The sequence below is a fragment of the Aromatoleum sp. genome (assembly GCF_036675785.1).
Taxonomy (GTDB): domain Bacteria; phylum Pseudomonadota; class Gammaproteobacteria; order Burkholderiales; family Rhodocyclaceae; genus Aromatoleum.
Genome location: NZ_JAKFEF010000016.1, coordinates 1 through 56,826 on the forward strand (window position 1 = coordinate 1; position 56,826 = coordinate 56,826).

Below are 56,826 nucleotides of genomic sequence, written 5' to 3' on the forward strand. Positions count from 1 at the left end.
CTACAACGGCCTGCGCGACGAGATCGTCGAAGGCACCAACCTGCTGCTGTCGCGCGGCTGGAGCGCGAGCCGGGTGCTCGACGAGGCGCTGGTCGAGGGCATGCGCATCGTCGGCGTGGATTTCCGCGACGGCATCCTGTTCGTGCCCGAAGTGCTGATGGCGGCCAACGCGATGAAAGGCGGCATGGAGGCCTGCGCGACGACTACATCGTGCTGGTGGGCGGTGCGCCGCTGAACGAAGCCTTCGGCAAGGCCGTGGGTGCCGACGCCTACTGCCGCGACGCGGGGGTCGCCGTCGAGACCGCCAAGGCGCTCATCCAGCAACGACGCGCGGCCTGACGCTGCCTTTTACTACGACAAGAACCCAATGCACGGTGCCCGCCGGCAGCCGCAATCCACAAAGGACGGAAACATGACCGATACCATCATCAGCTCGCACAAGAAGGAAGTCGTCATCGGCTTCGAGCGCCCCTTCGTCGTGATCGGCGAGCGCATCAACCCGACCGGGCGCAAGCTGCTGGCCGCCGAGATGGCCAACGGCGATTTCTCACGGGTGATCGCGGACGTCGAGGCGCAGCTCGCCGCTGGCGCCCACATGCTCGACGTGAATGCGGGCATCCCGCTCGCCGACGAGCCGGCGATCCTCGCCGAGACCGTCAAGCTGGTGCAGTCGCTGACCGACGTGCCGCTGTCGATCGACTCGTCGATCGTCGCCGCGCTCGAGGCCGGGCTTTCGGTGTACAAGGGCAAGGCGCTCGTGAACTCGGTGACCGCCGAGGAAGACCGCCTGGAGTCGGTGCTGCCGCTCGTGAAGAAATACGGCGCCGCGGTGGTGGCGATCAGCAATGACGAGACCGGCATCTCGCAGGACCCGAACGTGCGTTTCGAGATCGCGCGCAAGATCGTCAACCGTGCGGCCGACTACGGCATCCCGGCGTGCGACGTGGTCGTCGATCCGCTGGTGATGCCGATCGGCGCGGTGTCGACCTCCGGACGCCAAGTGTTCGAGCTGTGCCACCGCCTGCAGAAGGAGCTCAAGGTGAACACCACCTGCGGCGCCTCGAACGTGAGCTTCGGCCTGCCGAACCGCAACGGCATCAACGCCGCGTTCATGGCCATGGCGATCTCGTCGGGCATGACCTCGGCGATCACCAACCCGCTGCACACCGAAATCATGAGCGCGATTATGGGAGCCGACGTGCTGATGGGCCACGACCAGGACTGCATGCGCTGGATCCGCAAGTTCCGCGAAGTGCCGCCGGCGGGTGCCGACGGCGCCGAGGCGCGCGGCCGCCGCGAAACCCGCCGTCGCCGCGTCGAGGCCTGAGGCAAGCCGGGCCGCGCGGGTGAGCCCCGGCCACAGGGGCAGTACCGCGAATCGGTCCGTTACGCTCAAAAACCCCAACCTCAACAGGAGAGCAACGTGAGCGAAGACGCGCTTGTCGTTTTCACCCCATCCGGACGGCGCGGCCGCTTTCCCGTCGGCACCTCGGTGCTGCAGGCCGCGCGCGCCCTCGGCGTCGATATCGATTCGGTTTGCGGCGGCCGGGGCCTGTGCGGCCGCTGCCAGATCGAACTGAGCGAAGGCGAATTCGCCAAGCACGGCGTGCACTCCTGTGCGAGCAACCTCAGCGGGCGCAGCGAGAACGAGCAGGCCTGGGAGAAGACCCATGGCGCGATGATCTCCGGCCGGCGCCTGAGCTGCTCGACGACGGTGCTCGGCGACGTCGTGATCGACGTGCCCGCCGACAGTCAGGTGCATCGCCAGATCGTCCGCAAGCGCGCCGAGGAGCGCGACATCGAGCTCGATCCCGCGGTCCGGCTGTACTACGTCGAAGTGCAGCAGCCGGACATGCACCTGCCGTCGTCCGACCTGCGCCGCCTGAAGGAGGCGCTGGACTTCGACTGGCGGCTCACCGACCTTCAGGCCGACATCCGCGTCGTGCAGGAGCTGCAATCCGCGCTGCGCCAGGGCGACTGGAAGGTCACGGTCGCCGTGGTCGACTCCGAACGCATCATCGGGGTGTGGCCGGGCCTGCGCGAGAAGGTCTATGGCATGGCGGTGGACGTCGGGTCGACGACGATCGCCGCGCACCTGTGCGATATGCAGACGGGCGAGGTCGTCGCTTCCGCGGGCAAGATGAACCCGCAGATCCGCTTCGGCGAGGACCTGATGAGCCGGGTCTCGTACGTGATGATGAAGCCGGGCGGCGAGGGCGAGATGACGCACGCGGTACGCGCAGCGCTCAACGAGCTGGCCGCGGAACTCGCGGCCGAAGCCGGCATCCCGGTCATCGACATCCTCGAAGCGACCTTCGTCGGCAACCCGATCATGCACCACCTGTTGTTCGGGATTAACCCGATCGAGCTCGGCGGCGCACCCTTCGCGCTGGCCACCGACGAGGCCGTCACCGGCCTGTGGGCGACCGAGATCGAGCTTCGCATCCATCCCAACGCCCGCCTCTACGCGCTGCCCTGCATCGCCGGCCACGTCGGCGCGGACACCGCGGGCGCGATCCTGTCCGAGACGCCGTACCTCACCGATGCGATGACGCTGATCGTCGATATCGGCACCAACGCCGAGATCGTCCTCGGCAACCGCAGCCGCCTGCTCGCCGCTTCCAGCCCCACCGGACCCGCGTTCGAAGGCGCGCAGATCAGCTGCGGCCAGCGCGCCGCGCCGGGCGCAATCGAGCGCGTGCGCATCGACCCCGTGACACTCGAGCCGCGCTTCAGGGTCATCGGCTCCGAAGCCTGGTCGGACGAAGCAGGCTTTGCCGCAGCGACGGCCGCGACCGGCATCACCGGGGTCTGTGGTTCGGGCATCGTCGAGGTCATCGCCGAGATGTACCTCGCCGGCATCATCGACCAGGACGGCGTGATCGACGGCGCGCTCGCGGAACGCAATCCGAGCATCAAGCCGAACGGCCGGACTTTTGCATACACGCTGTTCGAGAGCGAAGCACGCACCCTGCAGATCACGCAGAACGACGTGCGCGCGATCCAGCTTGCGAAGGCCGCGCTGTATGCCGGCGTGCGCCTGCTGATGGACAAGCTCGGCGTCGAGCGTGTCGAGCGCATCACCCTCGCCGGCGCGTTCGGCAGCCACATCGACGTCAAGTATGCGATGATCCTCGGCCTCATCCCCGACTGCCCGCTCGACCACGTCGCCGCCGTCGGCAACTCCGCCGGCACCGGCGCGCGCATCGCACTGCTGAACCGCGGGCGGCGCGAGGAGATCGAGACGGTCGTGCGCCGCGTCGACAAGATCGAGACCGCGGTCGAACCCAGCTTCCAGCAATATTTCGTCGATGCGATGGCGATTCCGCACAAATCCGATCCCTTCCCTAACCTGCGCGCCGTCGTGACGCTGCCCGAGAACAAGGCTGCCGAGCGCGCCGCTCCGGCGGGCCGCCGGCGCACACGGCGAGAGCGCGCGCCTGCCGAGGAAACAGCGACATGACGGACATGAAGCAACTCGACGACGTCCAGAACGCCGAGGACCGGCGCCAGATCGCGATCGACAAGGTCGGCATCAAGGGCATCCGCCACCCGGTGCGCGTGCGCGACAAGAGCGAAGGCGTGCAGCACACGGTCGCCGAATTCAGCATGTTCGTCGGCCTGCCGCAGCATTTCAAAGGCACGCACATGTCGCGCTTCCTCGAGATCCTGAACGGGAACGAGCGGGAGATTTCGGTCGAGTCGATCGGACCGATGCTGCGCGAGATGGTCGCGCGTCTGGAGGCCGAGACGGGAATGATCGACGCTTCCCGTATTTCATTAACAAGACCGCACCGGTGTCCGGCGTGCAGAGCCTGATGGACTACGAGGTCAGCTTCGTCGCGGAGCTGCGCGAAGGCGGGGAATACGTGTTCACGATGAAGGTCGTCGTTCCGGTGACGAGCCTGTGCCCGTGCTCGAAGAAGATCTCGCAGTACGGCGCGCACAACCAGCGTTCGCACGTGACCGTGACCGCGCAGACGCGCGGCTTCGTGTGGATCGAGGAGATCGTGCAACTCGTCGAGAGCCAGGCCTCGTGCGAACTCTACGGTCTGCTCAAGCGCACGGACGAGAAGTTCGTCACCGAGCGCGCGTACGAGAATCCGAAATTCGTCGAAGACATGGTTCGCGACGTCGCCGGCCTGCTCAACGCCGAAAAGCGCATCGAGCGCTACGTCGTGGAGTCGGAAAACTTCGAGTCCATCCACAACCATTCGGCCTACGCGCTGATCGAGCGCGACAAGCGCACCGCGGCGTAAGGGTATGAATACCCCAGTGCTTGAGGTGTCGATCGACGAGGCCCTTGCGGCCCACGGGCTCATCGCGCGCGGCGGCTTCAATTTCGGACTTGAAGAGGCCGTGCCGCCGGGGCCCTCCGGGCTTCCGGCGCGCGCGGTCGTGCTGGTCGGGCAGGCCGGCGCGTCCGCCTGGCCGCAGTTCCAGGCGTGGCGCGAGCGCCAGCCGAAGGACCTGCGCGACCCGCTGGACACCTGGGCGCGCGAGGTGATCGGCGCCGTCGCGGTGCAGGTCGGGGCGCGGGCGGTTTCGCCCTCCGACAGGCCGTTCGTGCCGTTCCAGCAATGGGCGATGCGCGCGGAGGGGCTGAAGCCGTCGCCGGTCGGTATCCTCATGCACCCGCGCTATGGCCTGTGGCACGCGTATCGCGGCGCGCTGCTGTTCGATGCGGAAATCGATATTGCGGCGGGTGAGGACGCGGCGCATCTGTGCGATACCTGTGTCGGAAAACCGTGCCTGAAGTCCTGTCCGGTCGGCGCCTATTCCAGCACCGGTTTCGCCTACGCGGCATGCGTGCATCATGTGCGTTCGGTCGCCGGCCTGCGTTGCATGACGTTGGGCTGTCTCGACCGCAACGCCTGCCCCCACGCCGCGGCCTATCGCTATCCGGCAGACGCGCAAGCGTTCCACATGATCGCCTTTGCCGCATAGCCGCGGTTACGGATTGCCGCGCGTCATGCGGGCGTTCGGAGATTCCTCATGAGGGCTGTACCCATGGCGTTGGCGAGGCCTCGCAGCATCGAGGCAGTGTTGCTGTTCACGGGATTCGTCGCTTCGACTTACGGGTTCGGCGTCTATCTGTTCCCGGCGATGGTGGAGTCGATCCGGCAGGAAATTCCGTTCTCGTACGGAACGATGGGGACGGTCTCGGGCCTGGTCCAGGCGGGTTCATGGTGTGCGCGCTCGTGAGCGGGATCCTGACCGTGCGTTTTGGCGCCATCCCAATGATTCTCGGATCGATTGCCGCTTGTGCGCTTGCGTTGGGCGCGTTGGCACTGGCGCCGAACCTCCTACGTGATGACGACGCTGCTCGTCATTCTTGGTGGGTGCGCAGCGGCCATCTGGGTTCCCATGGTCGAAGTCGCGCAACAGATCGTCCCGGCCGAACACCAGGGGAAGGCTTTGGGTCTGGTGTCGTCAGGCACCAGCTACGGGGTGTTCATCAACAGTCTCCTGCTGACGAGTCTTCTTCCCGCTGCCGGCTGGCGTTCCCTCTGGATCGCAACGTTTGCGCTGGTGGCCTTGCTTGCGATCGCGGGCTTCATTCGCCTGCGAGGGCTCGGTCGCCGTCGCGAGCCGGAATCGCACGCCGGCCACGCCAAGCCTTCGATTCGCGCGCGCTGGAACGATTTGCCGAAGGGGCTGGTGGCCGCGGTCCTGTTCATGATGTTTCTCAACGGGCTCTCCTGCATGCCCTACCAGACCTACTTGTCGGCGTTCCTGGAAGGCGAAGCGGGCTATGGCGCCGACACTGCGGCCTACGTCTGGCGCGTGATCGGCGTCGTCGGAATGGTGGGTGGCTTCGCCATCGGTGCCCTGGCCGACCGGATCACGGTGCGCCGGGGGATGATCGTCACGTATCTGATCCTGGCGAGCTCCTGCCTGTTTGTGCTCAATGCTGCAGGGGGCGAGGCGTCGTGGCTCCTCTATTGTGCAGCCATCACCTTCGGCATTTCCTTCAATGCGATCTTCGGTCTGGTGCCGGCCTATATCAGTCAGGCATTTGGCGCCGGCGGGGCGACGCTGGTATTTGCGATAGGAAACATAGCGCTCGGGGTGGGCGGCATCGCGGGCAACGTGCTCGGCGGCGCGTTGAAGGAGTCGATCGGCTCGTTCGAGCCGATCTACGTGATCATGATCGGAGCGGCCGTTTGCTCGGGGCTCCTCAGCGCGATGCTTCCGAGCGAGCACCGATTCAGGCTGGAGGCGCAGCCGGCCGAGGCCTAAGCGGAAGACCGGGCGCCCCCTCTCGGCGTCCGCATTGCGCGGCACGCCCCGAATTTTCTCCTGCCGATCCCGTTCTCGACGCCGCCCGGATGTCTCTACCGGCGGCGTTTTTTCTTTTTCGCACGTGCTATGGCCGTTGTCGCACCGAACGGTCCAAATTGAGCAAGTGCGTGACGGATACAGGCAAAAGGTCTTTCCACGGAATTCCTAAGATCTCCTCCCAAGAAGCCGCGATTCCTTTGCGGCAGAAGGCTTCCACAACAGCACCAACCGAGGAGACAGGAACCCATGTTCGCAATGACCGACCGCATCGCCGATTTCGACGACGAGCTCAAGGCGGCGATGGACGCCGAGTTCGAGCGCCAGGAAGCGCACATCGAACTGATCGCATCCGAGAACTACACCAGCCCGCGTGTGCTCGAGGCGCAGGGCAGCGTACTGACCAACAAGTACGCCGAGGGCTATCCCGCGAAGCGCTACTACGGCGGCTGCGAGCACGTCGACGTCGTCGAGCAGCTCGCGATCGACCGCGCGAAGCGCCTGTTTGGCGCCGACTACGCGAACGTGCAGCCGCACTCGGGCTCGCAGGCGAACGGCGCGGTCTATATGGCGCTGCTCGAGCCGCACGACACGGTGCTCGGCATGAGCCTCGCGCACGGCGGACACCTGACGCACGGTGCGAAAGTGAACTTCTCGGGCAAGACGTACAACGCCGTGCAGTACGGCCTCGACGAGGCGACCGGCGAGATCGACTACGCACAGGTCGAGGCACTCGCCCGCGAGCACAAGCCGAAGATGATCGTCGCCGGGTTCTCGGCCTATTCGCGCATCGTCGACTGGAAGCGCTTCCGCGAGATCGCCGACGCGGTCGGCGCCTACCTCTTCGTCGACATGGCCCACGTTGCCGGTCTCGTCGCTGCGGGCCTGTATCCCAACCCCCTCCCGTTCGCCGACGTCGTCACGACGACCACGCACAAGACGCTGCGCGGCCCCCGCGGCGGCCTGATCCTCGCCCGCGCGAACGCCGAGCTCGAGAAGAAGCTCAACGCGGCCGTGTTCCCCGGCATCCAGGGCGGGCCGCTGATGCACGTGATCGCCGCGAAGGCGGTGGCGCTGAAGGAGGCGCTGCAGCCCGAGTTCCGCGACTACCAGCAGCAGGTGCTGAAGAACGCGCGCGCGATGGCCGGCGCCTTCCTCGAACGCGGCTACAAGATCGTCTCGGGCGGCACCGACGACCACCTCTTCCTCGTTGATCTCGTCGACAAGGGCCTCACCGGCAAGCAGGCCGATGCGGCGCTCGGTGCGGCGCACATCACCGTGAACAAGAACGCGGTGCCGAACGATCCGCAGTCGCCCTTCGTCACGAGCGGCATCCGCATCGGCACGCCGGCGATCACCTCGCGGGGCTTCAAGGAAGCCGAGGCGAAGGAGCTGACGAACTGGATCTGCGATGTGCTCGACCACATCGACGATCAAGCCGTGATCGCCGCGGTGCGCGAGAAGGCGAAGGCCTTGTGCGCGCGCTTCCCGGTCTATCCGGCCACCCGCTGATCGGACACGGAGCGACACGTCATGGCGATCAGCGTATTCGAGATGTTCAAGGTCGGCGTCGGCCCGTCCAGTTCCCACACCGTCGGTCCCATGCGTGCCGCTCTGACCTTTGCCTCCGGGCTCAAGGACGCGGGGCTTTTGCCGCGCGTGCGCCGGGTCCGCGCCGAGCTATACGGTTCGCTCGGCGCGACGGGCAAGGGGCACGGCAGCGACAAGGCCGTGCTGTTGGGCCTGGAGGGCGAGGCGCCGGATCTCATCGACCCGGACACGATCGACAGCCGCCTCGCGAACATCCGCGGGGCCAAGCGGCTGTCCCTGCTGGGCCTGCACGCGGTGCCTTATGAGGAAAAGACGGACCTCGTGTTCCTGCGCCGGCAGACGCTGCCGTACCACCCGAACGGCATGCGCATCACGGCCTACGGCGACGGTGAGGCGGAGCTCGTGAGCCGCGTGTATTACTCGGTCGGCGGCGGCTTCGTCGTCAACGAGGAGGCCGCCGGCGCGGACCGCATCGTCGAGGACAGCACCGAGTTGCCGTACCCGTTCCACAGCGCGGACCAGCTGCTGACGCAGTGCGCGGCGAACGAACTGTCGATCAGCCAGCTGATGCTGGAGAACGAGAAAGCGTGGCGCAGCGAGGCCGAGACGCGCAATGGGCTGCTGCATATCTGGAAGGTGATGCAGGCCTGCGTGCGCCGCGGCTGCGAGATCGAAGGGACGCTGCCCGGCGGCATGAAGGTGCGCCGGTGCGCCGCCGAAATGTACCGCAAGCTGTCCGCTGCGCCGGAAGCGTCGCTGCGCGATCCGCTGACGACGTTGGACTGGGTGAACCTGTACGCGCTGGCGGTAAACGAGGAGAACGCCGCGGGCGGGCGCATCGTGACCGCACCGACGAATGGCGCGGCCGGAATCATCCCTGCAGTGCTGCACTACTACTACCGCTTCGTCTCCGGTGCGACCGAGGACGGTGTCGTGCGCTTTCTGCTCACCGCGGCGGCGATCGGCATCCTGTTCAAGGAAAACGCTTCGATCTCGGGCGCTGAAGTCGGCTGCCAGGGGGAAGTCGGCGTCGCGTGCTCGATGGCGGCCGGCGCGCTCGCCGAAGTGCTGGGCGGCACGGCCGAGCAGGTCGAGAACGCGGCCGAGATCGGCATGGAGCACAACCTGGGCCTCACGTGTGACCCGGTCGGTGGTCTCGTGCAGGTGCCGTGCATCGAGCGCAACGCGATGGGCTCGATCAAGGCGATCAACGCCGCGCGCATGGCGCTGCGCGGCGACGGCAAGCATTTCGTGTCGCTCGACAAAGTGATCAAGACCATGCGCGACACCGGTCGCGACATGAAGGACAAGTACAAGGAAACCTCGCGCGGCGGGCTCGCCGTGAATGTCATCGAATGCTGAGCGATGACCGCAGATTGACGGCGAAATCGGCACTTCAAGGAGAGAGAGTCATGCAGCACTATTCCGGCTTCGGGCTCGTCAAGCACGCGCTCAGTTACCACGAGAACTGGCAGCGGGCGTGGCGCAACCCGACCCCCAAAAACAAATACGACGTCGTGATCGTCGGCGGCGGCGGTCACGGCCTGGCGACGGCCTACTACCTGGCCAAGGAACATGGCATCACCAACGTCGCGGTGGTCGAGAAGGGCTGGCTCGGCGGCGGCAATACCGCGCGCAACACCACCATCGTGCGCTCGAACTACCTGTGGGACGAGGCCGCGTGGCTCTACGAGCACGCGATGAAGCTGTGGGAAGGCCTGTCGCAGGACCTCAACTACAACGTGATGTACTCGCAGCGCGGCGTCATGAACCTGGGCCACACGCTGCAGGACATGCGCGACATCCATCGCCGCGTGAACGCCAACCGCCTCAACGGCATCGACGGCGAAGTGCTGGATATCCGACAGATCCAGGAGATCGTGCCGATCATGGACTGCTCGAAGAACACCCGCTACCCGATCATGGGCGCCTCCTGGCAGCCGCGCGGCGGCGTCGCGCGCCATGACGCCGTGGCCTGGGGCTTCGCCCGCGGCGCGGACGCGTGCGGCGTCGATATGCTGCAGCAGACCGAAGTGACCGGCATCCGCATGAGCGGTAAGAAGGTGCTGGGCGTCGAGACCAACCGCGGGTTCATCGCCGCCGACACGGTCGGCGTGGTCACCGCCGGCAACTCCGGCGTGCTCGCGAAGATGGCGGGCTTCAAGCTTCCGGTCGAATCGCATCCGTTGCAGGCGCTGGTGTCCGAGCCGATGAAGCCCATCCTCGATACCGTCGTGATGTCGAACAAGGTGCACGGCTACGTCAGCCAGTCGGACAAGGGTGACCTCGTGATCGGCGCCGGCATCGACGGCTACAACGGCTACGGCCAGCGCGGCAGCTACGCGACGATCGAGCACACGCTGCAGGCGATCGTCGAGATGTTCCCGATCTTCTCGCGCGTGCGCATGAATCGTCAGTGGGGCGGTATCGTCGATACCTGCCCCGACGCGTGCCCGATCATCTCGGCAACGCCGGTCGGAGGCCTCTTCTTCAACTGCGGCTGGGGCACCGGCGGCTTCAAGGCGATCCCGGGCTCGGGCAACGTCTTCGCGGCGACCCTGGCCGCGGGCAAGCCACATCCGCTCGCGGCGCCGTTCTCGATCGACCACTTCATCTCCGGAAAACTCATCGACGAGCACGGCGCCGCGGGCGTCGCGCACTGACAGGAGCCGCACACATGCTTCACATCTACTGCCCGCACTGTGCGGAATACCGCGAGGAAGAAGAGTTCCGGCCGAAGGGCGAAGCGCACATCGCGCGCCAGGTCGCGCCCGAGTCCACGAGCGACGAGGAGTGGGGCGATTACCTCTTCTTTCGCAAGAACCCGCGCGGCCTGCACCACGAACAGTGGTACCACGCCGCCGGCTGCCGCAAGTTCTTCAACGTCACGCGCAACACCGTGAGCTACGAAATTCTCGAAACCTACAAGGTCGGCCACAAGCCTTCGGTCACCCAGCAAGCTTCGGCCGGCCGGTCTTCCAGCAAGGGAGCGGCAAAATGAGCCAGCAGAACCGACTCGGCAACGGAGGCCGCATCGATCGCAGCCGCCCGCTGCGCTTCACCTTCAACGGCGTCGAATACCAGGGCTTCGCCGGCGACACGCTCGCGTCCGCCTTGCTCGCCAATGGCGTCGACGTCGTCAACCGCAGCTTCAAGTATTCGCGTCCGCGCGGCATCGTCGCTGCTGGCGCCGAGGAGCCGAATGCGATCCTGCAGCTCGGCGCCACCGAAGCCGCCCAGGTGCCCAACGTCCGCGCCACGCAGCAGGCGCTGTACGGCGGCCTCGTCGCCGCGAGCACGAACGGCTGGCCGAACGTCGACAAGGACCTGATGGGGGTCGTCGGCAGCGTCGGCGGACGCTTCATGCCGCCGGGCTTCTACTACAAGACCTTCATGTCGCCGGCGTCGATGTGGCCGAAGTACGAGAAGTACATCCGCAAGGCCGCGGGACTCGGGCGCGTGCCGAAGGAGAACGACCCCGACATCTACGACCACGTCAATCGCCATTGCGACGTGCTCGTGGTCGGCGCCGGCCCGGCGGGTCTCGCGGCAGCGCTCGCCGCGGGTCGCAGCGGTGCGCGTGTGATCCTGTGCGACGAACAGGAAGAGATGGGCGGATCACTGCTCGATTCGCGCGAACTGATCGATGGCCGCCCGGCGTCGGCATGGGCCGCGTCGGTGCTCGGCGAGCTCGCGTCGCTGCCCGAAGTGCTGCTATTGCCGCGCACGACCGCGAACGGCTATCACGACCACAACTTCGTCACCCTGCACGAGCGCCGCACCGAGCACCTCGCCGACCTAGCGCCCAGCGCGAACGGGCGTCGCCAAGTCCGCGCTCGGATGCACCGCGTGCGCGCCGGTGAAGTCATCCTCGCGACCGGCACGCACGAGCGCCCGCTGGTGTTTTCGAACAACGATGTGCCGGGCAACCTCGTCGCCGGCGCCGTCTCGACCTACATCCGCCGCTACGCAGTTGCGCCGGGCCGTCGGCTCGTGGTGTCGACGTCGAACGACCACGCGTATCGCGCCGCGCTCGACTGGCACGACGCGGGCCGTTAAGTCGTCGCGATCGTCGATGCACGCGAGCAGCCGGACGGCGATCTCGTCAATGAGGCTCGCGCCCGCAAGATCCGCATCATTCCGGGCAGCGCGGTGATCGAGGCGCAGGGCAAGAAGCGTGTCAGCGGGGCGCTGGTCGCCCGCATCGACATCGGCGGCTTCCGCGTCGAGGGCAGCGTCGAGACGCTCGCCTGCGACACGATCGCGAGCTCCGGCGGCTACAGCCCCGTCGTGCATCTGGCCGCGCACACCGGCGCGCGTCCCGAGTGGCGCGAGGACATCCTCGGCTTCGTTCCCGGCAAGGTGCCGGGGATGACCCCGGCGGGTGGCGTGCATGGCAAGGGCGCGCTCGCCGATGCGCTCGCCGACGGTGCAGCAGCAGGTGCCGCGGCCGCCCAGCGCACTGGCTTCGCCGCCAAGGCGTCGTCCCTGCCGAAGCTCGCGAAAGTCCGCGAGGGCAAGGCCGTCGCGCTCTACCAGGTGCCGCACGTGAAGCCTCCGATGCGCGCGCCCAAGCAGTTTGTCGATCCGCAGAACGACGTCACCGCCGCCGGCATCGAGCTCGCGACGCGCGAAGGCTTCGAGTCGATCGAGCACGTCAAGCGCTACACGGGCATGGGCTTCGGCACCGACCAGGGCAAGCTCGGCAACATCAACGGCATGGCGATCGCCGCGCGCAGCCTGAAGCAGACGATCCCGCAGACCGGCACCACCGTCTTCCGCCCGAACTACACGCCGATCACCTTCGGCGCGATCGCGGGCCGTCACTGCCGCGAGTTCTTCGACCCCCGCCGCTACACGGCGCTGCACTCGTGGCACGTCGAGCACGGCGCGAGGTTCGAGGAAGTCGGCCAGTGGATGCGCCCGTGGTACTTCCCGCGCGGCAACGAGACCATGCACGAGGCGGTGCAGCGCGAGACCCGCGCCGTGCGCGAGTCGGTCGGCATCCTCGACGCCTCGACGCTCGGCAAGATCGAGATCCAGGGCAAGGACGCGCGCGAGTTCCTGAACCGCCTTTACACCAACGCCTGGACCAAGCTCGACGTGGGCAAGGCGCGCTACGGCCTCATGTGCAAGGACGATGGCATGGTGATGGACGACGGCGTGACCGCGTGCATCGGCGAGAACCACTTCCACATGACGACCACGACCGGCGGCGCCGCGGCCGTGCTCGACTGGATGGACCTGTGGCATCAGACCGAGTGGCCCGAGCTGGAGGTGTACTTCAACTCGGTCACCGACCACTGGGCGGCGATGGCGATCAACGGTCCGAACGCACGCAAGCTGCTGGCCGAGCTCACCGACGACATCGACCTGTCCCGCGACAACTTCAAGTTCATGGATATGCGCGAAGGCACGGTCGCCGGTGTTCCGGCCCGCGTCTATCGCATCTCCTTCACCGGCGAGCTGTCGTACGAGATCAACGTTCAGGCCAACCATGCGCTGCATGTGTGGAAGGCGCTGTTCGAGAAGGGCGAGAAGTACGGCCTGACGCCCTACGGCACCGAAACCATGCACGTGCTGCGCGCCGAGAAGGGCTTCATCATCGTCGGCCAGGAGACCGACGGTTCGATGACGCCGGAGGATCTGGGCATGCAGTGGTGCGTCGGCTACAAGAAGCCGTTCTCGTGGATCGGCCGCCGCGCGCTGTCGCGTCCCGACACCAAACGCGACGACCGCAAGCAGCTCGTGGGCCTCAAGCCGCTCGACCCGAAGCTCGTGCTCGACGAGGGCGCGCAGATCGTGCTCGAGAAGGAGATCCGCATCCCGATGCCGATGGTCGGGCATGTCACCTCGAGCTACTACAGCCCGAACCTGGGTCACTCGTTCGCGCTCGCCGTCGTCAAGGGCGGCAGCAAGCGCGTGGGTGAAACCGTTTATCTGCCGATGGCCGACGGCCGGGTGCATGCGGCCGAGGTCGTGAGCCCGGTCTTCTACGACGCGGAAGGAGCACGCCAAAATGTCTGAGTTTTCACAAATGGATCTGAATCCGCGTGGCGGCGCGGTGAAGTCGGAATCGCCGCTGGCGATGAGCCGCGTGAATGTCGTCCTCGCCGCTTCGGCGCGCGACGCCGGCGTCGTGGTCCGCGAGAAGCCCTTCCTCGGCCACCTCGTGCTGCGCGGCAACGCGCAGGATGAGGGCTTCCGTTCCGGCGTCGAGCGCGTGCTGGGTCTTGCGCTGCCGCTCGCGCTCGGTCTTGTCCCGCGTGACGAGTCGCGCGGCGTCAGCATCCAGTGGATGTCGCCCGACGAGTGGCTGATCCTCGTGCCGGCCGGACTGGAGTTCGAAGCCGAGGCCGCGTTGCGGCGCGAGCTCTCCGGCCACTACGCGGCCGAATACGGCAGCACCGGAAAACGGAGCCCAACGGCTCCGTTTTCATTTGGGGACTTTGTTTCCTGCCCCTTTAACGGAAGCGGAGCAGGGGCTCGGCGAGCACCGCTCCGCGCCTGCGGCACGCGGGAGCGAAGCGGAGACCGCCGGGAGGAAGTCTCCCCCCCGAACTCCCAGAGGTCGTCGCGGGATTGCTCGCATCTGTCGCAACCCGGCAAGTCAAGGTCAGAGCGCTGTTTTATCTTGAATTGACGCAACACAAACGGGGACGGACATGAACCAGATCTTCATCGATGACATCCACGCAGACGCGCAGGTCGGCATCTATCCGCATGAGCTGGTCGGTTCGCAGCCCGTGTCGATCACCTTGCGCCTGGGCATCGGCGGGCGGGCCGCGCGCAGCGACCGTTTCGAGGACACGATCGACTACGCCGAACTGGTCGGGCGGCTGCGGGAATACCTCGCCCAGCGCCGCTTCGCGCTGCTCGAACACCTCGCCGATTCGCTCGCCGGCGTGATCTTCGACGAGTTCCGCCCGAGCTGGATCACCCTGTCCGTGCATAAGCCGCAGATCCTGGAGGGCGTGGGGCGCGTCGGCGTGATGATCGAGCGCAAGTGCGACGAACACGTCGCCCACGCCCCCTTCCCGCTGCAGCAGGCGGCCTGACTTCCTTTCAAGATCCGACGCCAATCCATGAGAGCGATCCGAAGCATCCTCGTCGCCAACCGTGGCGAAATCGCGATCCGCGTGTTCCGGGCCGCGAGCGAACTGGGCATCCGCACGGTGGCGATCTACGCCAACGAGGACCGCTTCGCGCTGCACCGCTTCAAGGCCGACGAGTCCTACCTCGTCGGCAACGGCCAGAAGCCGATCGCCGCCTACCTCGACATCGCCGACATCATCCGCGTCGCAAAGAATGCCGGCGTCGATGCGATCCACCCCGGCTACGGTTTCCTCTCCGAGAACCCCGAGTTCGCCGAAGCCTGCGCGGCGGCCGGCATCGCCTTCATCGGCCCGCGCCCGCAGGTGATGCGCGACCTCGGCAACAAGGTCGCCGCCCGCAGCCTCGCCGTTTCGGCGGGCGTGCCCGTCGTCCCCGCCACGGGCGCGCTCCCGCGCGATCTTGACGAGATTAAGCGCCTCGCGCGCGAGATCGGCTATCCGCTGATGCTCAAGGCGAGCTGGGGCGGCGGCGGGCGCGGCATGCGCGCGATCGAAACCGAGGAAGAACTCCCGGGGCTGCTCGACGTCGCCCGCCGCGAAGCGCTCGCCGCCTTCGGCAACGACGAGGTTTACCTGGAAAAATTGGTCCGCCGCGCGCGCCACGTCGAAGTCCAGGTGCTGGGCGACACGCACGGCAATCTCGTGCATCTCTTCGAGCGCGACTGCTCCGTGCAGCGGCGCAACCAGAAGGTCGTCGAACGCGCCCCGGCACCGTACCTCGACGACGCGCGCCGCACCCAGCTGTGCGACGCGGCACTGAAGCTCTGCCGTGAAGCCCGCTACACGCACGCCGGCACCGTCGAATTCCTGATGGACGCCGACACCGGCGCCTTCTACTTCATCGAAGTCAATCCGCGCATCCAAGTCGAGCACACCGTCACCGAGCAGGTCACCGGCGTCGATATCGTCAAGGCCCAGATCCGTGTCACCGAAGGCGCGCGCATCGGGGGAGAGGACGCCTACCTCCCCGCGCAGGCCGACATCCGCCTCAACGGCCACGCGCTGCAGTGCCGCGTCACGAGCGAAGACCCCGAGAACGGTTTTACCCCCGACTACGGCCGCATCACCGCCTACCGCAGCGCCGCGGGCTTCGGCCTGCGCCTCGATGGCGGCACCGCCTACTCGGGTGCGGTGATCACCCCGTTCTACGATTCATTGCTGGTGAAGGTCACCGCCTGGGGCCACAGCCCGGACGAAGCCATCGCCCGCATGGACCGCGCCCTGCGGGAATTCCGCATCCGCGGCGTGTCGTCCAACCTGCAGTTCCTCGAGAACGTCATCGCGCATCCGCTCTTCAAGTCCGGCGAATGCACGACGCGCTTCATCGACACCACGCCCGAGCTCTTCCGCTTCCAGAAGCGCCAGGACCGCGCGACGAAACTGCTGAAATTCCTCGGCGAAGTCAGCGTCAACGGCAACCCCGAGATGGCGGGGCGCGAAGCGCCCAAGGGCGTCCTCACAAAGCCGATCAAGCCGCAGGTCGATCTCGCCGTGCCCCCGCCCGCGGGCACGCGCGACCGCCTGAAGGAACTCGGCCCGCAGCGCTTCGCCCAGTGGATGAAGGCCGAGCAGCGCGTGCTCCTCACCGACACCACGATGCGCGATGCCCACCAGTCGCTCTTCGCCACCCGCATGCGCACGCGCGACATGCTGGAGATCGCACCGCACTACGCGCGCCTCGTGCCGCAGCTCTTCTCGCTCGAATGCTGGGGCGGGGCGACCTTCGACGTCGCGCTGCGCTTCTTGAAGGAAGACCCGTGGGAGCGCCTCGCAGGCCTGCGCCAGGCCGTGCCCAACGTGCTGTTCCAGATGCTGTTGCGCGCGTCGAATGCCGTCGGCTACACCAACTACTCCGACAACGTCGTGCGCTACTTCGTGCAGCAGGCGGCGAAGGAGGGCGTCGACGTCTTCCGCGTGTTCGATTCGCTCAACTGGATCGACAACATGCGCGTCGCGATGGACGCCGTGAATGAAGCGGGCGCCTTGTGCGAAGGCACGATCTGCTACACGGGCGACCTCTTCGACGCGAGCCGTCCGAAATACAACTTGAAGTACTACGTCGACCTCGCGAAGCAACTGGAAAAGGCGGGCGCCCACATCCTCGGCATCAAGGACATGGCGGGCGTCTGCAAGCCGCGCGCCGCCCGCGCGCTGGTCAAGGCGCTGAAGGAAGAAGTGGGCCTGCCGATCCACTTCCACACCCACGACACGTCGGGGATCGCCGCCGCGAGCGTGCTCGCCGCGATCCAAGCAGGCGTGGATGCGGTCGATGGCGCGATGGACGCGATGAGCGGGCTCACGTCCCAGCCCAACCTCGGCTCGATGGCCGCGGCACTTGCCGGTTCCGACCGCGACACCGGGCTCGACCTGGACGCGATGCAGTCGCTGTCGCACTACTGGGAAGGCGTGCGCCGCGCCTACGCCCCGTTCGAAGCCGACATCCGCTGCGGCACCTCCGATGTCTACAAGCACGAGATGCCGGGCGGGCAGTACACGAATCTCCGCGAGCAGGCCCGCGCGATGGGGATCGAGCACCGCTGGCCCGAAGTCTCGCAGGCTTACGCGGACGTCAATAAACTCTTCGGCGACATCGTCAAAGTCACCCCCACCTCGAAAGTCGTCGGCGACATGGCGCTCTTCATGGTCGCCAACGACCTCACGCCGGCCGAAGTCGCCGACCCGGAAAAAGAGGTCGCCTTCCCCGACTCGGTCGTGTCGCTCTTCCGCGGCGAACTGGGCTTCCCGCCCGACGGCTTCCCCAAGGATCTGGAACGCAAGGTCCTCAAAGGCGCCGAACCGCTCCAGGGGCGCGCGGGCGATTTCCTGCCCGCGGTCGACCTCGATGCCGCAAGGGCAGAAGCGCAGGCCGCGACCGGGCCGGCAGATCTCCGACACCGACCTCGCGTCCTGGCTGATGTACCCCAAGGTTTTCGAGGACTACGCGGCGCACCACGCGCACTACGGCGACGTGTCGCTGCTGCCGACGCCGGTGTTCTTCTACGGCCTGAAGGACCGCGAGGAGATCAGCGTCGACATCGAGCGCGGCAAGAGCCTGATCGTGCGCCAGACCGGCAGCAGCGACACGCCGGACGAGGAGGGCCGAGTCAAAGTCTTCTTCGAGCTGAACGGCCAGCCGCGCCTGCAGCGCATCCCCAAGGCCGGGGCCGCGCCGACGGGCCGGCGCCATCCGAAGATCGACGAGGCGAATCCGAATCACATCGGCGCGCCGATGCCGGGGGCGGTCGTCACGGTCGCCGTGCATGTTGGCCAGAAGATCACCAAGGGCACGCCGCTGGTATCGATCGAGGCGATGAAGATGGAAACCGCGCTCACCGCGGAACGCGACGCGGTCGTCAAAGCCGTGTTCGTGAAGCCCGGCGACAAGGTCGCGGCGAAGGATCTGCTGGTCGAGCTTGCCTGAGCACGGACATGGGACGCCGCGAAGACGCCTCGCCGAGTGTAGAAGCCGTGACGCGCACGCCGCCGAGGCGGCGCTGCTCGAACAGCCTTCGTTTCGACTTCCCGAACCCGGGCGGGCACGAAGGACCGCTGGTTTTCGAGCAGCCGTCGGAGACCATCGAAGCCCGCGACGCGACGCAGGTGCGCGCGGCGCTCGCCCGTGCGGATCGTGCTGCGCGTGAAGGAAAGTGGGTCGCGGGCTTCGTCTGCTACGAGGCCGGAGCGGCCTTCGACCCGGCGTTCCGTTTCAACGGCAGGCCCGATCTGCCGCTCGTGTGGTTCGGCGTCTTCGATGCGCCCGTCGCCGCCCCCGCCCCGAGTCAGGCCGCTGCCCCCGCGTTCGACTGGCGCCTGTCGGCGGGCCGCGCGCGCTACGAGCAGGACATCGCGGCGATCCTCGACCACATCCGCGCCGGAGACGTGTATCAGGTCAACCACACGCTGCGCCTCGCTGGACGCTATCGCGGCGATTGGCGCGCGCTGTACGCAGGTTTGCGGCAGCGGCAGGCGACAGGATATTGCGCATGCATCGAGCTGGAGCAGCACAAGATCCTGAGCGTTTCGCCCGAGCTGTTCTTCTCCCGCGAGAATCGCCGACTGACCTTCAAGCCGATGAAAGGCACGGCGCGGCGCGGCGCCACTGAGGAATTCGATCACGCGTTGCGCGAGCGGCTCACGAGCGCCGAAAAGGAGCGGGCCGAGAACCTCATGATCGTCGATCTGATCCGCAACGATCTGTCCCGGATCCCGCAGTCACGGTCCGTGTCGGTGCCGTCGTTGTTCTCGGTCGAGGAGTATCCGACGGTATGGCAGATGACTTCGACGGTGACCGCGGACGTCCCGCCCGAGCTCGGTCTCGAAGAGATCTTCGCTGCGACCTTTCCCTGCGGATCGATTACCGGGGCGCCGAAGATCGAAGCCATGAAGATCATTGCCGAACTCGAAAGCGGACCGCGCGGAATTTATTGCGGGGCGATAGGAATGCTGCGGCCAGGCGGCGATGCGGTCTTCAACGTCGCGATCAGGACACTGGCGTTGGATACGGTCTCCGGGATCGGCCGGTACGGCGCGGGAAGCGGCATTACAGCCGATTCGATTGCTGCCGAGGAATATGACGAGGTGCTCGCGAAATGCTTGGTAATGCAAGAGTCCGTGGCAGTCGATGGCTGTTGAAGCGCCAGGGCATCTCTTTCGGCGGGCGTGTTTTTTGCGGCCCGACCCCGCTCCTGCAAGGATAAATTCGCGTTATGCAAAACCGCCAGGAAGCACTCGAAGATTGTTCTCCCTCCCCATCCTCCATACTCTCGCATGCGGCGTCTTTTCCTTTTCCTCACTCCAGAACGAATGCCAGGAGAACACGATGCCGAGGGCAGCAAAGAAGCTGAAGCAAGCATTTTCCGCTTCCGGGGACGAGGCGCACCGCCAGGCGGCGGCGGTGGCCTTGCTGCGCCACAGTCTCGATTTGGGCCACCGGCGGTTGTCGCTCAAGCGCCTGGAAGCTGCGGTAAGCTGCGGGGCCACGCTCGACGACGACGACCTCGCACGCTGTGCCGAACTCGTGTTGCGTGTTGCCGACCCCGGCGTCCAAGCACGGCTGGCGCATCTGAGCCGCCAGCTTTCTGCCCATGCGTCGTTCGTCTGCATTGCCGGTCGACGAGCAAGGCGCCGCTCGCGCACGCTGACAGCTCCCGAGTACCGCACGAAAGATCACAAGCTACACGTCCGGAGAGTCGATGTGCTCTCCACAGCAGACGAGGGCCGACTTGACGAGTCTGTCCGCTGGGGTGAGTCCGAATCGAAATGGTAGGTCTTTCTCACTCGCTTGCGGCGCACGGGGCCTGGGAGCCGGGAGTTTCAAGCAGGATTCCGCGCGAGTTCGAGCACCTCGAGACCATCCATCGCGCGGAGCACGTCTTTCCCGGGCCGGACCTTGTCGAAGATTATGCGCGCCTCACCGGCCTGCCCCATGAGGAACTCGTGATGTTCCGACCGGCGCGTCTCGCGCTGCATGAGGTAATCGTACGCGTTACCGCAGATATCTCGGTCGCCGAGGGGGCGTCCGAGGAGGCGTTCGGTCAGGACTTCCGTCGCATCGCGGGAAGAATCCTCGAAGCCTATGTCTCGCCGCGAATGCACGAACTCGAGCGTCTGCACGAGGACTTGCGCCAGCGTGCCAGCGAGAGCGTGAGGGCGATTCTCGATGCCCGTCTCGGCACTGTGCCGCCACCGCCCCGGCCCCGCGCTTTTGGGTTCAACCTGCTCCGGTGGAAGAGGCGGAATGCGCCGGTCGTCACGGAGGCGTCCGCCGATCGCGAGCACAGCGTAGTTGCCCAGTTCAAGGCCGACGCACAGGCCTCCGCGACGCCGCTAGATCGGGCGCTGTTCGGAAGTCTTCACCGCGTTCTGGGGGCTGTTCTCGCAACCCGCGGAAGGTTGGGTTCCGATCACGCCGTCCTCGCCGAGCTCGCGACCCGGCACGTGTGCAACCGGTTGGGCAGCCGTCTGATCGGCGGCGTGATCGCGCCGCTCGTCGAGGTGGCGATCGAAACGGAGGGCTACACGCGTGTCGCCAACCGCGCGGCGCCGTTGCTCATCAGCCTGAAGGGGGCGTCCGCAGCGGGCAAGAGCTCGATCCGTCCGATGGTCAAACGCCTGATGCTCGACAGCGGCATCGATCCGGACGACTACGCAACGATCAGCCCCGACGTCTGGCGCCGCCTGCTTCTCGACTACGATTCGTTGGGGGAGGCCTACAAGTACGCCGGGCATCTCACCAGCCGTGAGCTGGTGGTGATCGATGCCAAGCTGGACCGCTATATCCGCGACAAGGCGGAGCGGGGGCAGGGCATCTCACATCTGCTCGTCGACCGCTTCCGCTTCGACAGCTTCTCGATCGTGGAAATCGGGCGCGTGCTGCGGCGGACCTACACGAAGTATGTGTCCACGATCCACATGTATTTCATCGTGACACCCCCGGAGGAGACCGTCGAGCGAGGCTGGCAGCGGGCTCTCGAGCGCGGCCGCTACAAGGCGGTCGAGGATTTCCTCGGCCATTGTGTCGAGACCTACAGCGGTATGCCGCGCGTGCTGTTCCGCTGGCTCGGCTACCGGCATGTCGATTACCACTTTCATTTCCTCGACAATCGGGTTCCCAAGGGGGCGTTTCCGACGCCGATCGCGAGCGGAGACGGAACGCGAATGGTGATCTACGATCCGCACGGCATCGTGGCGATCGACCGGTACCAGAAAATCGACATCCATGCGCGCTCGCGCGGCGCCGTCTATCCGCCCGGCCCCGCGATGAACACGTGCAACAACCTCTCGTTCCTGCGCCAGTGTCTTCACCGAATTCCCGTCGTGACGTTCTTCGACGGGCCGGAGGGCAAGGCTTGGCTCGAGGCGCGTAACGGCAATTTCGAGATCCTCGACCCGAGCACCTTCGAAAAGCTCCTCGGCGACCAGCATATGGCGGTGATCATCGGCGAAATTGCGCCCGGCCTCGCCGCTCGCTCGCGATGACCCCACGCACCCGCCCCGCCGCTCATGAACCCGCGCTACGGGTCCTGGCAGGCCTTTCGCGCGCTGCGGAAGCGTCCGGAGTGTCTGGGAAACGTCGTCAGATCGCCTTCGGCTCCGCCGCGTCGGGCGCGTCGCGGCCAGCCCCGTGAGCGGCTTCGTGAGCGCCATCGGTCGTCGGCATGATCTCCAGCGCCGCCGGAGAAGTTCCCATCATCGACACGAAATGCCCGTGCTCGGCAACGTCCTCCGGCTCGCGTCTCGTCGCAGCCCAGGCGATCAGCGCGAGCAAGGCATGCGTTGCGGCGAAGTGCAGCGCCAGCGCCGCGGAACCGAGCCACGCCATCGAGACCCCGACGACGATCGGTCCGATTGCGGCCCCGATGCCGTACAGCAGGAGCACGGCGCTCGAGCCGGCGACGATCTCTTCGGATGCGAGGTGGTCGACGAGGTGCGCGACGACCATCGGATAGATCGCGAACGCGAAGCCCCCGAAAAGCGTCATCGCGAAGATTGCCACGGTCTGGTTGAGGTCGACGGATAGCAGCGGCAGCGCGGATAGCGCGGCGAGCGACGCCGCGATCGCAAGCGCGAGCCTGCGGTCGATACGGTCGGAAAGCGCGCCGAGCGGCCACTGCAGCAGCGCACCGCCGAGGATCCCGGCACTCATGAACAGCGCGACCCATCCCTCGCCGTGCCCAGCGCGGGACGCGTATACCGGCCCCATCGCCCAGAACGCTCCGATCGCCATGCCCGAGAGCAGCGCGCCCAGTCCCGCCACGGGCGTCCCGCGCAGCAGCCGCAGCAGCGAGAATGAACCGACCTTGTGCGGGACCGGCTGCGTGAGTCGCGTCGCGGCGACCGGCATCACCGCGAGGCACACGAAGAGTGCGGAAACCATGAACAGCGCGAGCGCGTTGTCCGTGTCGAAGCGAAGAATCTGCTGCGCGAGCGCCAGCGAAAGCTGGTGCACGATCATGTAGATCGCGAAAATGCGTCCCCTCAGGGCCGGCGGCGTCTGGTCGTTCAGCCAGCTCTCGACGAGCGTATAGAGCGCGACGATCGACGTGCCTGCGACGACCCGGAGCGCCACCCAGGTCATCGGTGAGACGAGCAAGCCGTGCACCAGCGCCGTCCCCGCGAGGCCGACCGCGAAGAAGGCGAATGCCCGTACGTGCCCGACCCGCCGGATCAGGACCGGCGCAAGAAAGCTGCCGAACAGGTACCCGGCGAAATAGCCGGATCCGAGCAGGCCCAGAAGGGCGTCACTGAAGCCTGCCTCATTGCCTCTGATTGCGAGCAGCGTTCCGAGCAGGCCGTTTCCGACGAGCAGGAGGGCGACGCCACACATGAGGCTGGCGATCGGAAGTGTATGTGCAAGCATCAGTCACGTTTCGGAGGGAGTGGATTGGAGAATTTTCTCCGAGTTATCCCTGACGGCGCCAGCGACAGGCGGCGCGCTCCTCCGCGTCGCCGTCTGCCGTCGGTATGCGCTACAGGAAAGTCTGGCCGCGTTCAGGCGGGAACGGCCCGGAGGATCGAGCGGGGAGGCGACGCCGCCTCGGTCGCGTCCTCGCGCAGCACGTCCGCGACGGTGTGGAACGAGCCGAAGACGATGACGCGGTCGCCCGGGGCCGCGAGGTGCTCGAGCGCATGGCGATAGGCGAGACCGGGACGGTCGAACCCGCCGAGGCACCGTTCGACGCCGTGCGAACGAAGCGTCCGGGCGAGATCGACGGCACTCGCGCCGCGTGGTTCCTGGAGGTCGGCCACGAGCCACTCGTCGATGCGGTCCTTCAGCGCCTCCACGACGCCGTCGATGTCCTTGTCCGCGAGCATCGCGAACACCGCGAGATTGCGCCCGCCGGCGGTCAGCCCGTCGAGATTGCGCGCGAGGGCTGCGGCCGCATGCGGGTTGTGGGCGACGTCGACGACGACCGCAGGCTCATGTCGAAGCACCTGAAAGCGGCCGCTGACACTCGCGCTGACGAGCCCGGCACGAATGGCGCCTTCAGGGACCGGTAGACGATCGCTTAAGTGGCTCAGCGCGGCGATGGCCGCGCTCGCATTCGACAGCTGGAAGGCGCCGCGGAGCTGAGGGTAGGGCAGCACTAGCGGGGCCGCGCCCGTCCGGCGAAAGCGCCAATTGAGACGATTGCAGCGGAAATCGAAATCCCTTCCGATCTCGAGCAGATCGGCGCCGATGGCCGCGGCATGCGCACGAACGCTCGCCGGCGGCGAGGGGGCGGCGCAGACCGCCGGACGGCCGCTGCGAAAAATGCCCGCCTTCTCGAAACCGATCGCCTCGCGCGTGTGGCCGAGATAGGCGACGTGGTCGATATCGACACTGGTAATCACCGCGCAGTCGGCGTCGAAGGCGTTCACCGCGTCGAGCCGCCCGCCCATGCCGACTTCGAGAATGGCGACGTCGACGTCGGCGCGCACGAACAGCGCGACCGCGGCAAGGGTGCCGAACTCGAAGTAGGTCAGGCTCACATCGCCCCGGGCCCGCTCGACGTCGGCAAAGCTCTCGCACAATTCCCGGTCGCTCGCCTCGCCGCGGTCCACGCGTACCCGCTCGTTGTACCGGAGCAGGTGCGGCGACGTGTAGCAGCCGACCCGGTAGCCGGCTGCGGCGAGCATCGCCTCGAGCATTGCGCAGACCGAGCCCTTTCCATTGGTGCCGCCGACGACAATGATCGGAAACGAGGGCGCGAGACCGAGGCGCCGCCTGACAGCCTGCACCCGTTCCAGTCCCATCTCGACGACCGTCGGGTGCATGAGCTCGATACGCGCGAGCCAGTCGTTCAATGTCATTGGGGGCATGATTCGAGGTCCTTGCGCGGTTCGCGCCGGCCGAAGTGATGGCCGGAACACGCTGATTTGACAGCGCCGGACGGCCGCCCGCTTGCCCAAGGACGACATAATGTTGCTCGATTGCGTCAGACGAATTGCCAGACGCAAGTCGCAAACGCCGTTGCGACGCTGCTCACAGCGTCAAGTCGGCGTGCACGCCTCAATCCGTGCGATAAGACGGATTGTACGGTCTTGTTGACCGCCCTGCCTCCGGCAGGGCACGGGCTGACGGGTTGTACGCGTCGGGACTTCCTGTTTTTCGCAAGAAAGCGCAATCGCGCTCAGTGGAACTCCTCGTCATCCGGGGCGAGCGGGAGGACCATGATTCCTTCGTCGAGCAGTTCGCCGACGTCGTCGGGCGTCGCCTTGCCCTTGATGTTGCGCGCATTGCTGTCGCCATAGTGAATGCGCCGTGCTTCTTCCGCAAAGCGCTCGCCGACGTCTTCCGATTCCATGCCGATATGCCGCAACATCGCCAGTGCCGCGGCAATCGTGTCGGCATTCGCAAGGGCGACGTTCCGGCCGGGGGCGGCGGCGCGCGGCTGGGGAGCGCCCGAGCCGGTATTGAGGTAAGGCGCAGTCGGGCGGCGCTCGATATGGGTCGAGCCGCAGACCGGGCAATTCACTTGTTGTCGCCCCTGCTGGACCTCGAACGCATCGACGGACCCGAACCAGCCTTCGAACAGATGTTCGTTGTCACAGCAGAGGTTGAGAACGATCACTCGGAAACCCTGAAGAAATACGCTCCGGGGACGGTATCCGCTCTCGTCCCGGTGCTTGGCGAAAATCAAGACGGCCGCGGCCGATGAGTGGCGACATGGCCGAACCTCAGCCGATGCGGCAATTGTAACGCCCGCAATACGATTAGTCGTGCCGGCATTACCGCTCGCAGTTACTTGCGGTACAACGCGAGATACAATTGCGGACCCCGCCCGGGTGATGAAATTGGTAACCATAGTGGACTTAAAATCCACCGCCGAACGGCTTACGGGTTCGAGTCCCGTCCCGGGCACCATGCGGCTCCGCTCTGCGTCGAAACGACCTGCGCTGCTCCCGACTGTGTCTTCGGCCGCGTAATTCGCGCTTCGCCGAGGGCTGAGTGACGGAGTCGGTTCGGCGGCGCGCTCAGCCCCTTACTGCGACTCCGATTCGAGCTTTCAGCGGTTCCGCGGCTTCGCTTTGCCGGGTTTGAAGCTGCCGGGCGTGCTGCCGCGCTTGTCGCTGCCGTATCGCTTCGGTGCGGCGTTTCCGGCGGGCTTGGTCTTGTCCGGACGCCCGGCGCCGAAGCGCGGCCGCGCCGCGTCGCGTTTCGCTTCGTCGGCGTCGAGTGGCCGGATGTTCAGCTGGTGCTGCTTTACGCGGATCCGTCGCAGCGTGTCGAGGACGTCGTGGGGCAGTGCGCTCGGCAGTTCGACCGTGCTGTAATCCTCGTAGAGATTGATCTGTCCAATGTAGCGGCTTTCGATCCCCGCCTCGTTGGCGATCGCGCCGACGATGTCTTTCGGGGTCGCCTGCTGGTTGCGGCCGACCTCGATGCGGTATCGCTGGAGGTGCCCTTCGGAGAATTCGCGCCGGCGCTCGAGGATTTTTTCGCGGTTTTCGCGCGGCTCGCGGTCTGATCGGGATTCGGCACGGGGGGCCGCGAGTCGCGCGATGTCGGGGCCGGTCGACGTCGGGAGCTGCAGCGGGCGTTCGCGCTGCGCGAGGAAGGCGAGGGCCGCCGCGACGTCGTGGATGTCCGCCTTGTGGCTCGACTCGATTCCCGCGACGACGTCGGTGAAGAACGTGAGGTCTTCCGCTTCGAGGACTTCGGCGACCTGCTGACGGAAGGCGGCGACGCGCTTGTCGGCGACGGCTTCGCGCGACGGTAGCTGCAGCGCCTCGATCGGCTGGCGGGTGGCGCGCTCGATCACCTTGAGCATGCGCATCTCGCGCGGCGCGACGAACAGGATCGCGCTGCCGGCCCGCCCGGCGCGACCGGTGCGACCGATGCGGTGCACGTAGGCCTCGGTGTCGTACGGGATGTCGTAGTTGATGACGTGGCTGATGCGGGGGACGTCGAGCCCGCGCGCTGCGACGTCGGTCGCGATGACGATGTCGAGCTGGCCGCCCTTGAGTTGCTCGACGACGCGTTCGCGCAACTGCTGCGTCATGTCGCCGTTGAGCGCCGCCGCCGAGTAGCCGCGCGCCTCGAGCTTGTCGGCGAGCTCGACGGTCGCAGTTTTCGTGCGCACGAAGATGATCGCGGCGTCGAAATCCTCCTCGACTTCTAGGATGCGGGTGAGCGCGTCGAGCTTGTGGGCCACGGCGATCTGGCAGAACTTTTGGCGGATCGCCGCGACCGTGGTCGTGCTCGCCTTGATCTTGACTTCGCGCGGTTCGCGCAGATAGCGGTGCGCGACGCGCCGGATCGCGTCCGGCATCGTCGCCGAGAAAAGCGCCGTTTGCCGGGTCGGCGGCGTGTGTTCGAGGATCCACTCGACGTCGTCGATGAAGCCCATGCGCAGCATTTCATCGGCTTCATCGAGCACAAGCGCGGTCAGGCCGTCGAGATTCAGGCTCTTGCGCTCGATATGATCCATCACGCGGCCCGGCGTGCCAACGATAACCTGCGGGCCGCGGCTCAACTGGCGTAACTGGACGACCATGCTCTGCCCGCCGTAGATGGGCAGCACGTGGAAACCGGGCATTTTCTTTGCGTAGCTCTGGAATGCTTCGGCGACCTGGATTGCGAGTTCGCGCGTCGGCGTCAGTACCAGGACTTGGGGGTTCTTCAACGATAGGTCGATCCGATCGAGCAGCGGCAGCGCGAACGCGGCCGTCTTTCCGGTGCCGGTCTGGGCTTCGCCGAGCAGGTCTTGTCCGGCGAGCAGATGCGGGATGCAGGCGGCCTGAATCGGCGACGGCGTTTCATAGCCGATTTCGGACAGCGCTGCGAGCAGCGGTGCACGGAGGTCGAGTTCGGCGAAGGATTCGATCGGGGAAGTCATGGAGTCACGCAGGGAGCGAAAAGGGGTCGAGCGGCGGGCGAAGCGCGGATCGGGGCCGAGGGACGGCGAGGGCGCTTCGCGAATGCGCGCATCCTACCGAAAACCCGGCGCCGTTGCTCGGCTCGATTTGGCGGCGCTCAAGGTGACCGCGGCGGCGGGCGTTCGATTTATTGCCTCAATGGACGACCGGCCGGTCCGGAAGCTGGTTTTCGCGCGGTGGTCGCTCGTTGCCGTCGGCCGGAAAGTGGCGTTCCAGCGCGGCAGTGACGGCATCGACCGCGCGGGTAAGGCCGTCTTCGTAGCGCCCCTCGCGGAACCGGGCGCTCATGCCGGCCAGCGTCTTTTCCCACTCGGCGTCGGGGACGTGGCGCGCGAGGCCGCGGTCGTCGACGATCTCGATGCGGTGTTCGGCGAGTTGGAGATAGATCAGCACGCCGTTGTTCAATTCGGTATCCCAGACGCCGAGCTTGCCGAACAGGGTGAGGGCGCGTTCGTGTACGACCTGTTCCATCGGCATGTGCTGTCGGAGATGACGCCATAGGTAGCTCGTCGGCAGCCTCGCTTCGACGCAGACGCAAATTTCGCCCAGATGACGCCGCTCGCTCGCGTGGATGCGCGCTTCGATGCGGTCGAGCGTTCCGGCGCCGAGCGTGCGCTCGACGTCGCCGGCGTCGAGCCAGAAATGGCGCATCAAATGCAGCACGCGCTTCATCGCCGAGCTCGCCCGTCAGTCGTTTCCGTTCGGCCCCGGGTCCGAACGTCGTGTTGCCCCGCGTCGCCGATCTCTCGCGGCATGACTACCAACCTCCCGAAGCGCCGCCGCCGCCGAAACTGCCGCCGCCTCCCGAACTGAATCCGCCCCCGCCGCGGAAGCCGCCCCCACCCCCGCCTCCGCCCCAGATGATCGGCCCGCCGAAGCCGCCTCCGCGACCGCCGCGTCCTCCGCCCCCGATCCCGAGTGCGAGGACGAAGACGAAGGCGAACACGGCGACGACGAGCCCGAGCAGCAGGCTCCCGAGCAACAGCTTCGTCAGCAGGGCGGCGAGGCCGGAGGTCGCAAGCGCCCCGATCTTCCGTCCGAGCATCCCGACGAGCACCGCGCCGGCGACGGGCACGCCGAGAAACAGGAACACCGCGAGGTCGCTGAGCGACAGCGCGTCGCTGCGGGCGGATTGTGGTTCGGGGAGCGGCAGGTTTTCGCCGCGGACGCGGGCCATCAGCGCTTCGACACCGGCGTTCAGGCCCTCGGCGAAATCCCCTTCGCGGAACGCGGGGGTGATCGCACGATCGATGATATGGAACGCGGCGAGGTCGGGAATCGCGCCTTCGAGTGCCCGCGCGACCTCGATCCGCACCCGCCGGTCGTCCTTTGCGACGACCATCAGGACGCCGTCGCCGACGTGCCGCCGCCCGATCTTCCATTCGTCGGCGACCCTGAACGTATAGGCCGCGATGTCTTCCGGCGCGGTCGTCGCGACGATCAGGATGGCGATCTGGGCGCCGCGCTCGGCCTCGAATTGCGCGAGCTTCGCTTCGAGCGCCTGCACTTCGGAAGCGTCGAGCGTGCCGGTGCGATCCATGACCCGTGCGGTCAGCGGAGGGACCGATTGCACGGCCTGCGCGTGCACGAGGCCCGGCGACAGCGGGGCGAGCACGAACCATGCGAGAACGAGCACGAGCCAGCCGACCGCGCGGCCTTTCAGGCGATCGGCGCAGTGCGGATTAGCGCGGAACGGCAGTTCGCCAGGGAGGTGCAGACGGCTCATCACGGCGGGCTCGTTGGATGCCGGCAGAAGGAAGGACGCCGAGGTGCATCGTGCGGCAATCGGAAGCCGGGAGCTCAGCGCTGGCTCTTCGTGCCGAAGTCGACCGTCGGCGGGCGCGAGATCTCCTGTTCATTCTCCACCGTGAATCCCGCCTTCGGATCGTAATTGAAGATCATCGCGGTCAGATTCGTCGGAAAGCTGCGCGCGAGCACGTTGTATTCCTGGATGGTCTGGATGTACTTGTTCCGGGCGACGGTGATGCGGTTCTCGGTGCCTTCCAGCTGCACCCGCAGATCCTGGAAGCCCTGGTTCGCCTTGAGGTTCGGGTAATTCTCGGCGACCGCCAGCAGTCGCGACAGGGCACCGCCGAGTTGTCCTTGCGCCTGCTGGAACCGCGCCATCGCCTGCGGGTCGTCGAGCATTTCGGGCGTGACCTGGATCGACGTCGCGCGCGCGCGCGCTTCGATGACCCGGGTCAGCGTTTCCTGCTCGAAATTCGCCTCACCCTTCACGGTGCTGACGAGGTTGGGAATCAGGTCGGCCCGCCGTTGGTACTGGTTCAACACTTCGGCCCATGCCGCCTTGCTCTGCTCGTCGAGGCGCTGGAAATCGTTGTAGCCGCAGCCGGTGAGGCCAAACATGGCGATCGCGGAAACGATCAGCGCAAAGCGGCGGAAAAAAATATGCGCGAACATGTCGGTGCAGTCCTCCAACGGGTAGCCCGCGGCAGCGGTATCTCGCACGAAGCGAGGCTTTGATTTCCTCACCTGTGCATCATAAGGCCGACGACCCGCGCCGCATCGATTTTTGAGTGTCGGTCGAGGAGGATGCGACCGGGGGAACGTGTTCCGTTTGATCTCGGTGTTTCCCGCTCGCCGAACGTCCTTCGATGCGATGCCTCGAAGTCGGGGTCCGGGACAATCGTCTCGAGTTCGACTACGCTGCGTAACACGCGATCGTCCGAAATCAGCGCGCCGCGTTCCTCTTTCCGACCGGGCGGAGGAAGTTGCGCGCGCCCGATCTCACACCCCCTGCTTCAGACTCGCCCCGATGAAGTCGTCTAGGTCGCCGTCGAGCACCGCCTGCGTGTTGCCGACTTCGTAATTCGTGCGCAGGTCCTTGATCCGCGACTGGTCGAGGACGTAGGAACGGATCTGATGCCCCCAGCCGATGTCGCTCTTGGAGTCCTCGAGCTTCTGCTGTTCGGCCTGACGCTTGCGCAGTTCCAGTTCGTACAGGCGGGCCTTCAGCATCGACATCGCTTCGGCCTTGTTCTTGTGCTGCGAGCGGTCGTTCTGGCACTGCACGACGACGCCGGTCGGCTCGTGTGTAATGCGCACCGCGGAGTCCGTCTTGTTGATGTGCTGGCCGCCGGCGCCCGACGCGCGGTAGGTGTCGATGCGCAGGTCCGCCGGGTTGATGTCGATCTCGATCGAGTCGTCGACTTCGGGGTAGACGAACACCGACGAGAAACTCGTGTGACGTCGCGCGTTGGAGTCGAACGGACTCTTGCGCACGAGACGGTGGATGCCGGTTTCGGTGCGCAGGAAGCCGTACGCGTAGTCGCCGCTGACCTTGATCGTCGCGCCCTTGATGCCGGCGACTTCGCCTTCGGACTCTTCCATTACCTCGACGTTGAAGCCCTTGCGCTCGCAATATCGCAGGTACATGCGTTCGAGCATGCCCGCCCAGTCCTGGGCTTCCGTGCCGCCGGCGCCTGCCTGGATTTCGATGAAGCAGGGGTTCGGATCCATCGGATTCGAGAACATGCGGCGGAATTCGAGGGTGTGCACCTTCGCTTCGAGCGGTGCGAGATCGGTCTCGACCGCGGTGAGCGTGTCCTCGTCGTCCTCGGCTTGCGCGAGATCGAATAGGTCCTTCAGGTCGATCGACATCTGCTCGATGTCGCGCAGGTTATGCACGATGTCTTCGAGCTGGCGCTTTTCCTTGCCGAGTTCCTGCGCCTTCTCGGCGTTGTTCCAGACCGCGGGGTCTTCGAGGGCGCGCGTTACTTCTTCGAGCTTCGACGATTTCTCGTCGTAGTCAAAGATACCTCCGGAGTTCGCGACCGCGCGCGCGCAGGTCGTCGAGTTGCTGGGCGATGGCGTTGAGGCGTTCGGCTTCCATACGGCACTCCGGAAAATCGGGAAAGCCGGAGAGTATACCCGTGCGGTGCCGCTACGCGGGACAGAATCTCGGGCGTGGGGCAGGCATCGCAGGGCGCTTCGAGCCGCGCTTTACCGGCCTGCCCGATTAGGGAAAGGGAACGGACGGGCTGATCGTGCTGCAACGCGATCCGACCGACTCCCGAATTTCATGCTGCACAAATGAAAACGGCGACCGTTGGGTGGCCGCCGTGGTTTCACAGGCGAACTGCAATGCCGGCGATCAGAAGCGGTAGCCGACGCCGACCATGTACACCCACGGGTTGATATCGATGTCGACTTCGACCTTGCCGAGCGCAGAATGGCGCGCAGTCGCCACGCCGTCGATGTCGATGCGCCACACGGCAGCGTTGAGAATAACCTTGTCGGTCAGCATGTAGTCGAGGCCCGCCTGGAGTGCGAGGCCCCACGAGCTCTCACGATCGAGATGGGAGAATCCTTGTGCCTTGCGTGCGCTGGTCAGCTCTTCATTGAAGAACGTCGTGTAGTTAATGCCGGCGCCGATGTAAGGCTGCCACTTCGACGAGGAGTCCAACGGGAAATATTGCAGCGACAGCGTCGGCGGGAGCTGCTCGATCGTCGAGAGCTGGCCGTCGAGACCGCCTCCGATTCCTTTCAAGCCGACTTCGTGCTTGAACGGGGTTGCGGCGAGGAGTTCGATGCCGACATGATCGCGGATCATGTACGACAGCGTCAGACCGAGTTGCGTGTCGCTGTCAACGGTGGCTTTGGACCCGGGGATTTTGCCTGTCGCCGTGGTGGAGACACTCGAATCGTCGACCGTCGGATCGACCATGATTGCGCCGGCTCGCACGATCATGTCGCCTTGTTTGTATGCCTGAGCGAGGGGGCTTGCGAGGGTCAGGGCCAGCATCGAGGACAAGAGAACGGAACGTTTCACGGCTTGCTCCTTTTGTATGAAAGCTTTGCCGTTGATTTTAACCATTTTTTTAGAGTGGTTATGTGCGCTGCACAAAAATGTTCTTTTCGGTGTATTGATAAATTTGATGCTGGTCGGCTCTACGCGATGACGTACGCGGTTTTTGCGCGCGGAATCACTGGGACTCGAAATGTTCGAGCATCAGTTGCAGGCTCGTCACGCCGTTGTATTCGTTCGGGGCAAGCCGATAGGCCGCGTGGATGTTCGCGCCTGCGCCGTCCGCCCAATTGAAACGGATCGCATCGAAGCGCGCGCCGTTCTTCGAGAGCTGCAGCTTCAGATGCTTGTCCTTCAGCAGTCGCTGGTTTTCCACGCGGAACCGGTCGTCGAACACCGGGGCGGCAAACCCCTGGCCCCAGACGTCCTGTTCGATCAGTCGTGCGGAGTCGAGGGTCATGTAGCCGGTTTCGAGCGCGCCATCGGTTTCGAGGGTCCGGGTGAGATCCGCCGGGTTTACGAGCGATTGCACGGTTTCCTCGAACACTGACTGGAAGCGCGCGTACTCGGTCTCCCGGATCGTGAGCCCCGCTGCCATCGCGTGGCCGCCGAACCGCAGGATCAGGTCAGGATGCTGCTTCGCGACAAGATCGAGCGCGTCGCGCAGGTGCAGGCTGGGAATCGAACGTCCCGATCCCTTCAACTCGCCCTCGGCGCCGCGGGCAAACGCGACGACGGGTCGATGCAGCTTTTCCTTGATGCGCCCGGCGACGATGCCGATGACGCCCTGGTGCCAGTCCGGTTCGAACATGCTGACGGTTGCCGTTTGTCCCGGGTCGAAGCCGGCGAGGCGCATCAGCGCGTCTTCCTGCATGCCCTGTTCGATGCCGCGCCGCTCGCGGTTCAGTTTGTCGAGTTCCTGCGCGATGTTCAGCGCGCGGCCCATGTCGTCGGTGATCAGGCACTCGATGCCGAGGCTCATGTCCGACAGTCGCCCGGCGGCGTTCAGGCGCGGTCCGAGCGCGAAGCCGAGGTCGAACGTGCTCGCGCGCTCCGCCTCGCGCCCGGCTGCGGCGAACAGCGCCCGAATTCCGGCGTTCGTCCGGCCGGCCCGCATCCGAGCAAGTCCTTGGGCAACCAGGATGCGATTGTTGTGGTCGAGCTTGACGACGTCGGCGACCGTGCCGAGCGCGACGAGGTCGAGCAGTTCGCCGAGGTTCGGCTCCTGGCGACCGGCGAATGCGCCGCGTTCGCGCAGCTCGGCGCGCAGCGCGAGCATCGTGTAGAACATCACGCCGACCCCTGCCAGCGATTTGCTCGGGAAGTCGCAGCCGGGCTGATTCGGATTGACGATGACGTCGGCTTCGGGCAGCGCGTCGCCGGGGAGGTGGTGGTCGGTGATCAGCGTCGCCATCCCGTAGCTGCGCGCCGCGGCGACGCCTTCGACGCTGGCAATGCCGTTGTCGACGGTGATCAGCACGTCCGGCTGCATCCGTGCCGCGAGTTCGACGATTGCCGGCGTGAGTCCGTAGCCGTATTCGAAGCGATTGGGCACGAGATAGCCGACGTCGGCGCCGAACGCGCGCAAGGCGCGAACGCCGACGGCGCAGGCGGTCGCGCCGTCGCAGTCGTAGTCCGCGACGATCACCATTCGCGCCCCGGCCTCGATTGCGTCGGCGAGGAGCTGGGCTGCCTCGTGTGTGCCGCGTAGCGCCGCCGGCGGGAGCAGGGCCTTGAGCGCGTAGTCGAGTTCGGCGCGTCGCGTGATGCCGCGCGCGGCATAGATGCGGGCGAGCAGGGGATGCGTGCCGTCGTCGATGAGGCGTTGAACGGAGCGGGACGGGGCGCTGCGAGATTGGATGCGGGTCATCGGTCAGGGCGGTATGGGGCGCTGTCGGCCGCACCGGAAGCGGGCGCGACGGTTGGGGCGAGGGACGCGAGCAGCGCTTCGAACGCGATCGGCTGGCGCCAGAACTTCCAGCGGTCGCCGGAACGGACTTCGAGTTCGACCGTGTTGCGGTCGCCCGGAGCCGTGAGGGTCAGGGTCCCCAAGCGCCCGTTGCGAAGCGCCGCGGCGAGGGGCGCGAACCAGTCGCGTTCGACGCTCGCAAGATTCGCGCGCCATGCGTCGAGGTCGAGTTGGCGCGCGGCGGGGAGCAGGGTGTCGAGCACGATGACGGTGTCCTGCTGCAGCGCGGAGGCCGCGTCGGGCGGCATCGGTTCGACCGTGCCAGCCCGTGCGAGGCCGCGCGCAAGCGGTTCGAGCGACTGCACCGCGGGCGGCGGTGCCACCGAGTCCGGATCGAGCGTTCCTGCGCCCCAGAACCACAGGCTGTTGGCCGTGCGCCGGCCAGCCGCTTCCCGTGCCTGGTTGACCGGGTGGTTGTGCAGCAGAACCTGGGCTTCGTTCATCGTGCGCTGCCACAGGCGCGCATCGTCGCCCTCCGGCAGGAAGTGGCGAATCGGGCGGCCGATGACGTCATGTAGCGGAAACAGCTTCGCCGCGGTCGGTTTCGCAAGCCGCAGATACCAGCGGGTCGACGTGCAGGCCTCGAAGCGGCCGAGATCCTGGAAGACCTCGTTGAGCGTTTCGATCAGCGCGTCGATTTCGGCGCCGGTCAGTTCGTCGATGGGGAAATCGTTCAACAGCAGGTGTTCGCGCGCGAACGAGAGATTGACCGGGTCCGCGCAGAGCCACCCGGCGTCAGCGCCGGCTTCTTCAGCCGCGCCGGTAGTTTCGCCGAGGCGACGCAGTGCGGCCAGCGGAAGCGGGGCCTGCGCGTCGGCAGCTGCGGCGAGGCCGAGTATCCGGGCGAGCTGCCGGTCGAGCGGTTCGAAGTCGCGGACCCGTCGCTGTCCGAGGCCGAGCAGCCGCGCGAGTGCGGGAAGTTCGAGACCTGAAGCGGGATTTGTCAGCGAAGCGCCGGGCCAGAGCAGGCCGGGAATGACGAGATGAATCTGCATGGGGCTACCGGGCGAAGAGCGAGGCGAGTCTAGCACAGCGGATAGCGGCAGACGCCGCGCGAGGCCGGGTCGCCGGACGATCCGGCCGGGCGGCGCCGTTCGTCAGAGCTTCTTCGCCCACGCGACGCAATAGCCGTTCGGCGACACCTCGGTGTCACCCGGGAAAATCATGCAGCCTCCCGGGGCGTCCGCCGACTTGCCCGGCACGAACAGATTGCAGGTCGCGCAGCGATTCTCGCCTTCCGGAGTGTCCCGGTACTTCATCGAGGCGCGCATTCCCTCGTTCCTGGCAGCGACGGCCACGACGGGAATCATGGCGAGGGTGAGGCCGGCGGCCTTGAGCATTGTGCGACGGGAAGGATTCATCAGTCGGTCTCCAATAAAGGGCCCCGGAGCGGGGGTGTCTAACATACCATAAGCATATCTACCGCTATTGAAAATGCTTCACGTATATTGCTGCGCGCGCAGCTGTGACGATGTTGTCGGGCGACTGGCCGCGGGGTATCGCGCGCGAATGGGGGCGCCGTGCGGCAGCTATTTTCGTGATCCGGTCGGACGTGCGATCGCTTCACCGGTCGGCTTCCGGCAGAATGGCGCCTTTTCGCCCCCGCCCTCCCGATGCGATACGAATTCCTGGTCGGTCTGCGCTATACCCGGTCGCGCAAGCGTGCGCAGGGGCGCAACCGCTTCATTTCCTTCATTTCGCTGGTGTCGATGCTGGGCACCGGCCTCGGCGTCGCCGCGCTGATCGTCGTGTTGTCCGTGATGAACGGCTTCCAGGAGGAATTGCGCACGCGGATCCTCGGCGTCGCGTCCCACGCGCAGGTGTCGGGCTTCGACGGCGAGCTCGACGCCTGGCAGCAGGTCGCCGATCAGGCGGCGCGCCATCCCGACGTCGTCGCCGCGGCGCCGTACATCCAGGAGCAAGGGATGCTGTCGTTCGATCAGGCAGTACGCGGCACGCTCGTGCGCGGCGTGTTGCCTGCGGCGGAAGACCGCGTCGCCGATTTCGCGCGGCACATGCGCTCGGGCAGCCTAGACGCGCTCCAGCCGGGGCGCTTCGGGATTGTCCTCGGACGCGACCTCGCGTTCACGCTGCAGGCGCAGCTCGGCGACAAGGTCACGTTGATCGCGCCGCAGGGCCTCGTGACGCCGGCGGCCGTGCTGCCGCGCGTCAAACAGTTCGAGGTCGTGGGCATCTTCGAGGCGGGGATGTTCGAGTACGACTCGGGGCTCGCGCTGATCCACCTGCAGGACGCGCAGGCGCTCTATCGCATGGGTGAGCGCGTCAGCGGCGTGCGGCTCAAGCTCAATGATCTCTTCGCGGCGCCGCGTGTCGCGCGCGAACTTCCCGGTTTCATCGACGAAAACGTGATGGTGACCGACTGGACGCGCAGTCACGCGAATTTCTTCCGCGCCGTCGCGCTCGAAAAAACGATGATGACCGTGATCCTGTTCCTGATCGTCGCCGTCGCCGCATTCAACATCGTGTCGACGCTCGTGATGGCGGTGCAGGAGAAATATGCGGACATCGCAATCCTGCGCACCCTCGGCGCGAGCCCGCGCTCGATCATGGCGATCTTCGTGCTGCAGGGCGCGATTATCGGGCTCGTCGGACTGGCGGCCGGCGTCGCCGGCGGGCTGCTGCTGGCGAACAACCTCGATGTCGTGATCCCGGCGCTCGAAGGGATCACCGGTGCGACGTTGTGGAACAAGGAGGTCTATTACATCAGCGAGTTGCCGTCCAAGGTTCTGCCCGCCGACGTCGTCACGATCGTGTCGGTCTCGTTCGTGCTGACGCTGATCGCGACGCTGTACCCGAGCTGGCGAGCTTCTCGCGTGAACCCCGCGGAGGCGCTGCGTTATGAGTGAGCCGATGGACGAAAACGTATTGTCCTGCGACGGATTGTCCAAAACTTTCCGCGAAGGCGCCGATGCGGTGCAGGTGCTCGACGGGGTGACGCTCGAGATTCCCCGCGGCGACCGCCTCGCGATCGTCGGCGCCTCCGGTTCGGGCAAGAGCACGCTGCTGCATCTGCTCGGCGGACTCGATGTGCCGTCGGCCGGAGCGGTGCGGCTGATGGGACGCGATTTTTCCAGGATGTCGGACGCCGAGCGCGGCCGTGCGCGCAACGAGGCGCTCGGTTTCGTGTACCAGTTCCATCATCTGCTGCCCGAATTTTCGGCCGTCGAGAACGTCGCGATGCCGTTGTATATCCGGCGCATGGACCGGGAGGCGGCAGATGAGCGGGCAGTCGCGATGTTGAAGGAAGTCGGGCTCGGGCACCGGCTCGATCACACGCCGGGGGAGCTTTCCGGCGGCGAGCGCCAGCGCGCTGCGATCGCGCGCGCGCTGGTGACGCAGCCCACCTGTGTGCTCGCCGACGAGCCCACCGGCAATCTGGATCGGCACACGGCGGAAGATGTGTTCGACCTGATGCTGAGCCTCAACGAGCGGCTGGCGACGAGCTTCATCATCGTGACCCACGATGAAACCCTTGCCCGGCGCGCCCGGCGAACGCTGCGCCTCGAAGACGGCCGGCTCGCCTGAGGGATGTGCGATTCAACCGGCGCCGCTGCGCCGGTTACGCCGTCCGTGCCAGGTGCGGATCAACCAGATCCGCCACGCCGCCTTCACGCCGACATAGCCGATCACAGACAGGCTCGCGGCGAGCAGGATCAGGCCGAGCGCAAGCGGCTTGCCGAGACCGGCCATCCATTCGACCACCAGGTGGATCCACTCGGTGAGGCCGAGGTCGCCGAGTTCGGGCGGCGGGGCGAAATGCATGCCTTCGAGTCCCATCGCCCAGCCGCCCATCTTGTACGCGAGCAGGTATAGCGGGACGATCGTCAGCGGATTGGAATACAGCGTCGTGACGAGCGCGAGCGGAAGGTTGACGCGGAATATCAGGCAGAAGATCGCCGCGCCCAGCATCTGCAGCGGTCCCGGAATCATTCCGCAGAAGAGTCCGACCGCGAAGCCGCCCGCTGCGGAATGACGGTTGAGGTGCCACAGCCGCGGGTGCAGCAGCGTGCCCGCGAACGGCCGGAACCAGCGGTTCGCGTAAATCGTGTCGTGATCCGGCAGAAATCGCTTGAGGGTCTTGCGCATGGGGCTCCCGGCAGAGGTGCGATTCTACGGGCCGGCCTCGGCAAACCCAAATTCGCCCGTGCCCTTGTCGCGGTTCCACATCGGCAGGCATCATTCGGTTTATGCGAACGTCAATCATCGCCTTCGCGCTCGGCGTGTGGCTGTGCCAGCGGCTGCCTGTCCTGCCGGGCCCGGGTTGGATGTTGATCGCATCGTCGATTTCGATCGCGGTCGGCATGGTCGTCCTTCGCGTGGATCGAACCGACCGGCGGCGAAGGGCGGTCGTCTGTCTGCTGGCCCTCGCGGTCGGCATTCTATGGGCCGCGGTGCGGGCACATCTGCGGTTGTCCGACGAGTTGCCGATGCACCTGGAAGGGCGCGACGTCGTCGTCATTGGTGTCGTCGACGAACTGCCGCAGCGCCTGGAGGGAGGTGTGCGGTTCGTGCTGCGTGTCGAGTCGTCGGCCGAGCCGGTTCCGCCGCGGATCCTGCTGTCCTGGTACGGTGCGAGAGGACGTCGGGGCGAGCAGACGGACGACGGCGGCGAGCCGCCGGACGTCCATGCCGGCGAGCGATGGAAACTCGCGGTGCGACTGAAGCGCCCGCACGGTTTCGCGAATCCGGACGGGTTCGATTACGAGGCATGGCTGCTGGAGCGGGGCGCGCGTGCGACCGGGTCCGTGCGCGGGAAGCGGGAAAACGTTCTTCTCGATCCGCTCGTACAGGGCCCGATGGTTTTCGTCCATCGCCTGCGGGAATCGATCCGCGAGCGATTTCTTGCGACCCTCCCGGACGCGGAGTACGCCGGCGTCCTCGTTGCGCTCGCGATCGGCGATCAGAACGGCATTCCCCAGGCGCAGTGGACGGTGTTCCGCAAGACGGGCATCTCGCACCTGGTCAGCATCTCCGGGCTCCACGTCTCCCTCGCCGGTTTGATGGTCGGCGGTCTCGTCGGCTGGTGCTGGCGGCGCGTGCCGCGACTGACGCTGCGATGTCCGGCGCGCAAGGCGGCGGCGGTCGCGGGACTCGCCGTAGCGGCCGGCTACGCACTGCTCGCGGGCCTCGGGATTCCGACGCAACGCTCGCTGATCATGCTGGCGGTGGTTGCGGCGGCGATGCTGCTCGGGCGCGAGACGGCCGGAAGCCGGGTCATCGCGGCCGCGTTGCTGGGCGTGCTGATTGTCGATCCCTGGGCGGTGCTGTCGGCCGGGTTCTGGCTGTCGTTCGGCGCGGTCGCAGTCATCCTCTACCTGCTCTCGGGGCGGCTGCAGCGGGCGTCGGGCTGGCGCGCCGCGGTCGTCACGCAGATCGGCATCACCGTTGCGACGATCCCCGCGTTGCTCGTGCTGTTCAACGCCTTCTCGCTGGTGTCGCCGGTCGCCAATGCGTTAGCGATTCCGCTCGTCAGCTTCCTCGTCACGCCGCTTGCGCTGCTCGCAATCGGGTTGCCCCACGCGTCGATCCTCGAACTCGCGCACTGGCTCACAGGGCTGATGATGGGGGCGCTCGAATGGCTTGGGGCGTTGCCGTTCGCGATGTGGCAACAGGCCGCGCCGCCCCCGCTGCTCGCCGCCGCCGGCGTGATCGGAGTCGCCTGGCTGATGTTGCCGCGTGGCACGCCGGGGCGTTACGCCGGCGCGCTCGCGGTGTTGCCGATGCTGACCTGGTCGCCGCCGCGCCCGGCCGAAGGCGAGTTCCGGGTGACGGTGCTGGACGTCGGACACGGTCTCGCGGTGCACGTGCAGACCGCGGAGCATGATCTCGTCTACGACGCGGGTCCGACGTACGGGCCGGGCGCCGATGCGGGAAGCCGCGTGATCCTTCCGTATCTCGCGGCCAGCGGCATTACGCGACTCGACCGGCTCCTTATCTCGCACGACGATCTCGATCACACCGGCGGCATGGGTGCGCTGCTCGATGGCGTGCGGGTGCTCGGCGTGACGTCCAATCTGCCCGAGGACCGCGTGCGCGAGTTGGACGTTGTCGCCGCCTTACCTTGCCAGGCGGGGGAGCGGTGGCGTTGGGACGGCGTGGACTTCGAGGTCCTTCATCCCGTGCCCGACAGGCCACCCCAAGGCGACAATGACGGGTCGTGTGTACTGAAGATCGTGGCACCGGGAGCATCCGCGCTGCTCACGGGCGACATCGAGCGCTCCGCCGAGCGCAGTCTCGTCGCGCGCTCTGGCCCGAAGCTCGCGAGCGACGTCGTCGTCGTGCCCCATCACGGCAGCCGCTCGTCCTCGAGCCCAGCGTTCGTCGAGGCGGTCGGCGCGGAAGTCGCGGTCTTTTCCGTCGGCAATCTCAATCCGTTTCGACATCCTCATCCGGCGGTGTGGGCACGCTGGGACGCGTCCGGGGCACGCCCCTGGCGCACCGACAGCCAGGGAGCGGTGCGTATCGATGTGACGGCCGACGGCGTGCGTACGAGCGCACAGCGGATGCTCGACGCGCGTTACTGGCACGGGCACTGAGGTCCGACGTCGGCGGGATGCGACTTCGTACCGTTCTGCTGCGTCGGTGAGCGGAGCAAACGGCGGGGCCGAGAAGGTTCATGCAGGCGTGTTGCGACGGCGGGCGGGGCAGACCGTCCGCATTCGCGCTGCTACACTCGGGCTCCCCGTCCGCTTTCGGAGTGCCATGAGCCTGCTCGACACCCTCCGCCGCCTGTTCCCCGCGCCGCCGGCGACCCGGCCGTCTCATGGACTCCGCGAGAAGTCGGTGCAATGCGTCGGGCCGCACGGATTGCACCGCATGGCGTACACGGAATGGGGCCGCCCGACCCATCGCAAGGTGCTCGTCTGCGCCCACGGCCTGACGCGCAACGGGCGGGATTTCGATTTTCTCGCACAGGCGCTGGCTGACGAGTATCGCGTCGTCTGTCCCGACGTCGTCGGTCGCGGGCGCAGCGACTGGCTCGGCGTGAAGACCGACTACGGCTTCCCGCTCTACGTCTCCGACATGGTCACGCTGCTCGCACGGCTCGACGCGGACACGGTGCACTGGCTCGGTACGTCGATGGGCGGAATCATCGGCATGCTGCTCGCGGGATTGCCGCATACGCCGGTCTCGCGGCTCGTGCTGAACGATGTGGGCCCGATCGTCACCGCCGTTTCGCTGCAGCGGATCGGTGAATACGTCGGCCGAGCGCCGAAATTCCCGACAATGGCGGCAGCGGAAGCGTGGATCCGCGAGGCGAGCGCGCCGTTCGGAGCGCTGAGCGACGCGCAGTGGCGACATTTGACGCAGTATTCGGTGCGGCCGGTCGAGGGCGGCTTCGCGATGGTCTACGACCCCGGTATCGGCGACGTCTTCCGCACCACGCCGATCGTCACCGACGTCGATCTCTGGGACGCCTACAACGCGGTCCGCTGTCCGACACTGGTCATCCGGGGCGCGGAATCGGACCTGCTCGAGGCGGAGACCGTCGCGATGATGGCGAAGACCGGCCCGCAGGCTCGCACCGTTGAAATTCCCGGCGTCGGTCACGCGCCGGTGCTGATGGACGACGCGCAGATCGCGGTCGTGCGGGACTTCCTCTACGAGCGTTGACGTGGGGCGCGCGATGGAAGCCTTGATGGCGACAGTTTCGGCGTCGGACTGGCTCGCGCTGTGCTGGTTTCTGCTGGCATGGGTCGGATACGGCTGGTTCTCCGAGCACAGCCGGTGGGCGCGGGCGGGTCTGATGGGGGTCAGCCATCTCTACCGGCTCGAATGGGCGCGCCAGCTCGTGCAGCGCGAGTTGCGGATGACCGACGCGGCGCTGGTCGGCAATCTGATGCAGAGCGTGTCGTTTTACGCCAGCACGACGATCTACATCATCGCCGGCCTGTTGGCGGTGCTCGGTGCGCTCGATCAGGTGATCCGCTTCGCGGCCGATCTGCCGTTCGCGCGCGAATCCTCGCGAGCGCTGTCGGAAGTGAAGCTGCTCGTGCTGCTGACGGTGTTCGTTGTCGCCTATTTCAAGTTCACGTGGTCGCTGCGGCAGTTCAATCTGCTGTCGATCCTGATTGGGGCGAGCCCGTGGGTACGTTCGGGACAGAGCGACGAGGCGATCGTCAAGCGGCTCGCGACGGCGAACTCGCTCGCCGGCGACGAGTTCAACCGCGGCATCCGCGCGTATTACTTCGGCATCGCTGCGGTGGCGTGGTTCATCCAGCCGTGGCTGTTCATCGCGGTGACGACGGTCGTCGTGATCGTGCTTTATCGCCGCGATTTTTCGTCGTCGATCCTGACTTCACTCTCGGACGGCACGCGCGACCCCGGCTGAGGCTCGACAGACCTGCGCCGACGAACATCGGCGCCCCTCGTGCCTACTTCCCCGGGTTTTCGGGGTCGAACTGGATCGACGCGGAGTTGATGCAGTACCGCAGTCCGGTCGGCTGCGGGCCGTCCTCGAAGACGTGTCCGAGATGCGCGCCGCATTGGTGGCACAGCACCTCGGTGCGATGCATGAAGTGACTGTTGTCCTCGGCGGTTTCGACGTTTTCCGGTGCGGCCGCGGCCGAGAAGCTCGGCCACCCGCAGCCGGCGTCGAACTTGTCCTCCGAATCGAACAACTCGGCGCCGCAGGCGATGCAGCGGTATTCGCCTTTTTCCCAGTGGTCCCAGTACTCGCCGGTAAAGGCGCGCTCGGTGCCTTTTTCGCGCGTCACGTGGTACTGGGCCGGCGTCAGTTGCCCGCGCCACTCGGCGTCGGGTTTCTCGATCTTGCGGTTCATCGGCGGCTCCTCGCTTCGACCGTGGCGGCCCGCATTCAGTGCAGGTGCCGGGGCGCCGGCTCGCCGTGCTCGCCTTCGGGCATTTCGGCATGCACGACTTCGCCCTCGGGAGAGGGGTAGAGCGGGGCGCCGCAGTCGTCGCAGTATTCGAGCGGAAAACGGTGCTCGAGGTTCACGATGTCGGTGACGCCGCAGTCGCGCAGCACCGCCTCGATTTCGGCCGGACTGTCGGATGTCTCGTCCTCGGCGCCGAGCAGCGGCCAGACGACGCCGTGCACGACCTCGTCCTTGTCGCGCAGCGTAAGCCCTACGCGGTATTCCTCGAGTTCGCGTTCGTGGAATGGTGCGATGACCGCGCGCAGGTTCGCCGCCGGGGTTTCGAGTTCCGCGCCGAGAAAGGCAACGGACGCGCGGATCGAGTAGGGGCGGCTGTCCTTGTCAGCCTGACGGCTCGCGGCGAAGTAGGCTTCGGGCAGCACGACTTCCATCGCGCAGCCGGGCAGCAGCGGCGCGAGGCACGCGCCGCCCTGTTTGCGCCACTGCGTCAGCGCCTGGTCGCGTGAACCGTCCGCCTGCTGCCAGCGGAACAGCGGCTCGCCTTTCGGTGCGACGATCGCGGCCAGCAGGTAGCGGGTGTCGGACAGGAACTGAGCGGTTTCGGGCAGGTCGCCGGCCTCAATTCGCAAGTCGCGCCCGGCGATCGCGGCGCGCCCGAGGTCGGCGGCGAAACCGGCGGTCGGGCAGTAACCCTGCGGCAACTGGTCCGGGCTGAAGAGAAAATCGGCGAGCGCGAGCTTAACGCCGTCGGCGAGGACGTGCGCCTGCAGATGCACCCGCAGGTTCGCGAGAACCGCCGGCGAAATCGTCGTCGTCGGAATGCGGTAACGAGACCACGCGAGCACCGGTGCGGCGATCAGCAGCACATCGTGGTCGGGCGAGACGCGGGGCGCACTCTCGGCGCGGGATTCGATGAAATCGGCGAGCTCGTCGTAGCCGCGCGGTTCGGCGCTGTAGAGATGGTCTAGCGCAGCGTTCAGGGTGTCCTCGTCGCCGTCTTCGAGGACACGGTCGATCGCGGTGCTGATGTGCTGGTCCCAGTAGCGATCTTCGGCGCGGCTGCCCGACTCGGCGAGGCCGGTGGCGAGCCAGATCAGTTGTTCGGCCTCGCGGCCGAGGCCACCGCGGCGCTTTTGGCGGGTTCTCTTCATCGGGATTCCTGGTGAGGATGCGGCAGACGGATGCGGATTCAATAGCCGGGGCGGTTCAGCCGCACGGCCTGGAGGATGGTAGCCGATATTTCCTCGATCGACTTCGTGGTGGAATCGAGCCACTGGATGTTCTCGCGTCGCATCAGCTTGTGCGCCGCCTCGATCTCGAAGCGGCAGTTTTCGATCGACGCGTAACGGCTGTTCGGCCGGCGCTCCTGGCGGATCTGGGACAGCCGTTCGGGGGCGATCGTCAGGCCGAAGAGCTTGTTCCGGTGACGATGCAACTCGCCCGGGAGCTTGTTGCGCTCGAAATCTTCCGGGATCAGCGGATAATTCGCCGCCTTCACGCCGAACTGCATCGCGAGGTACAGGCTTGTCGGCGTCTTGCCCGACCGGGAGACGCCGACAAGAACGACGTCGGCATCGACCAGCTCGCCGTCGGTCGACACGCCGTCGTCGTGGGACATCGCGAAATTGATCGCCTCGATGCGTGCCTTGTAGTCGCTGCTTTCGGCGATGCCGTGGAACCGCCCGACCGTGTGGGTCGAGCGTTCGCCGAGTTCGGCTTCGAGCGGGACGATGAACTGTTCGAACAGGTCGACGAACAGCGCGTCGACTTCCCGCAGGCCGCTCAGAGGATCCGGATTGACAAGTGTGCTGAAGACGATCGGGCGCACGCCGTCGTTCGCAGCGGTTTCGCGGATCTGGCGCGCGCAGTCGATCGCCTTGTCGAGATCATCGACGAAGGGGATCCGGACCTGCCGGAACCGCCCGGTCGGAAACTGCGCGAGCAGGCTGTGGCCGAGCGTTTCGGCCGTGATGCCGGTGCCGTCGGAGATGAAGAAGACGGTGCGAATCGGGCTTTCGCTCATGGTGACGGCCAAAAAAGTCGCATTGGGGAAAACGTGCCGTGCGGCAGAGCAGCATTTCTCGTTAAAATCGCATTTTGCTTTCTCCCCAACAAAATCGGAAGGCTATTCATGACTCGCTACGTCATTCCCTTCACCGAACTGCGCATGACTGACGTGGAGCAGGTCGGTGGCAAGAACGCCTCGCTCGGCGAGATGATCAGCCAGTTGCCCGCGAGCGTACGGGTTCCCGGTGGTTTCGCGACCACCGCCGAGGCGTTCCGCGAGTTTCTGGCTCACCAGGGATTGGCGGAGCGCATCCGGGCGGCGCTTGACGCGCTTGACGTAGATGACGTGGACACGCTGGCGAAGACCGGTGCGCGCATTCGCCAGTGGGTCATCGAGACGCCTTTCCCCGCGAAACTCGAAGACGAGATCCACGCCGCGTACAACGCGCTGACCGCCGAAGGCGAGGGCAGTTTCGCGGTGCGTTCGTCGGCGACGGCCGAGGACCTGCCCGACGCGTCGTTCGCCGGCCAGCAGGAAACGTTCCTGAACATCCACGGCTACGAGAACATCCTGCACGCGATGAAGGAAGTGTTCGCGTCGCTGTACAACGACCGCGCGATTGCGTACCGGGTGCACAAAGGGTTCACGCACGCCGAAGTCGCGCTGTCGGCAGGCGTGCAGCGCATGGTCCGCTCGGACACCGGCGCGTCCGGCGTGATGTTCACGATCGACACGGAATCCGGCTTCAAGGACGTCGTGTTCATCACCGCGTCCTACGGGCTCGGCGAGACGGTCGTGCAGGGCGCGGTGAACCCGGACGAGTTCTACGTCCATAAGCCGACGCTCGCGCTGGGCAAGCCGGCCGTGATCCGCCGCAATCTCGGTTCGAAGCTGATCAAGATGGTGTTCGCGGACAAGAAGGAGGCCGGCAAGTCGGTGCGCACCGTCGACGTGCCCGACGCCGATCGCGTGAAGTTCTCGCTGACGAACGAAGACGTCCTCGAACTCGCGCGCTACGCGGTCGTCATCGAAAAGCATTACGGCCGCCCGATGGACATCGAGTGGGGCAAGGACGGCGAGGACGGCAAGCTGTACATCCTGCAGGCGCGGCCCGAGACGGTGAAGAGCCAGTCGAACGGCCTCGTGATGGAGAAATACCGCCTGAAGCAGTACGGCAAGGCGCTGACGCACGGCCGCGCTATCGGCCAGAAGATCGGGGCGGGCACGGTGCGCATCGTCAAGGACGCGTCCGAGATGAGCCGCGTGCAGACCGGCGACGTCCTCGTCACCGACATGACCGACCCGAACTGGGAGCCGGTGATGAAGCGCGCCAGCGCGATCGTCACGAACCGGGGCGGCCGCACGTGCCACGCGGCGATCATCGCTCGCGAGCTCGGCATTCCGGCGATCGTCGGCTGTGGCAATGCGACCGAAGTGCTCGAAGAGGGCGATTCGGTGACGGTGTCCTGCGCCGAAGGCGACACCGGTTATGTCTATCGCGGTCGCCTCGAATTCGAGGTCGTCTCGACCGACATGGGCAACCTGCCCGAGATTCCGGTCAAAATCATGATGAACGTCGGCAATCCCGAACTCGCGTTCGAGTTCGCGCAGATTCCGAACGGCGGCGTCGGCCTCGCGCGCCTCGAGTTCGTCATCAACAACATGATCGGCATCCACCCGAAGGCGATCCTCGAACTCGGCCAGGTGCCGGCGAGCCTGCGCGACGAGATCCTGCGCCGCTCGCGCGGCTACGCGACGCCGAAGCAATTCTTCATCGAGAAGCTCGTCGAAGGGGTCGCGACGATCGCCGCGGCGTTCTATCCGAAGCCCGTGATCGTGCGGATGTCGGACTTCAAGTCGAACGAGTACCGCAAGCTCCTCGGTGGCGAGATCTACGAGCCCGAGGAAGAGAACCCGATGCTCGGCTTCCGCGGTGCGTCGCGCTACATCGCGCACAGCTTCCGCGACTGCTTCGAGCTCGAATGCATCGCGATGAAGAAGGTCAGGAACGAACTCGGCCTGACGAACGTGCAGATCATGGTGCCGTTCGTGCGCAATGTCGAAGAGGCCAAGGGCGTCGTCGATCTGCTCGGCGAGCACGGTCTCAAGCGCGGCACGAACGACCTCAAGCTGATCATGATGTGCGAGATCCCGTCGAACGCGCTGCTCGCGGACCAGTTCCTCGAGCACTTCGAGGGCTTCTCGATCGGTTCGAACGACCTGACGCAGCTCACGCTCGGCCTCGACCGCGACTCCGGCCTCGTGGCGCATGCCTTCGACGAGCGCGACCCGGCGGTCAAGCAGCTCTTGTCGATGGCGATCCAGTCGGCCAACCGGCTCGGCAAGTATGTCGGCATTTGCGGACAAGGCCCGTCGGACCATGCGGACTTCGCCGAGTGGCTGATGGACGAGGGGATCCAGACGATCTCGCTGAACCCCGACACCGTCGTCGACACGTGGCTGAAGCTCGCCGCGCACGCGAAGCGCTGACGAGCGACTGCATGTGCAGCAACGGCGGCTTCGGTCGCCGTTTTTTTTGTGCGCCGGCGCGTCGCGACGGGCGAAACGCTGCCCGCGAGCTTTGCCTTGAGGGGAATCAAATACGCCGGCGCGACAACGACGGATATTCGACAAACAAATCGATTTGGACAAAAGCAGTAGAGCCCGAAGAGGACAGGAAATGAGTGCAATCGATGTGGTGACACGGGAACTGCTGGACAAGACGGAGTTCCTGGCTTTGGTGACCGAAGGGAGCGATGGCCCGCACGTCGTCGGCAATTGGGGCGACTACCTCCGCCGGCTCGGCGTTTCCGGCGATCGTCTCGTGCTTCCGGCGGGCTACTATCGCAGGACCGAGGAAAACCTCAGCCGGAACAATCGGGTTCAGGTCCTGGTCGCATCGAGGTCGGTTCAAGGTGGCCACGGACCGGGGCAGGGATGTGTTCTGCGAGGCGAGGCCGAGATTCAGACCGACGGCGAGTTCGCCGATCGCGCGAAAGCGGCTTTCCCGTGGGCACGCGGCGCGCTTGTCGTCACCGTGGACAGTGTCGAGATGCAGCTCTAGACGGGTGCGGAAATCCCGGGCGAGCAGGATCCGCCGCGGCACCGGTCGAAGCATTCGAGCCACGCCGAACGGCGCGCGGCAAGCGGGGCGAAAGCCCGGTTGGAAGGTCGAGGAATGAAGTCATGAGTTCTTGGAGTTGTCCGCACGATCTCGATAACGTCTGCCAGCGGGTGCGCGGCGCGGTCTGTTCGCCGGGCATGCGCGGATGCGTGCTCGAAGGCAAGGTCCGCTTCGCCCGCGATGAGATGAACCTGCCGCGTAAGCCGGTGAAGGCGGCAGCCGCGACCGCCAAGAAACCGGCACCGGCCTCGCCCAAGCGGCGCTTGCCGTTCTGAAGGTTCGGCGGCGCGGGCGCCGCCCGCGCCGAGCCGGCAAGACGTCGAGGTTTGGAGTATCCCCCTGCCGAATGCGGCGGCCGTCGCCGCCGTGGTGCTGCCTGCGATGGTCAGCGCGCCCGGTGGCCCTGGGTATCGCGATGACGTCTCAGAGCGCGGCCGCGACGCGCGTTCCCTGGTCGATCGCGCGCTTCGCGTCGAGTTCGGCCGCGACATCCGCGCCGCCGATGAGGACGACCGGCATGCCGGCGGCGCGCAGCGGCACCTCGAGGTCGCGAAGCGGGTCCTGCCCGGCGCAAATGACCACCGTGTCGACCGCCAGCAGTCGCGATTCGCCGCCGACCGTCAGGTGCAGGCCGGCGTCATCGATCCTGTCGTACCGAACCCCCGCCAGCATGTTCACGCCGCGCCGCGCAAGCAGCGTGCGACGGATCCAGCCGGTGGTCTTCGCGAGCCCTTCGCCGACCTTCGTCGGCTTGCGCTGCAGCAGCCACAGTTGCCGCGGACGTTCTTCCTCGGCAGGCGGGCACAGTCCGCCGCGGCGCGCGTAGGTCGCGTCGATCCCCCATTCGCGGCGGTAGTGCTCGACGGGGTCGTCGGCGAGGTCGACGTGCGTGAGAAATTCGCTGACATCGAAGCCGATGCCGCCCGCGCCGATCACGGCGACCTTGCGGCCGACGGGCTTCCTGCCGGTGATCACGTCGAGGTAACTCGCGACCTTGGGATGGGCGATGCCGGGGATGTCCGGCGTGCGCGGCGAGATCCCGGTCGCAAGCAGCACGGTGTCGAAGCGTCCGGCGAGGTCGTCGGTGCGGACACGGTGGTTCAGCCGGATGTCGACGCCAGCCTTGTCGAGCCGATGGCGGAAGTAGCGCAGCGTCTCGGCGAATTCCTCCTTCCCCGGGATGCGTCGTGCGAGGTTGAACTGGCCGCCGATTTCGGGCGCGCTTTCGAACAGCGTGACTGCGTGGCCGCGTTCGGCCGCGGTCGCCGCCGCCGCCATGCCCGCCGGACCCGCGCCGACGACCGCGACGCGCTTCTTCGAGGTCGCCGGCGAGATGACGAACTCGGTTTCGCGGCACGCGACCGGATTGACGAGACAGGTGCAGGGCTTGGCTTCGAAGATGTGGTCGAGGCAGGCTTGGTTGCACGCGATGCAGGTATTGATTTCGTCGCTCCGCGAGGCCGCCGCCTTGACGACGAAGTCCGGATCGGCGAGGAAGGGCCGCGCCATCGACACCATGTCGGCGTCCCCGCGCGCGAGCACCTCCTCGGCGACTTCCGGGGTGTTGATGCGGTTCGACGTGATTAGCGGAATGCCGACTTCGCCTTTCATCCTGCGCGTGATCCAGCCGAATGCGGCGCGCGGCACCATCGCCGCGATCGTCGGAATGCGGGCTTCGTGCCAGCCGACCCCGGTGTTGATCAGCGTCGCGCCCGCGGCTTCGACCGCTTTCGCGAGGGCAACGATCTCTTCCCACGGCGCGCCGCCGTCGACGAGGTCGAGCATCGACAGGCGATAGATGACGATGAAGTCGTCGCCGACGCGTTCGCGCACGCGGCCGACGATCTCGAGCGGAAGGCGATGGCGGTTCTCGACGTCGCCGCCCCAGCGGTCGCTGCGGTGGTTCGTGTGCGGGACGGTGAATTCGTTGATCAGGTAGCCTTCGGACCCCATGATCTCGACGCCGTCATAGCCCGCGCTTTTCGCGAGCGCCGCGCAGCGCGCGTAATCCTCGATCGTGCGCTCGATGTCGTCCTCGGTCATTTCACGCGGCGTCACCGGCGAGATCGGCGCCTTCAGCGCCGACGGCGCAACCGAACCGCGGTGGTACGCGTAGCGGCCGGTGTGCAGGATCTGCATGCAGATCTTCCCGTCTTCCGCATGCACCGCGTCGGTAATCAGGCGGTGATGCGGGAGGTCTTCCTCGCCGGACAGCACGGATGCGCCGGGGAAGATCGCGCCGTCCGCGTTCGGCGCGATTCCGCCGGTAATGATCAATCCCACTCCGCCGCGCGCGCGGCGCGCGTAGAACGCGGCGAGCTTCGCGAAGCCGTTGCCGGATTCCTCGAGGCCGGTGTGCATCGAGCCCATCAGCACCCGGTTCTTCAAGGTACAGAAGCCGAGGTCGAGGGGTTCGAGGAGGTGCGGGTAGGGCGCGGCGGCGCGGAGGGCGGCGTTCGGGTCGGACGACGGCGCCGGGACGGAGCGGGGCATTAGGGGTCTCCTTTTCTGTTCGTTCGTACGGTCTTCGACGTACGGAAGCGTATGTATCGTCGGCGATGATAGAACGTGTTCCGGCGGACGGCCAAACGCTCGCCGGCGGGCGGGACAGCCCGTAATGGGTTGCAACGAAGTTGCATGAGCGCCGGGCTTTGGTGTTAGACTCCGCGAGCTTTTTGTTCCGGCGATTTGAATTTGTGCAATTGAAAATTCGCCGGAAGCCTGTTTCATATCTCCCGGATACGGCGCCCTACGCGGCGTATCCGCTCAGAACATGGAGGACAAGGATGGCTTTCGTCATTCTTTCCGCCGGCACGCTGACGCAGTCGAAAATGCGCACCTTCAGCGTACGCACCTTCCTAGGGGTTGCGCTCGGTGTCCTGCTGACGACGCTCGCGGCCGGGTTTGCGCTCGGCTACGGCATCACCAGCCAGGCGATGAAGGACAGCGGGACGGTCGTGATCGGAACCGTTTCGGTCGACCCGCAACACCCCGAAGGGCGCCTGCTGATCGACCGTTTCGGCGAGCTGTCGGGCCGGATGGTGCAGCTCGAAGCCGAGGCGGCGAATCTCGCCGCGCGGATCGGCGCGATCAAGGAATTCGAGGCGCGCATCAATGAAGACGTCGCGGACGCCGCCAAGGCGGGACGGGTAGCGAAAACGCCGCTCGCGACGTCTGCCGGCGGACCGCTGCTCGCGCCGGTCGGCGTGCCGCAGGCCGTGCCGGCCCGACCCCGACTGACGGAGCCGGTGCCGGCCGGCCCGTCGCCGGATGGCGCCGACAGCGAGATCGCGGACCCGTTGTCCGACGGTCTGTCGCAGTTGGAGCGCGACGTCGGCCGGCTGGGCCTGAAGTTCGCGCGCATCGACAAGGCGGCGACCGAGTACAAGCTCGCGCAGATGTTCTTTCCGGGACGCGCGCCGGTGTCGGACGTCGACATCTCGTCGACTTTCGGCAATCGCATCGACCCGTTCCGGAAGCGCTCCGCGTTCCACAGCGGCGTCGATTATCCGTCCCCGAGGGGGACGCCGATCACGGCGAGCGCCGGCGGCCGGGTCACGTTCGCGGGTTATCGCGCGGAGTATGGCAATACCGTCGAAATCGATCATGGCGGCGGTCTCGCGACGCGCTACGCCCATGCATCGAAACTTCACGTCAAGGTCGGGCAGGTCGTGATGCCGGGGCAGCGGGTCGCCGATGTCGGATCGACCGGCCGCTCCACCGGCCCGCATCTTCACTTCGAGATCTTCAAGGACGATTTCGTCGTGGATCCGGCTTTTTACCTCGCTCGCTTCTGACTTGCCGCTTCCGACCCTATGGCCGCCCGTCGCCGTTTCGACCACCGCCAGCTGACCCGCGACGACTACGTCGTCGCCTCGCCGCGCTCGCACCGACGCAAGCTGCTGTTCGCGAGCACGGTCCCGGTGCTGTTGCTCGTTTCGGTCGCCGGATTCGGATATCTGCAGGAACACGCGCCCGCGGCATTCCTGACCGACGCGCAGGTCGAAGCGCGCGAATTGCGCGACGCCTTGAAGAAGGTCCGCCTCGAACTCGACGTCGAACTGGCGACCCGCAGCGAACTCGAACGCCAGGTGACGAGCCTCGACGAAGTCCTCAAGCAGACACGGGAAGAGCTGGCGTTCGTCAAGTCGGCAGGAAAGCCGGCCCGCTGAACGGGCCGCGGCCGAAGACGTATTTCCGGAAGGTGACGACATGTTCGGACGCAAGCGAAACAAGGCGATCGAAGTAACGAAGCTCTCCAGCCTGATTTCCGACAACCTCGAGATCGTCGGAGACGTGCTGTTTTCCGGCGGGTTGAGGGTCGACGGAAAGATTGAGGGCAACGTCCTCGGCAAGGTCGGCGGGCGCAGCCTGCTGGTGCTCAGTGACAAGGGTTCGATCACCGGTCGCGTGCGCGCTTACGACGCGGTGATCAACGGCCTGATCGCGGGCGATCTCGAAGTCGAGCATTTCCTCGAACTGCAGGACAACGCCCGCGTCGCGGGCAATATCACCTACCGCCAGTTGCAGATGGACTGCGGCGCCGTCGTCGAGGGGCGGCTCGAGCAAGCCGAAGAGCCCGCGCCGGACAAGAAGGTCATCGACCTGCCGGTCGTGAACCCGCAGGTGGGCCGGGCAGACTGAGTCCGGCGTTCACGGCTTCCGGAGCCTCCGCGTCGGCCTTCGCCTTTCGGCTCACGCTGACCTACGGCGGATTTGCATGGGCCTCGATGCCGATCGTGGGTCGGACTCAGCGAAGCGATGTCCGACGTTCGTTCGGGAAGTCTCGACGTCGGTCTTCGCCTGCGACTCACTTCGACCGGCGCCGAATTCGCGGGGCGAACGGCGCCGAATCGCAGTCCAATGGCCCGGAGGGGAAGGCTGCGGGCGGAGCTGCGGTCGTCGGGTATAATTTCGCGCTTCCGACGAGCGGACGCCGCTCACCTCTTCCTTACCTTCGCACCTGACAAATGGCCGAAATTCTCAAGCTGCGCGGCGCCGTGGCGCTCTCTTCTTCCCGCCAGGAACGGCTCTTCCGAAGCGTCGCCGCGGCGCTGCCGAAACTGAGGGCGCTCGCGGCCGAGCACTGGTACGTCGTCGAACTCACGGCGCCGCTGTCGCTGGACGAGCACGCCCGTCTCGTCGACCTGCTCGGCGCGGTGCCGGCTTCGGCGCAGGCGCCGGCCGGCATGCAGTTGCTCGTCGTCCCGCGGCTCGGGACGATTTCGCCGTGGTCGTCGAAGGCGACGGACATCGCGCGTCAATGCGGTTTCGACAAAGTCACGCGGATCGAACGCGGTGTCGCCTATTCGCTCGACGCGAAAGGCGGGCTCGACGACCGCCAGCTCCCGGCCGTGTTGCCGCTGCTGCATGACCGCATGACCGAGTCGGTGCTGCCCACCGTCGAAGCCGCCGACGCGCTGTTCTACCATTACGAGCCGACGCCGCTGACGTCGATCGACCTGCTCGGCGGTGGGCGGGACGCGCTCGTCGCCGCAAATGCCGAACTGGGTCTCGCGCTGTCGGATGACGAAATCGACTACCTCGTCGAGAACTTCACCCGCACCGCGCGCAACCCGACGGACGTCGAGCTGATGATGTTCGCGCAGGCGAACTCCGAGCACTGCCGTCACAAGATCTTCAACGCTGACTGGGTCATCGACGCGCGCACGATGGACAAGACGCTGTTCGGCATGATCCGCGAGACGCACAAGGCGCACCCGGAAGGCACCGTCGTCGCGTACTCGGACAACGCGTCGGTGATCGAAGGCGCGACGATCGATCGGTTCTACGCGGATGCGGATGGTCAATGGCGCTTCCATGAGGAGGAAACGCACATCCTCGCGAAAGTCGAGACGCACAACCATCCGACCGCGATCTCGCCATTTCCGGGTGCCGCGACCGGCGCCGGCGGCGAGATCCGCGACGAGGGCGCGACCGGCCGCGGCTCGAAGCCGAAGGCGGGCCTCACGGGCTTCTCGGTGTCGAACCTGAACATCCCCGAATTCGGGCAGCCGTGGGAGAAGCCTTACGGCAAGCCAGACCGCATCGCGTCGGCGCTCGACATCATGATCGAAGGCCCGATCGGCGGCGCCGCGTTCAACAACGAGTTCGGACGTCCGAACCTCGCCGGCTATTTCCGCAGCTTCGAGCAGGAAGTGCAGGGTGAGGTGCGCGGCTACCACAAGCCGATCATGATCGCCGGCGGTCTCGGCAGCATCCAGGGGCAGCAGTCGCACAAGATCCGGTTCGCGCCCGGTACGCTGCTGATCCAGCTCGGCGGCCCCGGAATGCTGATCGGCCTCGGCGGCGGCGCAGCGTCGAGCATGACGACCGGCACGAACACCGCCGACCTCGACTTCGCGTCGGTGCAGCGTGGCAACCCCGAGATCCAGCGCCGTTGCCAGGAAGTCATCGACGCGTGCTGGCAGCGCGGCGACGCGAACCCGATCCTTTCGATCCACGACGTCGGCGCGGGGGGCCTGTCGAACGCAATGCCCGAGCTCGCGGACTCCGCTGGCCTCGGCGCGCATTTCGAGCTGCGCGAAGTGCATATCGAGGAGCCGGGCATGAGCCCGCGCGAGATCTGGAGCAACGAGTCGCAGGAGCGCTACGTCCTCGCGATCGCGCCGGAGAGCCTCGACGCGTTCCGCGCGATCTGCGAACGCGAGCGCTGCCCGTTCGCGGTCGTCGGCGAGGCGACCGCCGACGGGCACCTGACGGTCGGCGACCGCCATTTCGGCAACAAGCCCGTCGACATGGAAATGCAGGTGCTCCTCGGCAAGCCGCCGAAGATGACGCGCAACGTGTCGCGTCGCGCGGTGCACGTGCCGCCGTTCGACGTCACCGACATCGACCTCAAGGAGGCCTGCCTGCGCGTGCTGCGGCTGCCGACGGTCGCGAGCAAGAGCTTTTTGATCACGATCGGCGACCGCTCGGTCGGTGGCCTGACGGCGCGAGACCAGATGGTCGGCCCGTGGCAGGTGCCGGTCGCCGACGTCGCGGTCACCGCGATGAGCTTCCACGGCTACCAGGGCGAAGCGTTCGCGATGGGCGAGCGCACGCCGCTCGCGTGCCTCGACGCGCCGGCGTCCGGCCGGATGGCGGTCGGCGAGGCGATCACGAACATCGCCGCGGCAGAGATCGCCGACCTCGGCTGCGTGAAGCTGTCCGCAAATTGGATGGCCGCGGCCGGTCACCGCGGCGAGGACGCGAAGCTCTTCGACACCGTCAGCGCGGTGTCGCAGTTCTGCCGGCAGGCGGGCCTCGCGATCCCGGTCGGCAAGGATTCGCTGTCGATGAAGACCGCATGGCAGGACGCGGGGCAGGACCGCCAGGTCGTCGCGCCCTTGTCGCTGATCGTCACGTCGTTCGCGCCGGTCGGCGACATCCGCCGCACGCTGACGCCCCAGCTGCAGTTCCGGGAAGGCGTCGAGACCGAGCTGATGCTGATCGACCTCGGCAACGACCGGAACCGCCTCGGCGGCTCCGCGCTCGCGCAGGTGTTCGGCTCGGTCGCCGAGCACGCGCCGGACGTCGATGCGGCGCAGCTCGCGAAGTTCTTCGCGCTGATCCAGCAGTTCCGCCGCGACGATCTGCTGCTCGCGTATCACGACCGCAGCGACGGTGGCCTCTTCGCGACGCTGTGCGAAATGGCGTTTGCATCGAAATGCGGCCTGTCGGTCGTGCTCGACACCGTTTGCTACGACCAGTACATGAACGACGTCGACGGCCTCGACAAGAAGCCGGACACGATCAAGGGCCGCCTGAACGACCGCCTCTTCGGCGGGCTGTTCGCGGAGGAGCTGGGCGCGGTCGTCCAGATCCGGCGCGAGGATCGTGCGCGCGTGACCGCGCCGCTGCGCGAGGCGGGCATCACCTACCACTTCCTCGGCGAGCCGAACGCGAAGGACGAGATCCGCTTCTGGCGCAACGCGAAGCTCGTCTTCAACGAGCCGCGCGCAGAATTGCTGCAGGTATGGTCCGAGACGAGCTACCGCATCGCGCGCCTGCGTGACGACGCCGATTGCGCGAAGGAGGAGTTCGACGCGCTCGCGGACACGACGAACCCGGGCCTGAGCATGTCGCTGACGTTCGACCCGGCGGACGACATCATCGCGCCGATGATCGCGAGCGGCAGCCGGCCAAAGATCGCGATCCTGCGCGAGCAGGGCGTCAATTCGCAGACCGAGATGGCCGCGGCCTTCGAGCGCGCGGGCTTCGCGCCGTACGACGTGCATATGTCGGACCTCCAGGCCGGGCGCTATCAGCTGGGCGAATTTCACGG

At 66.4% G+C, this 56,826-nt stretch carries 49 protein-coding genes, 1 tRNA gene and 2 pseudogenes (1 of these 52 only partly in view); 34 read left to right on the forward strand and 18 right to left on the reverse strand.

Annotated elements, in window-relative coordinates; translation table 11 throughout:
- The 20 genes and pseudogenes from V6M37_RS03665 to V6M37_RS03760 form a co-directional block, all read left to right on the forward strand.
- Positions 1-235 (forward strand): B12-binding domain-containing protein (locus V6M37_RS03665; RefSeq protein WP_332671128.1); only part of this gene is annotated, 235 nt, incomplete at its 5' end.
- Positions 211-339: a hypothetical protein gene (locus V6M37_RS03670; RefSeq protein ID WP_332671129.1), complete on the forward strand. Its 129-nt coding sequence runs from the start codon at positions 211-213 to the stop codon at positions 337-339. The genes V6M37_RS03665 and V6M37_RS03670, both read left to right, overlap by 25 nt.
- 73 nt (positions 340-412) lie before the next feature.
- Positions 413-1,327 carry a dihydropteroate synthase gene (locus V6M37_RS03675; protein WP_332671130.1) on the forward strand — a complete coding sequence of 305 codons (915 nt, stop codon included), beginning with the start codon at positions 413-415 and terminating at the stop codon, positions 1,325-1,327.
- 96 nt (positions 1,328-1,423) lie between these two features.
- Positions 1,424-3,463 carry an ASKHA domain-containing protein gene (locus V6M37_RS03680; protein ID WP_332671131.1) on the forward strand — a complete coding sequence of 680 codons (2,040 nt, stop codon included), beginning with the start codon at positions 1,424-1,426 and terminating at the stop codon, positions 3,461-3,463.
- Positions 3,460-4,259 (forward strand): annotated as a pseudogene (gene folE2 / locus V6M37_RS03685) (GTP cyclohydrolase FolE2). Before V6M37_RS03680 ends, folE2 begins: the two are co-directional and overlap by 4 nt.
- 16 nt (positions 4,260-4,275) lie before the next feature.
- Entirely contained in the window at positions 4,276-4,947 is a 672-nt protein-coding gene (locus V6M37_RS03690) for a hypothetical protein (RefSeq protein ID WP_332671132.1), read from the forward strand.
- Positions 4,948-4,995: 48 nt separating this feature from the next.
- A complete protein-coding gene (locus V6M37_RS03695; RefSeq protein ID WP_332671134.1) occupies positions 4,996-5,205 on the forward strand; it encodes a hypothetical protein in 210 nt (69 codons plus the stop codon).
- 108 nt (positions 5,206-5,313) lie between these two features.
- The gene (locus tag V6M37_RS03700) at positions 5,314-6,243 is read left to right on the forward strand and encodes an MFS transporter (protein WP_332671135.1); all 930 of its coding nucleotides are present in this window, start codon (positions 5,314-5,316) and stop codon (positions 6,241-6,243) included.
- A gap of 288 nt (positions 6,244-6,531) precedes the next feature.
- Complete coding sequence (gene glyA, locus V6M37_RS03705) at positions 6,532-7,794, forward strand: serine hydroxymethyltransferase (RefSeq protein ID WP_332671136.1); 1,263 nt, start codon at positions 6,532-6,534, stop codon at positions 7,792-7,794.
- A gap of 21 nt (positions 7,795-7,815) precedes the next feature.
- On the forward strand, positions 7,816-9,195 hold the full coding sequence (locus V6M37_RS03710) for an L-serine ammonia-lyase (RefSeq protein WP_332671138.1): 1,380 nt from the start codon (positions 7,816-7,818) through the stop codon (positions 9,193-9,195).
- Positions 9,196-9,245: 50 nt separating this feature from the next.
- Complete coding sequence (locus V6M37_RS03715) at positions 9,246-10,496, forward strand: sarcosine oxidase subunit beta family protein (protein ID WP_332671139.1); 1,251 nt, start codon at positions 9,246-9,248, stop codon at positions 10,494-10,496.
- A gap of 14 nt (positions 10,497-10,510) precedes the next feature.
- Entirely contained in the window at positions 10,511-10,834 is a 324-nt protein-coding gene (locus V6M37_RS03720; protein WP_332671141.1) for a sarcosine oxidase subunit delta, read from the forward strand.
- Entirely contained in the window at positions 10,831-11,892 is a 1,062-nt protein-coding gene (locus tag V6M37_RS03725; protein WP_332671142.1) for a 2Fe-2S iron-sulfur cluster-binding protein, read from the forward strand. The genes V6M37_RS03720 and V6M37_RS03725 overlap by 4 nt, the downstream gene beginning before the upstream one ends.
- 93 nt (positions 11,893-11,985) lie before the next feature.
- A complete protein-coding gene (locus V6M37_RS03730; RefSeq protein ID WP_332671144.1) occupies positions 11,986-13,860 on the forward strand; it encodes a glycine cleavage T C-terminal barrel domain-containing protein in 1,875 nt (624 codons plus the stop codon).
- Positions 13,861-13,870: 10 nt separating this feature from the next.
- Positions 13,871-14,476, forward strand: a complete 606-nt coding sequence (locus V6M37_RS03735; protein WP_332671146.1) for a sarcosine oxidase subunit gamma family protein — start codon at positions 13,871-13,873, stop codon at positions 14,474-14,476.
- A gap of 22 nt (positions 14,477-14,498) precedes the next feature.
- Positions 14,499-14,891, forward strand: coding sequence for a dihydroneopterin aldolase (locus V6M37_RS03740; protein ID WP_332671147.1), 393 nt, complete (start codon positions 14,499-14,501; stop codon positions 14,889-14,891).
- A gap of 27 nt (positions 14,892-14,918) precedes the next feature.
- A pseudogene (locus tag V6M37_RS03745) lies at positions 14,919-17,762 on the forward strand (pyruvate carboxylase); the annotation flags it as partial.
- Positions 17,763-17,862: 100 nt separating this feature from the next.
- Entirely contained in the window at positions 17,863-18,369 is a 507-nt protein-coding gene (locus tag V6M37_RS03750; protein WP_332671198.1) for a biotin/lipoyl-containing protein, read from the forward strand.
- A gap of 8 nt (positions 18,370-18,377) precedes the next feature.
- On the forward strand, positions 18,378-19,580 hold the full coding sequence (gene pabB / locus V6M37_RS03755) for an aminodeoxychorismate synthase component I (protein ID WP_332671199.1): 1,203 nt from the start codon (positions 18,378-18,380) through the stop codon (positions 19,578-19,580).
- A 187-nt stretch (positions 19,581-19,767) separates the two neighbouring features.
- Complete coding sequence (locus V6M37_RS03760; protein WP_332671148.1) at positions 19,768-20,214, forward strand: hypothetical protein; 447 nt, start codon at positions 19,768-19,770, stop codon at positions 20,212-20,214.
- Between the two features lie 47 nt (positions 20,215-20,261).
- Here the strand turns inward: V6M37_RS03760 and V6M37_RS03765 are convergent, their stop codons facing one another.
- Complete coding sequence (locus tag V6M37_RS03765) at positions 20,262-20,561, reverse strand: hypothetical protein (protein WP_332671149.1); 300 nt, start codon at positions 20,559-20,561, stop codon at positions 20,262-20,264.
- Between V6M37_RS03765 and V6M37_RS03770 the strand changes: the two genes are divergently transcribed.
- Positions 20,538-21,926, forward strand: coding sequence for a hypothetical protein (locus V6M37_RS03770; protein ID WP_332671150.1), 1,389 nt, complete (start codon positions 20,538-20,540; stop codon positions 21,924-21,926). The two genes, V6M37_RS03765 and V6M37_RS03770, sit on opposite strands and share 24 nt — an antisense overlap.
- Positions 21,927-22,023: 97 nt before the next feature.
- Here V6M37_RS03770 and V6M37_RS03775 read toward each other — a convergent pair whose 3' ends face one another.
- The 3 genes from V6M37_RS03775 to V6M37_RS03785 form a co-directional block, all read right to left on the reverse strand.
- The gene (locus tag V6M37_RS03775) at positions 22,024-23,307 is read right to left on the reverse strand and encodes an MFS transporter (protein ID WP_332671151.1); all 1,284 of its coding nucleotides are present in this window, start codon (positions 23,305-23,307) and stop codon (positions 22,024-22,026) included.
- 131 nt (positions 23,308-23,438) lie between these two features.
- A complete protein-coding gene (gene folC / locus V6M37_RS03780) occupies positions 23,439-24,749 on the reverse strand; it encodes a bifunctional tetrahydrofolate synthase/dihydrofolate synthase (RefSeq protein ID WP_332671153.1) in 1,311 nt (436 codons plus the stop codon).
- A 311-nt stretch (positions 24,750-25,060) separates the two neighbouring features.
- Complete coding sequence (locus V6M37_RS03785) at positions 25,061-25,735, reverse strand: DUF1178 family protein (RefSeq protein WP_332671155.1); 675 nt, start codon at positions 25,733-25,735, stop codon at positions 25,061-25,063.
- Here V6M37_RS03785 and V6M37_RS03790 point away from each other — a divergent pair.
- Positions 25,710-25,794, forward strand: a tRNA-Leu gene (locus V6M37_RS03790). The two genes, V6M37_RS03785 and V6M37_RS03790, sit on opposite strands and share 26 nt — an antisense overlap.
- 142 nt (positions 25,795-25,936) lie before the next feature.
- Here V6M37_RS03790 and V6M37_RS03795 read toward each other — a convergent pair.
- The 9 genes from V6M37_RS03795 to V6M37_RS03835 all read right to left on the reverse strand — a co-directional run bounded on the left by V6M37_RS03795 (position 25,937) and on the right by V6M37_RS03835 (position 35,907).
- Complete coding sequence (locus V6M37_RS03795; protein WP_332671157.1) at positions 25,937-27,769, reverse strand: DEAD/DEAH box helicase; 1,833 nt, start codon at positions 27,767-27,769, stop codon at positions 25,937-25,939.
- A 175-nt stretch (positions 27,770-27,944) separates the two neighbouring features.
- Positions 27,945-28,481, reverse strand: a complete 537-nt coding sequence (locus tag V6M37_RS03800) for a TPM domain-containing protein (protein WP_332671158.1) — start codon at positions 28,479-28,481, stop codon at positions 27,945-27,947.
- An 85-nt stretch (positions 28,482-28,566) separates the two neighbouring features.
- Positions 28,567-29,535 (reverse strand): TPM domain-containing protein, encoded by a 969-nt coding sequence (locus V6M37_RS03805; protein WP_332671160.1) that lies wholly within the window; start codon positions 29,533-29,535, stop codon positions 28,567-28,569.
- 74 nt (positions 29,536-29,609) lie between these two features.
- Positions 29,610-30,230: a LemA family protein gene (locus V6M37_RS03810; protein WP_442880990.1), complete on the reverse strand. Its 621-nt coding sequence runs from the start codon at positions 30,228-30,230 to the stop codon at positions 29,610-29,612.
- A 327-nt stretch (positions 30,231-30,557) separates the two neighbouring features.
- A protein-coding gene (prfB, locus tag V6M37_RS03815; RefSeq protein WP_332671161.1) for a peptide chain release factor 2 occupies positions 30,558-31,662 on the reverse strand; the annotation gives its coding sequence in 2 pieces (ribosomal slippage) (positions 30,558-31,580 and positions 31,582-31,662; 1,104 coding nt in all).
- 261 nt (positions 31,663-31,923) lie between these two features.
- Positions 31,924-32,601 (reverse strand): OmpW/AlkL family protein, encoded by a 678-nt coding sequence (locus V6M37_RS03820; RefSeq protein ID WP_332671162.1) that lies wholly within the window; start codon positions 32,599-32,601, stop codon positions 31,924-31,926.
- Between the two features lie 154 nt (positions 32,602-32,755).
- The gene (gene recJ, locus V6M37_RS03825; RefSeq protein WP_332671164.1) at positions 32,756-34,447 is read right to left on the reverse strand and encodes a single-stranded-DNA-specific exonuclease RecJ; all 1,692 of its coding nucleotides are present in this window, start codon (positions 34,445-34,447) and stop codon (positions 32,756-32,758) included.
- The gene (locus V6M37_RS03830; protein WP_332671165.1) at positions 34,444-35,541 is read right to left on the reverse strand and encodes a hypothetical protein; all 1,098 of its coding nucleotides are present in this window, start codon (positions 35,539-35,541) and stop codon (positions 34,444-34,446) included. Before V6M37_RS03830 ends, recJ begins: the two co-directional genes overlap by 4 nt.
- 102 nt (positions 35,542-35,643) lie before the next feature.
- Entirely contained in the window at positions 35,644-35,907 is a 264-nt protein-coding gene (locus tag V6M37_RS03835; RefSeq protein WP_332671166.1) for a high-potential iron-sulfur protein, read from the reverse strand.
- Positions 35,908-36,159: 252 nt separating this feature from the next.
- Between V6M37_RS03835 and V6M37_RS03840 the strand changes: the two genes are divergently transcribed.
- Both V6M37_RS03840 and lolD read left to right on the forward strand, forming a co-directional pair.
- Positions 36,160-37,413: a lipoprotein-releasing ABC transporter permease subunit gene (locus V6M37_RS03840; protein WP_332671168.1), complete on the forward strand. Its 1,254-nt coding sequence runs from the start codon at positions 36,160-36,162 to the stop codon at positions 37,411-37,413.
- On the forward strand, positions 37,406-38,092 hold the full coding sequence (lolD, locus tag V6M37_RS03845) for a lipoprotein-releasing ABC transporter ATP-binding protein LolD (RefSeq protein ID WP_332671169.1): 687 nt from the start codon (positions 37,406-37,408) through the stop codon (positions 38,090-38,092). Before V6M37_RS03840 ends, lolD begins: the two co-directional genes overlap by 8 nt.
- Positions 38,093-38,104: 12 nt before the next feature.
- On the opposite strand, the gene V6M37_RS03850 is transcribed toward lolD, so the two are convergent.
- On the reverse strand, positions 38,105-38,653 hold the full coding sequence (locus V6M37_RS03850) for a DUF2062 domain-containing protein (protein ID WP_332671171.1): 549 nt from the start codon (positions 38,651-38,653) through the stop codon (positions 38,105-38,107).
- A gap of 101 nt (positions 38,654-38,754) precedes the next feature.
- Between V6M37_RS03850 and V6M37_RS03855 the strand changes: the two genes are divergently transcribed.
- The 3 genes from V6M37_RS03855 to V6M37_RS03865 all read left to right on the forward strand — a co-directional run bounded on the left by V6M37_RS03855 (position 38,755) and on the right by V6M37_RS03865 (position 42,899).
- Entirely contained in the window at positions 38,755-41,103 is a 2,349-nt protein-coding gene (locus tag V6M37_RS03855) for a DNA internalization-related competence protein ComEC/Rec2 (protein ID WP_332671172.1), read from the forward strand.
- A 166-nt stretch (positions 41,104-41,269) separates the two neighbouring features.
- On the forward strand, positions 41,270-42,181 hold the full coding sequence (locus V6M37_RS03860) for an alpha/beta fold hydrolase (RefSeq protein WP_332671173.1): 912 nt from the start codon (positions 41,270-41,272) through the stop codon (positions 42,179-42,181).
- Between the two features lie 25 nt (positions 42,182-42,206).
- Positions 42,207-42,899, forward strand: a complete 693-nt coding sequence (locus V6M37_RS03865; RefSeq protein WP_332671174.1) for a DUF599 domain-containing protein — start codon at positions 42,207-42,209, stop codon at positions 42,897-42,899.
- Positions 42,900-42,942: 43 nt separating this feature from the next.
- On the opposite strand, the gene msrB is transcribed toward V6M37_RS03865, so the two are convergent.
- The 3 genes from msrB to ppsR are packed head-to-tail and all read right to left on the reverse strand — an operon-like array spanning position 42,943 to position 45,430.
- Positions 42,943-43,350, reverse strand: coding sequence for a peptide-methionine (R)-S-oxide reductase MsrB (gene msrB, locus V6M37_RS03870; protein ID WP_332671176.1), 408 nt, complete (start codon positions 43,348-43,350; stop codon positions 42,943-42,945).
- A 35-nt stretch (positions 43,351-43,385) separates the two neighbouring features.
- Complete coding sequence (locus V6M37_RS03875; protein WP_332671178.1) at positions 43,386-44,558, reverse strand: DUF2863 family protein; 1,173 nt, start codon at positions 44,556-44,558, stop codon at positions 43,386-43,388.
- 38 nt (positions 44,559-44,596) lie between these two features.
- A complete protein-coding gene (ppsR, locus tag V6M37_RS03880) occupies positions 44,597-45,430 on the reverse strand; it encodes a posphoenolpyruvate synthetase regulatory kinase/phosphorylase PpsR (protein WP_332671179.1) in 834 nt (277 codons plus the stop codon).
- 108 nt (positions 45,431-45,538) lie between these two features.
- On the opposite strand from ppsR, the gene ppsA reads away from it, so the two are divergent.
- From ppsA to V6M37_RS03895, 3 genes are all read left to right on the forward strand, one after another.
- Positions 45,539-47,905, forward strand: a complete 2,367-nt coding sequence (gene ppsA / locus V6M37_RS03885; RefSeq protein WP_332671180.1) for a phosphoenolpyruvate synthase — start codon at positions 45,539-45,541, stop codon at positions 47,903-47,905.
- A gap of 190 nt (positions 47,906-48,095) precedes the next feature.
- Positions 48,096-48,479: a pyridoxamine 5'-phosphate oxidase family protein gene (locus V6M37_RS03890; protein ID WP_332671182.1), complete on the forward strand. Its 384-nt coding sequence runs from the start codon at positions 48,096-48,098 to the stop codon at positions 48,477-48,479.
- 122 nt (positions 48,480-48,601) lie between these two features.
- Positions 48,602-48,814, forward strand: a complete 213-nt coding sequence (locus V6M37_RS03895) for a hypothetical protein (RefSeq protein WP_332671184.1) — start codon at positions 48,602-48,604, stop codon at positions 48,812-48,814.
- A gap of 148 nt (positions 48,815-48,962) precedes the next feature.
- On the opposite strand, the gene V6M37_RS03900 is transcribed toward V6M37_RS03895, so the two are convergent.
- Positions 48,963-51,032, reverse strand: a complete 2,070-nt coding sequence (locus V6M37_RS03900) for an NADPH-dependent 2,4-dienoyl-CoA reductase (RefSeq protein ID WP_332671185.1) — start codon at positions 51,030-51,032, stop codon at positions 48,963-48,965.
- A gap of 293 nt (positions 51,033-51,325) precedes the next feature.
- Between V6M37_RS03900 and V6M37_RS03905 the strand changes: the two genes are divergently transcribed.
- The 4 genes from V6M37_RS03905 to purL form a co-directional block, all read left to right on the forward strand.
- The gene (locus V6M37_RS03905) at positions 51,326-52,336 is read left to right on the forward strand and encodes a M23 family metallopeptidase (RefSeq protein WP_332671186.1); all 1,011 of its coding nucleotides are present in this window, start codon (positions 51,326-51,328) and stop codon (positions 52,334-52,336) included.
- Between the two features lie 18 nt (positions 52,337-52,354).
- Entirely contained in the window at positions 52,355-52,711 is a 357-nt protein-coding gene (locus V6M37_RS03910; RefSeq protein WP_332671188.1) for a hypothetical protein, read from the forward strand.
- A gap of 40 nt (positions 52,712-52,751) precedes the next feature.
- Complete coding sequence (locus V6M37_RS03915; protein ID WP_332671189.1) at positions 52,752-53,183, forward strand: bactofilin family protein; 432 nt, start codon at positions 52,752-52,754, stop codon at positions 53,181-53,183.
- A gap of 326 nt (positions 53,184-53,509) precedes the next feature.
- Positions 53,510-56,826, forward strand: partial view of a phosphoribosylformylglycinamidine synthase gene (gene purL, locus V6M37_RS03920; RefSeq protein WP_332671191.1) — the 5' portion only. 616 nt of this gene lie beyond the right edge of the window; only the first 3,317 of its 3,933 coding nucleotides appear in the window; it begins with the start codon at positions 53,510-53,512; its stop codon lies off the right edge, out of view.

What these genes read in the sequence shown, in the direction of transcription:
- V6M37_RS03675 (WP_332671130.1), top strand. Translation starts at nt 413, where the DNA reads ATGACCGATACCATCATCAGCTCGCACAAGAAGGAAGTCGTCATCGGC.
- V6M37_RS03695 (WP_332671134.1), top strand. Translation starts at nt 4,996, where the DNA reads ATGAGGGCTGTACCCATGGCGTTGGCGAGGCCTCGCAGCATCGAGGCA.
- V6M37_RS03700 (WP_332671135.1), top strand. Translation starts at nt 5,314, where the DNA reads ATGACGACGCTGCTCGTCATTCTTGGTGGGTGCGCAGCGGCCATCTGG.
- glyA (WP_332671136.1), top strand. Translation starts at nt 6,532, where the DNA reads ATGTTCGCAATGACCGACCGCATCGCCGATTTCGACGACGAGCTCAAG.
- V6M37_RS03710 (WP_332671138.1), top strand. Translation starts at nt 7,816, where the DNA reads ATGGCGATCAGCGTATTCGAGATGTTCAAGGTCGGCGTCGGCCCGTCC.
- V6M37_RS03715 (WP_332671139.1), top strand. Translation starts at nt 9,246, where the DNA reads ATGCAGCACTATTCCGGCTTCGGGCTCGTCAAGCACGCGCTCAGTTAC.
- V6M37_RS03720 (WP_332671141.1), top strand. Translation starts at nt 10,511, where the DNA reads ATGCTTCACATCTACTGCCCGCACTGTGCGGAATACCGCGAGGAAGAA.
- V6M37_RS03725 (WP_332671142.1), top strand. Translation starts at nt 10,831, where the DNA reads ATGAGCCAGCAGAACCGACTCGGCAACGGAGGCCGCATCGATCGCAGC.
- V6M37_RS03735 (WP_332671146.1), top strand. Translation starts at nt 13,871, where the DNA reads ATGGATCTGAATCCGCGTGGCGGCGCGGTGAAGTCGGAATCGCCGCTG.
- V6M37_RS03740 (WP_332671147.1), top strand. Translation starts at nt 14,499, where the DNA reads ATGAACCAGATCTTCATCGATGACATCCACGCAGACGCGCAGGTCGGC.
- V6M37_RS03750 (WP_332671198.1), top strand. Translation starts at nt 17,863, where the DNA reads ATGTACCCCAAGGTTTTCGAGGACTACGCGGCGCACCACGCGCACTAC.
- pabB (WP_332671199.1), top strand. Translation starts at nt 18,378, where the DNA reads ATGGGACGCCGCGAAGACGCCTCGCCGAGTGTAGAAGCCGTGACGCGC.
- V6M37_RS03760 (WP_332671148.1), top strand. Translation starts at nt 19,768, where the DNA reads ATGCCGAGGGCAGCAAAGAAGCTGAAGCAAGCATTTTCCGCTTCCGGG.
- V6M37_RS03770 (WP_332671150.1), top strand. Translation starts at nt 20,538, where the DNA reads ATGCACGAACTCGAGCGTCTGCACGAGGACTTGCGCCAGCGTGCCAGC.
- V6M37_RS03775 (WP_332671151.1), bottom strand. Translation starts at nt 23,307, where the DNA reads ATGCTTGCACATACACTTCCGATCGCCAGCCTCATGTGTGGCGTCGCC.
- folC (WP_332671153.1), bottom strand. Translation starts at nt 24,749, where the DNA reads ATGCCCCCAATGACATTGAACGACTGGCTCGCGCGTATCGAGCTCATG.
- V6M37_RS03785 (WP_332671155.1), bottom strand. Translation starts at nt 25,735, where the DNA reads ATGGTTACCAATTTCATCACCCGGGCGGGGTCCGCAATTGTATCTCGC.
- V6M37_RS03795 (WP_332671157.1), bottom strand. Translation starts at nt 27,769, where the DNA reads ATGACTTCCCCGATCGAATCCTTCGCCGAACTCGACCTCCGTGCACCG.
- V6M37_RS03800 (WP_332671158.1), bottom strand. Translation starts at nt 28,481, where the DNA reads ATGAAGCGCGTGCTGCATTTGATGCGCCATTTCTGGCTCGACGCCGGC.
- V6M37_RS03805 (WP_332671160.1), bottom strand. Translation starts at nt 29,535, where the DNA reads ATGAGCCGTCTGCACCTCCCTGGCGAACTGCCGTTCCGCGCTAATCCG.
- V6M37_RS03810 (WP_442880990.1), bottom strand. Translation starts at nt 30,230, where the DNA reads ATGTTCGCGCATATTTTTTTCCGCCGCTTTGCGCTGATCGTTTCCGCG.
- recJ (WP_332671164.1), bottom strand. Translation starts at nt 34,447, where the DNA reads ATGACCCGCATCCAATCTCGCAGCGCCCCGTCCCGCTCCGTTCAACGC.
- V6M37_RS03830 (WP_332671165.1), bottom strand. Translation starts at nt 35,541, where the DNA reads ATGCAGATTCATCTCGTCATTCCCGGCCTGCTCTGGCCCGGCGCTTCG.
- V6M37_RS03835 (WP_332671166.1), bottom strand. Translation starts at nt 35,907, where the DNA reads ATGAATCCTTCCCGTCGCACAATGCTCAAGGCCGCCGGCCTCACCCTC.
- V6M37_RS03840 (WP_332671168.1), top strand. Translation starts at nt 36,160, where the DNA reads ATGCGATACGAATTCCTGGTCGGTCTGCGCTATACCCGGTCGCGCAAG.
- lolD (WP_332671169.1), top strand. Translation starts at nt 37,406, where the DNA reads ATGAGTGAGCCGATGGACGAAAACGTATTGTCCTGCGACGGATTGTCC.
- V6M37_RS03850 (WP_332671171.1), bottom strand. Translation starts at nt 38,653, where the DNA reads ATGCGCAAGACCCTCAAGCGATTTCTGCCGGATCACGACACGATTTAC.
- V6M37_RS03855 (WP_332671172.1), top strand. Translation starts at nt 38,755, where the DNA reads ATGCGAACGTCAATCATCGCCTTCGCGCTCGGCGTGTGGCTGTGCCAG.
- V6M37_RS03860 (WP_332671173.1), top strand. Translation starts at nt 41,270, where the DNA reads ATGAGCCTGCTCGACACCCTCCGCCGCCTGTTCCCCGCGCCGCCGGCG.
- V6M37_RS03865 (WP_332671174.1), top strand. Translation starts at nt 42,207, where the DNA reads ATGGCGACAGTTTCGGCGTCGGACTGGCTCGCGCTGTGCTGGTTTCTG.
- msrB (WP_332671176.1), bottom strand. Translation starts at nt 43,350, where the DNA reads ATGAACCGCAAGATCGAGAAACCCGACGCCGAGTGGCGCGGGCAACTG.
- V6M37_RS03875 (WP_332671178.1), bottom strand. Translation starts at nt 44,558, where the DNA reads ATGAAGAGAACCCGCCAAAAGCGCCGCGGTGGCCTCGGCCGCGAGGCC.
- ppsR (WP_332671179.1), bottom strand. Translation starts at nt 45,430, where the DNA reads ATGAGCGAAAGCCCGATTCGCACCGTCTTCTTCATCTCCGACGGCACC.
- ppsA (WP_332671180.1), top strand. Translation starts at nt 45,539, where the DNA reads ATGACTCGCTACGTCATTCCCTTCACCGAACTGCGCATGACTGACGTG.
- V6M37_RS03890 (WP_332671182.1), top strand. Translation starts at nt 48,096, where the DNA reads ATGAGTGCAATCGATGTGGTGACACGGGAACTGCTGGACAAGACGGAG.
- V6M37_RS03895 (WP_332671184.1), top strand. Translation starts at nt 48,602, where the DNA reads ATGAGTTCTTGGAGTTGTCCGCACGATCTCGATAACGTCTGCCAGCGG.
- V6M37_RS03900 (WP_332671185.1), bottom strand. Translation starts at nt 51,032, where the DNA reads ATGCCCCGCTCCGTCCCGGCGCCGTCGTCCGACCCGAACGCCGCCCTC.
- V6M37_RS03905 (WP_332671186.1), top strand. Translation starts at nt 51,326, where the DNA reads ATGGCTTTCGTCATTCTTTCCGCCGGCACGCTGACGCAGTCGAAAATG.
- V6M37_RS03910 (WP_332671188.1), top strand. Translation starts at nt 52,355, where the DNA reads ATGGCCGCCCGTCGCCGTTTCGACCACCGCCAGCTGACCCGCGACGAC.
- V6M37_RS03915 (WP_332671189.1), top strand. Translation starts at nt 52,752, where the DNA reads ATGTTCGGACGCAAGCGAAACAAGGCGATCGAAGTAACGAAGCTCTCC.